We start from the raw sequence: 40,868 nt of genomic DNA on the forward strand, positions 1-40,868 counted from the left end.
GGCCGGACCCTCGGTACGGGGGTCCGGCCGCCGCTGTTCGCGCCTTGTCAGTCGTTCATGGGACGCTCGTAGGCATGAGTCCACAGGAGCAGCACGGCAACAGCAGGGGGTACTCCGTCCCGACCGGGCGGCCGTACGCCCTCAAGGAGCTGCAGGCTGCCCTGGGCAGCCTCGGCGACCACCTCAAGGAGCTCTACGACGGCGCCCTGCCCGCCGAGTACGAAGCCGTCGCCGACGCCCTGTACACCGCCTTCCAGACCGCGGCCGGGCTCGCCCCCGCCAAGAGCTACACCGGCTGCCCCGAGCACCCCAACGGCGCCCTCGACCCCGAGGCGCCCGACGGCTGGGGCCGCTGCCTCATCTGCAACGACCGGCGACGCCTCGGACTGCGCGCCCAGGGCGCCCGGGCGGCCGCCGCGGCCCCGCCCGCCGCGGAGCAGCGCCGGCTCGGCTACCCCGTACCGGAGCCCCCGTACACGCTCCAGGCCCTGCGCGCGTGCGTGCGTACGGTCGAGGACCGCCGCTTCCACCTCGGCTTCTCCTCGCCGGCCGAAGAGTTCGTACAGATAGCGGACGACCTGCACCGCGCCTTCATCGTCGCCCGCGAACTGTCCCGGCCGCGCAACGCCTCGGGATGCTCCGAGCACCCCGGTGCGCCCATCGACCCGGACGCACCGCCGGGCGAGGCCTGTATCTTCTGCGCCGGACGCAAGAGACGGGCGCAGCGCTCCGCACAGACCCCGGAGATGCTCCCGCGCATCCGTCGGGGCGAGCGCAGGCAGCTGCAGCGCCGATTCGAGCGACCGCCGGGCTGAGGAAGGCACCGGGATTAGGGGCCACGCCGCCCGAACCCCTGCCCTTTCGGCGATCCGCAACTGTCCGGCCATGACGAACACGACCGTCGTTAAGGTGAACCACATGAGCTCTCCCGCCGCCCGCTTCGACCGCGGCCACACCGACGATCTGATGACCTTCCTGACGGCCAGTCCGTCGCCGTACCACGCCGTGGCCAACGCGGCGGAGCGGCTGGAGAAGGCAGGTTTCAGGCAGCTGTCGGAAACGGACGCATGGGATGCGGGCACGGGGGGCAAATTCGTGCTCCGCGGCGGCGCCCTGATCGCGTGGTACGTGCCGCAGGGCGCGGCCGCGCACACTCCCTTCCGGATCATCGGCGCGCACACCGACTCCCCCAACCTGCGCGTCAAGCCGCTGCCTGACACGGGCTCGCAGGGCTGGCGGCAGATCGCGGTCGAGATCTACGGCGGCACCCTGCTCAACACCTGGCTGGACCGGGACCTGGGCCTGGCCGGGCGGCTGACCCTGCGGGACGGCAGCGAACGCCTCGTCAACATCGATCGCGCCCTGCTGCGCGTTCCCCAACTGGCCGTGCACCTGGACCGGTCGGTCAACACCGACGGCCTCAAGCTGGACAAGCAGCGGCACATGCAGCCCATCTGGGGTCTGGGCGAGGTCCAGGAAGGCGACCTGATCGCGTTCCTGGAGGAGGAAGAGGGCCTGGAACAGGGCTCGGTGGCGGGCTGGGACCTGATGGTCCACTCGATCGAGCCGCCGTCCTACCTCGGCCGCGACCGCGAACTGCTCGCCGGCCCGCGCATGGACAACCTGCTGTCCGTGCACGCGGGCGTCGCGGCGCTCGCGGCGGTCTCCACCTCCGACAAGCTGGACCACATCCCGGTGCTGGCCGCCTTCGACCACGAGGAGAACGGCTCCCAGTCGGACACCGGCGCGGACGGCCCCCTGCTGGGCAACGTGCTGGAACGTTCAGTCTTCTCGCGCGGCGGCTCGTACGAGGACCGCGCGCGGGCCTTCGCCGGCACCATCTGTCTCTCCTCGGACACCGGCCACGCCGTGCACCCCAACTACGCGGAGCGCCACGACCCCTCGCACCACCCGCGCGCCAACGGCGGCCCGATCCTGAAGGTCAACGTCAACCAGCGGTACGCGACCGACGGCAGCGGGCGCGCGGTGTTCGCGAGCGCCTGCGAGCGGGCCGGCGTGCCGTGGCAGACCTTCGTCTCCAACAACTCCATGCCGTGCGGCACGACGATCGGCCCGATCACGGCCGCCCGGCACGGCATCCAGACCGTGGACATCGGCGTCGCGATCCTCTCGATGCACAGCGCCCGTGAACTGTGCGGCGCGGACGACCCGTTCCTCCTGGCGAACGCGCTGGTCTCGTTCCTGGAGGGCTGACGCGCGACACCGGGCCCCGCCCTCCCTGGGCGGGGCCCGGCGCGTTCGGCTACGCGGCGTCCAGGCCGGCGAGGACGAGCGGGAGCCGGGTGGCGCCGCCCGCGGCCACGGTCACGGGAACACCCCAGTCCTGCTGGTGGACGTGGCAGGCCGGGTACTCGTTCTCTGGGTCGTCGTCGCACGAGGCGGCCATCGCCGAGACGTGCAGCACGCCCTCGGTCACCCCGTCGGCGAGCACCAGCTCGCGGAAGAGGTCGGTCCCGGCGCCCTCCCCCGCCGCCAGCAGCTCGGGCGGGGTCGAGGAGACCAGCAGCCGCGTCGAGGGCCCGTACCGGGTGTCGAGCTTCTGCCCGCTCGGGGCCTGGAAGACCACGTCGAGGCGGAGCGTGCCCGGGGCGACCTCGGTGGCGGCGCGCTGCGTGCGGTGGGCGACCGCGTCGACCCGTACCGCCTCTTCCGGCAGTCGCAGCCGGGTCAGCCGGTGCCGGGCGGACTCGACGACCACGATGTCCTCGCCGACCAGCACGGCGGCGCTGGGCTCGCGCAGATCGGTCGCGAGGGTGGAGACCTGCCCCGTGGCGGGGTCGAAGCGGCGCAGCGCGTGGTTGTACGTGTCACACACCGCGACCGAGCCGTCCGGCAGGGCGGTGACCCCGAGCGGGTGCTGGAGCAGCGCCTGGGCCGCGTCCCCGTCGCGGTGGCCGAAGTCGAACAGGCCGGTGCCGACGGCGGAGGTGACGGCGTACCCGGCGTCGGTGCGGTGGACGTAGCGCAGGGCGCTGGTCTCGGAGTCCGCGATCCACAGCCGGTCCTCGGTGGCCGCGAGCCCGGACGGCTGCGCGAACCAGGCCTCGGCGGCGGGGCCGTCGAGCAGGCCCTCGTTGGTCGTCCCGGCGGCCACCTCGACGGTGCGCGCCTGCGGGTCGTACGTCCACAGCTGGTGCACGCCCGCCATGGCGATCCAGACCCGGCCCTGCCACCAGGCCACGTCCCACGGCGAGGACAGGTCCACCTCCAGGGCCGGCCCGGAGGTCGGCGAGCCCTGCCACCACTGGCGGCCGGTGCCGGCGACGGTCTCGACGGTGCCGGTGGCGGGGTCGAAGACGCGCAGCGCGTGGTTGACCGTGTCCGCGACCACGACCCTGCCGTCAGGGAGCAGCGCCAGGCCCTGCGGCTCGCTGAAGCCGTCGGCGCCGAAGCCGCGCTCACCGCTGCCGATGCGGCGTACGACGCTCTCCCCGTCCGGGGCCAGCTCCACGAGCTGGTGGCGGGTGGAGTCGGACACCAGGAGGTTCCCGGACGGCAGCACGACCGCCTTCCCGGGGAACCGCAGGTCGCCGGCCACCGGCTCGGGAGCCACGTACGGCCCGTCCCCGCGGCGCAGCGTCCCCTTGGCCTCGTGCTCGGCCTCCAGCTCCTCCACGAGCCGCGCGATGGCGTGCGCATGCCCCTCGCCGGCGTGCTGCGCGACGATGTACCCCTCGGGGTCGATCACGACGAGCGTGGGCCACGCCCGCACGGCGTACTGCTTCCAGGTCGCGAGCTCCGGATCGTCGAGCACCGGGTGGTGCACCTCGTACCGCTCGACGGCATCGACGACGGCCGCGTGCTCGGCCTCGTGCACGAACTTCGGCGAATGCACCCCGATGATCACGACGGTGTCGCGGTGCTTCTCCTCCAGCTCCCGCAGCTCGTCGAGGACGTGCAGGCAGTTGACGCAGCAGAAGGTCCAAAAATCGAGGATCACGATCCGTCCTCGCAGGTCAGCGAGGGTGTACGGCTTGCCACCGGTATTGAGCCAGCCCCCCTTGCCGATCAGCTCGGGAGCACGGACACGGGCGCGACGGGGTGCGGGCGCGGCAGAATTCATGCGACAAGGGTGCCACTCCCCGGCATATGCACCCGCAGGGGTGATGACCGGTCGAGGACTCCGTGGGAGCCTGGCCGCAGGCAGCCAAGGAGGCGTCCGCACATGACGACCGCGCACGACTACGGCGAGGGCATCGATCCCGAGCACGCCCTGAAGTACGCCATCCAGCACCACAGCGGAGACCGCACCGAAATCATCGAAGGGGTCATTGACACCGTGACGCCGAGCTGGGATCACGAACGGGCTGCCAAGCTCGTACGGCGCCAGATCGAAGCCCGGGTGGACGCCCTCGGCTGCGTGGAAGGCTCGGGAAACCTGGATTTGCCCGGATCGTCGAACTGGTACGTACCCGACATCGCTGTCGTCCCCGAGCAACTGGCCCACGGCGGGGGGGCCCTGGTACCCGATCAGACTCTGCTGATCGTCGAGGTGACCTCAGAGTCCAACGCCGAGACCGACCGTGTCGTCAAGCGCAAGCGGTACGCCGAGTACGGCGCACCGCTGTACCTGCTCGTCGACAGGGTGGAGAAGACCGTCACACTGTTCGCCGGGCCGGGACGACTCGGCTATACGAAGGTCGACGGGCCGCACTCGTACGGGACTCCGGTCCACCTGCCGGCCCCGTTCAATCTCGATCTCGACACCAGCGGGCTCTAGTCGAAGAGGGCGCTCAGGCGGGGGAGGCGGGGGGCGGTGCGGGACGTGTCGTCGAAGTCGAAGTCCCAGGACGGGTCCAGGGGTGGGTAGCTGATCGTGAAGGAGTCCGACGGGAGTTCACGGCCCGTAGCGGATTCGTAGGCCTGCCAGGCTATGGAGAGGGCCTCCTCGTCCCACAGCTCCAGGCCCTGCTCCGCGGCCTCGCGGACCGCGGGATGGGCGGCCAGGGAGTCCGGGTCGCCGATGGCGGCGGTGAAGGCCGCCTCGCCCTGGGTCAGGAGCCAGCCGCGGAAGTAGTCGAAGCCGTCGTCCGAGCAGCCGCCGTTGATCAGGTAGGCCGCGGCCCAGAGCGGGGCGCGGTAGGACTGCGCCAGCAGATCCCACAGCACCTGCTGCGCCGCGGCTATCTCGGCGGCCGGCCGCCCCGCGAGCAACTGCGCCGCCCGCGCCGCCACCTGGTCCGGCGCCGCGTCCGCGCGGGCCGTCTCGATCAGCTTCCAGAACGTCTGCTTGTCCATGCGCAGAGCCTGGCATCCGCCTCTGACATCGGAGGTCAGGAGTTCAGGAAGGAGTGGAGGGATTGTGTGAGGGACTCGATGAAACGGTCCTGCACCTCCGCCGGGAGGAGGTCCAGCGAGAGGTACGGGTTCAGGTCCTCCAGCTCCACCAGGAGCAGCTCCCCCGACGCCGCCCGGCAGGCGTCCACGCGCTGGATGCCGTGGTCGAGGGTGTTCCAGTCGACGAAGGCCCGGGCGAAGGCCAGGTCCGCCGCCGAGGGTTCGTACGGGGTCAGATCCCAGCGCCGCGCCGGGTCCGGGGCGTACAGGGCGTACTGGAAGGTGTGGTCCACGAAGTAGAAGGACACCTCGTACGCGAAGTCGATGCGCGGCTGGATGAGCATCTCGCCCGGCGCCGCGGACGGGTTCGCGGTGAAGATCAGGCCGATGGAGTCCGCGCCCTGCTTGGGCTTCACCGCGTACGAGGGCACGTCCGGCAGCAGCGCCAGCCGCGCCGGGTCGTCGATCGTCGGGATCACCGGGTAGCCGGCCTGCGTCAGGTCGAGGAGGTACTGCTTGCCCGCCATGTCGCCGCGGCCCGTGAGCGGGTTGTACACGCGGGTCCCGGCGGCCAGCGCGGCCGCGCGGAAGGCGTCGTACGCCTCCTGGTAGTGCAGGACCGGCCCGCTGTTGCGGACCACGACCGCGTCGAAGCCGGGCATCAGGGCCTGTGCGTCCAGCGGATGGCACAGCGCCAGGTCGAAGTGCGCCCGCAGCCGCGAGGTGAGGAACACGTCCTCGTCGCAGTAACGGCGGCCGCGCGCCGGGTACGCCAGGTCGGTCACGTAGAGCAGAGGCATGAGGGCAACCTATCGCGGGCAGCGATCACGGCATGAAATACCTGGTTCGGGACAAAGCGCTGACCGTCGGGGACGACTACCGGATCGAGGACGAGGACGGCCGGCACGCCTTCCTCGTGGACGGGAAGGCGCTGCGCGTCCGGGACACCTTGGAGCTGAAGGACCCCGACGGCCGGATCCTGATCACGCTTCGGGAGAAGATCTTCGCCTTCCGCGACGCGATGACGCTGGAACGGGACGACCGGCGGCTCGCGGTGATCCGCCGCAAGCGCTTCTCGCTGCTGCGCAACCACTTCCTCGTCACCCTGGTCGAGGGCACCGAGCTCGACATCAGCGGCCGGATCCTGGACCGGGAGTTCAAGGTCGAGTACGACGGGGAGCTGCTCGCCCTGATCTCCCGCCAGTGGTACCGGATCCGCGAGACGTACGCCGTGGACGTGATCCGGGAGGACGCGGACGCGGCGCTGCTGATCGCCGTGGCCGTCTGCGTGATCAGGATGGCCGAAAAGGAGCGCGGGGAAGACGTTTAGGCGCGGCCCTGCCCCAGGCGGCGGTCCTTCAGGGCCGGGAACTGCTCGCGTGTCTCGGCGACCTTCGCCGGGTCCAGCTCCACCGTGAGCACGTCCTCCCCCGGGCCCGCCTCCGCCAGCACCTCGCCCCACGGGTCCACCACCAGGCTGTGCCCGGCCTGTTCGACGCCCGCATGGGCGCCGGCCGTCGCACAGGCGAGGACGTAGGACTGGTCCTCGACCGCGCGGGCCCGGTTCAGCAGGGTCCAGTGGGCCCGGCGGCGGGCCGGCCAGCCCGCGGACACGACCATCGTGGTGGCCCCCGCGTCGACCAGGCCGCGGAACAGCTCCGGGAAGCGCAGGTCGTAGCAGGTGGCGAGGCCGAGCGTCTGCTCCGGCAGGATCACGGTGGTGAGGGAGTCGCCCGGAGACATGAGCACCGCCTCGCCCTGGTCGAAGCCGAAGCGGTGGATCTTTCGGTACGTGGCCGCGAGTTCGCCCGTGGGAGAGAGGACGAGCGCGGTGTTGTAGAGGGAGCCGTCGCCCGCGCGCTCCACGACCGAGCCTGCGTGCAGCCAGACCCCGGCGTCGCGCGCCGCCTTGGACATGGCCTCGAAGGTCGGGCCGTCCAGCGGTTCGGCTTCCGTCTCGAACTGCTCGTAGGCGAAGGCCCCTACGGTCCACAGCTCGGGCAGCACGACGAGGTCGGAGCGGTTCTGCTCCCGTACGAGGTCGGCGACGCGGGAGCGGCGGGAACCCACCGACTCCCCGTCATTCACCGCGATTTGGATCAGAGAGGCGCGCACAGTACCACCGTCCTGGCATTCAAGCCGTCAACTCGGGCCTACGATCGTCACACGAAAGCACTGCCGGGGTGCTCACCGGCAGCGTAGTTTTGAAGCCAGTCCACAAGCTTCCAGAACGCGCCAATGAACAGCACGCGAGGGGTCCCGTTGACCGTCCATCCGCATCCCAGCCTTCAGCCCTATGCCGACGCGTGGACGCACTCCATCGAGGCGATATCCGAACTGGTCCTCCCCCTGACGGAGGGCGAGTGGAACCGGGCGACGCCGTGCCCCGGCTGGTCAGTGCGTGATGTGGTGTCACACATCATCGGCATCGAGTGCGAGCAGCTCGGAGACCCGCGGCCGATCCACACCGTGGCGCGGGATCTGCGGCACGTGGTGGACGAGTTCACCCGGTACATGGAGGTGCAGGTTGACGTACGCCGGCACCACACCGCCCCGGAGATGACCTCGGAGCTGGAGTACACGGTCATCCGGCGGTCGCGGCAGCTGCGCAACGAGAAGCGGGATCCGGCCACGATGGTGCGGGGGCCGCTGGGCGAGCAGGTCACGCTGGAGCTGGCGCTGCGGCTGCGGGCGTTCGACGTGTGGATCCACGAGCAGGACCTGCGGGCGGCCCTGGGAGTACCGGGGAACTGGGACTCGCCGGGTGCGTACGTGACTCGGGACCTCCTGCTGGCCGGGCTGCCGAAGGTGGTGGCGAAACTGGCGGGGGCTCCGGCGAACTCGGCGGTGGTCCTCGACGTGCACGGCCCGGTGGAGTTCATGCGGACGGTACGGGTGGACGCGCAGGGGCGGGGGACGGTGGACAAGGCGCCGTCGCTCGGACCGGCCGTGACGCTGGCGCTGGACTGGGAGACGTACGTCCGCCTGGCGGCGGGCCGCGTCCGTCCGCACGCGGTGGCCGACCGCGTCAAGATCGAAGGCGACGAAGCCCTGGCCGCAGCCATCCTGACCCACTTCGCCGTCACCCCGTAGCCGCCGATCCGGGACCCGTCGACCCCCGGATGAAAGGGCCCCGTCCGGCATATGGCCGGACGGGGCTGTTCTCTGTCGAGCGCGTCTACCGAAGCGACGCGAGGACTCGCGCTCGCAGCGCCTCGTCGGTGATCGTGTCCACGCTGCGCCACGCGTACCCGCTCACCTCCTCTTCCTGGAGCGTCACCTCCTGGTCGCCCTCCAGACGGAAGAGATAGCGGAAGTCGAAGTGCTGGTGCGCGGGCTCCCCCTTGTTCTCGTTCGCCGGAATCGGGTGCACGTCGATGTGCACCGGGACCGCATGTACCGGGGAGACGCTCAGGGTGATGCCGGCCTCTTCGATCAGCTCACGGAGTGCGGCACCCAACAGATCCCCGTCCTCGGGTTCGAGGTGGCCGCCCGGAGTCAGCCACTTACCGAGCGCCACATGCCGAATGAACAGCGCCTGACCCTCGCCGTTGACAACCACCGCCCCCGCCGTGGCGTGGCCCCGGAACTCCTTACGGCTGGTCACATCGACCCCTTGGTCGATCAGCTCGTGAACGGCCGCCAGGGCGGACTTCTCCTCGGGGTGCGTGTCGATGTACTCGGCGAGGGTCGCACGCACGTGGTCTGCCGTGATGGGCATGGAATCACCTGTTGTAGTAGTGGAGCCAGGTAGCCGCGATGGCTTCCCGGTCGGCGGTGGGAACCTCGTGCATGGCGGCATCCAGCCCCCCGCGAGCCAGCATGGCCGCGCCCGCGAGGATCTCGGCCTGAACGAGGAAGATGAACGGTCCAACGCTCGCGCCGTGGATGAAGTTGACCGCCTCGCCCCCGTTCAGCAGATAGAAGTAGTGCCCGGTCGTGCTGTAGCGGCTCACGTGCTCGCCGGCGCTGTCGCGGATGTAGCCCGAGGGCAGCCCACTCAACTCCAACTCGTCTTCCGAGCTGGTCACCGTAGCCACGTAAGCCCCGTTCTTGAGCTGCGGGAAGTCCTCGCCGCGCAGAGACAGTGCCCCCGTTGCACAGAGAACGAGTCCGGCCGTGGCCACGGCCTGGTCTCGGTCCCGGGCCACTTCGAACCCCTGGGACATGGCCTGTGCCCGTCGCACGGGGTCAATGTCGTAGACGATCACCCGTACGCCCTTGACGTGCAGCAGCCGGGCGATGCTGGACCCGAGCTTGCCGAATCCGAGGACCAGGGCCGGGCGCCCGTGCAGGATGTCCCCGCGCTGCCGCAACAACGCCTCGGCGGAAAACACCACGCTCTGCCCGACCAGGAAGTCTTCCGGGTCCTTGAGCGGCGAGCGAGCCACGGAGACGACCGGGCACGGCAGCTTGTCCCGTTCGGCGTAGCGCTTGTGTCCGTTCTCGGTGTCCTCGACCACTCCGAGGATCGTCCCCGAAAACCGTTCACACAGCGCGTCCAGCGAGGGAGCGAAATACCCGCCCACGTCGAGCAGGACGACGCTTTCGCCGGCTGCCTTGGTTTCCAGGTACGTCACCGCGGCGTCGAGGTCGCTGAACATGTCGCGGGACAGTTCGTCGCACGCCACGGTCCGTTCGATCTCTCGGCGGGCGCTCGCGTGGATGGACTTGGGCTTGGGCAGAACGGCACGCAGGTTCGACACCTTGCCCACGGCCGCGACGAACGCGGGTCGCTCGGGCAAGAGATGCGTGATCAACAGCGAGGACGGACGTTGGGGCGGCGTGAACGCTTCGGCGACCTTGCCAAAGTACGTGTCGAGCCGCGCACGATCAGCTGTTTCCATGGGCACCCTTTCAACCGTGTCGCGCAGAACGCTAGGCAAGGCGCGGGATGCCGTAGGGGAGCTATTCGCCGTTATTCTCGCGGGCTCAAGAACTGCCTTGCCCGCATCAGAGCCCGGTGCGCCTCGGCACCGTAGAGGGCGTTTCTCGCCAGCGCCTCCCACGCCCGAACGTGCAAGGCAACGTCTTCCGGATCGTCCAACCACATTTCCGCGTGCCATGTCTCGGTGATCACGAGGCTGTCGTCATGGACAGAGAATCCGACCCCGGCAGGAACGTTCATGTCCGCTTCGAACGGCACGATCCCTACCCTCACGTTCCCCGGGCCGAGCCGCCCCACGATCCGGTCAAGCTGCGCCGAGAGCACAGGGGGCGAGCACGGGCGGGCCCGTAGAGCCCCTTCCCAGACAAGGAAGTGAAACGTCCTGCTCTGATCCGTGAGAATGTCTTGACGCCCCATGCGCGCCTGCACGGCGGCCTCGATGTCCCTGGGGGCGGTGTGGATCGCGGAGTATCGACTGAGGACGGCGCGTGCATAGTCTGCGGACTGCAAGAGTCCCGGTATCAGCGCGGGATCGAAGCTGCGCCGAGAGTACGTCCTCTGAGACTGTGCCCAGTGCGCTTCCTGCACCGCGCGATAACCACCCGCCAACTGCCTGCGCCATGATCGGTACTGAGTTTCCAGTCCGCGCAGTCGGCCGACCAGTTCGCCGCTTATCCCCGGGTTTCCGGTCCCCTCGGCCCATGCCTTGAGATCGAGGACGGTCGGTGTCTGTTTGCCGCTCTCCAGCTTGCTGACCTTGGACTGTCCCCACGCAAGCCGGTCGGCCAGTTCGCGGCCCGTAAGGCCGCCCTCGGTGCGCAGCTCCCGCAGGCGCGCGCCGAGGGACACCCGGGCTTGCTGAAAGTCCGTACTCACTCAGCGGACGGTACCTGAGCCGTGAACTCCCGGTACGGGACTGCGTGATGCCATGCCGCGTCCCGCACCTGACAGGCCAGCAGGACCTCCGCCGGATCGGTGATCAGCTCCATGCCGATGGTGCGCTCGCCATCGAAATGGAAGCGCGCCACGGTGCGGGAGTCGAACAACCAGAAGTCCGAAAGGTTCACGCCATAGCGCTCGGCATCGTCCCGCCACAGGTGGCGGATGTCCTCGCCCGCTGCCACGTTCGTACGTCCGCAGGCGAGCAGGTATCGCTGGCCAATGGTCGGCGGGCTGTCGACGATCCGTACCCGCTCGAACCGCTTTCCGCTGTCCACCATGCGCCGCACATTGGCGAACCACGGGTGCCCGACCTCCCCGGCCGTGTCACCGGTCCGCAGAAACTGTTGGTACGACGGCACCGCCTGGTCGGACGCGTAGCCGCTTCGGGTCTCCAGCCGCCACGCGGTGTGCTCGAACCCATCGTTGATGAACTCGCTGATCTTCTTCTGTGGAACGAACTCCGGCACGTGCGTGACCTCCCTCGGGGAGAAGTTCGCCAACAGCGCCCGAGGCACGACCACGAACGCTTCCCCCTCCTTGACGTACTTGAGCTGCGCCACGTCCATGGGATCGGTCACCGCGTGCCCCTGCACGAGCACTTCCCCGGTGTCCAGGTCCTCATACAGCGTCGGGCAGTCGCCCACTCCGGATGTGCTCCCGAGGACCCGCAGTCGCCTTGCCATGACCTGTTCCCCTCGTCGTCGGACACCACAGCACAAGCATGGTGATCCGAAGGGGAACCGGTCCGGGGAGATTCTCGATTATTCGCATTCCAGGTGACGCACAGAAAGGCCCCGCAGTTCAGTGCCGCCTGGCCAACCCGGCCTCGCCGGCGTTCGAGGTGCGGGGGGCCGGGGGCAGGGCCGTCGGCAGCGGGGCCCCGAGGGGCAGGCGTTCGCGTTCGCGGGACAGGGCGCGGGTTCTCAGGCGGAGGATCTGGGTCACGCCCAGCAGTTCCAGGACGAAGACCGACGAGAACGCGATGCGGTAGTCGTCGTCCGTGGCGTCCAGCAGGACGCCCACCACCAGAAGCGTCGTCATCGAGGCGATGAAACCGCCCATGTTGGTGATTCCTGAGGCCGTCCCCTGACGCTCCGCCGGATTCGCGGGCCGCGCGAAGTCGAAGCCGATCATCGACGCCGGGCCGCACATCCCCAGCACCAGGCACAGCGTCACCAGCAGCCCCATCGGCGCCCGGTCGCCCGGGTACAGCACCACCGAGGCCCACAGCAGCGCCGTCAGCCCGACCGTGCCCAGCGCCAGCGGTATCCGCGCCGACTGGCGGCGGCCGATGATCTGGCCGTAGACCAGGCCCAGCGCCATGTTCGAGGCGACCACCAGCGTCAGCAGCCCGCCCGCGGTGGTCCGCGACAGCCCCTGCGCCTCCACCAGGTACGGCAGGCCCCACAGCAGCAGGAACACCATCGCCGGGAACTGCGTGGTGAAGTGCACCCACAGCCCGAGCCGCGTGCCCGGCTCCTTCCACGAGTCGGCGATCTGGCGGCGTACGAAGCCGCCCCCCGCCCCCCGCGCGACCGGCGGCGCCTCGTGCCCCTCCGGGTGGTCCCGCAGGAACAGCACCAGCGGCACGAGCACCACCAGCCCCGCCACCGCGCTGCCCGCGAAGGCCGGCACCCAGCCGACCCCGTGCAGCACGGGCGCCAGCACCAGCGTGGAGACCAGGTTCCCGGCCATCCCGACCAGCCCCGCGAGCTGCGCCATCAGCGGTCCGCGCCGGGCCGGGAACCACCGCGTCCCGAGCCGCAGCACCGAGATGAAGGTCATCGCGTCGCCGCAGCCCAGCAGCGCGCGGGCGGCCAGGGCCATCCCGTACGAGGGCGACAGCGCGAAGCCGAGCTGGCCCGCGGTGAACAGGACGGCCCCCAGCGTCAGCACCTTCTTCGTGCCGAGCCGGTCCACCATCAGCCCCACCGGTATCTGCATCCCCGCGTACACCAGGAGCTGCAGCAGCGAGAAGGAGGCCAGCGCCGAGGAGCTGACGTGGAAGCGGTCGGCCGCGTCCAGGCCGGCGACCCCCAGGCTGGTCCGGAAGATCACCGCGACGAAGTAGACGGCGACGCCGATCGACCAGATCGCCACCGCCCGGCGGCCGCCCGGAGGGTCCTTCGGCAGCCCGGTCACCGCGACACCCCGCGCACCAGCGCGTCGACCCTGCCCACGTGCCCCCGTACCGCCGCCGCGGCGCTCTCCCCGTCTCCCGCCCGCAGCGCGGCCAGGATCTCCGCGTGCTCGGCCAGGGTGCGCTCCACCCGTTCGGGGTGCGCGTGCAGCAGGGCCACGCCCATCCGTAGCTGGCGGTCGCGCAGTTGGTCGTAGAGCCGGCTCAGGATCTGGTTCCCGGCGCTGCGCACGATCTCGGCGTGGAAGCCCCGGTCGGCGGCCATCATCGCGGCGAGGTCGCCCGCGGCCGCGTGCCGCCGCTGCTCGTCGAGCAGTTCCGCGAGCCGGTCCAGCAGGCCGGGCGGCGCCGGCACGGCCCTGCGTACCGTGAACTCCTCCACCAGCAGCCGCGTCTCGATCACGTCGGCGATCTCCTGCGCGGAGACCGGCAGCACCAGCGCGCCCTTCTTCGGGTACAGCTTCAGCAGCCCCTCGGTCTCCAGCCGCAGCAGCGCCTCGCGCACCGGCGTACGGGAGACGCCGACGGCCTCGGCCAGCTCGCCCTCCGTCAGCAGGGTGCCGCCCTCGTAGCGACGGTCGAGCACCCCGTTCTTGACGTGCTGGTAGACGCGGTCGGCGGCGGTCATCGGGGCGGCCGCGGGCACGGGCACGGTCGCGGGCACGGTGGCTGATGGCATGGGCACAGGATAGATACAACGCGGGTGCGAGTCGTCCCCTCGTCCGGCATCTGGACCCCGGCTCTACTCGGAGTCCACCTGCACGTCGAGCACGAACTCGTCGTACGGCGCCTCGTCCGGGTACGGCGGCCGCACCTGCGCGAACCGGATCCGGGCCCGCCCGCCCACGCCCCGGGCCCGCACCACGTACACCCGCTCCACCGCGGCTCCCGGCAGCGCGTCGCCCGCCTCCCCCTCCGGGCCCTGCGCCACCGAGACGGCGTCCTCGTCCCCGGTCACCCGCCAGGTCCACACGTAGCCGCGCGCGCCGCGCCCCGTGAGCCTCAGCTCGTACGACTCACCGGGCGCCAGTACGACCCTTCGCACCTCCACCGTGCTCCCCTCGGCTCAGGCGGGGCCGATCACCGGCCCCTCGTGCCATCCCGCGCCGTCGCGCCAGTAGTGCTGGAGCAGGCGGTCGGTGCGCAGGACGACGACTTCCAGGTTGAACCCGAAGCTGCCCTGAAGCATCCCGGTGACCGCGAGCGCGTCGCGGCCGAAGACCGCGCCGCGGCTCCAGGCGCCGCCGCCGGCGTTGCCCCGCCACCAGTGCTCGACCCGCCCGTCCCCGACGGCCACGCACAGCTCGTAGTTCCCGGCGGTGTCCTCGTCCGCGGCCCCGTACTGCCCCTCGATCAGGCAGGGCGCGGAGGTGATCCCGCTGCCGAAGACCTCCCCGGGGCGCCAGGCGAAGCCGTTCGGGTCGTCGCGCCACCACAGCTGCATCCGGCCGTCCGTACGGGTGGCGACCAGGTCGAGGTGGCGGCCGCGCGTCTGGACGAGGGCCGGGCCGTAGTGGGCGATGCCGGAGGCGAAGCGGCCGCCGTCGTTCCAGGCCCAGGGGGCGCCGTTGATCCGCCACCAGTGGTTGAGGCGGCCGTCCGCGGTCCGGACGACCACCTCGAAGTTGCCCGGCTTGCCGTAGTCGCTCTGGATGAAGGCCGGGGTCGAGCCGACCGCCGCGTCACCCGGGCCGAAGGCCCCGCCGTCGCGCCAGGTGCCGCCGGACTGCTCGTAGTACCAGTGGCGCAGCCGCCCGCCCGTGGTGACGTGCAGGGACTCCATGTTCCGGTTGTAGGTGGTCCCGGTGAAGGCCGGCTGGCCGGAGGCGTCGTTGGCGAAGGCCCCGGCGCGGGCCCACGCGAAGGGGGCGTCGCCCTCGCGCCACCAGTGCTGCAGGCGGGCCCCGCCGGTGGTGGCGAGCAGCTCGAAGTTGCGGTGGGCGCGGCCGTTGCCGCTCTCGTAGACGTTGCCCGTGTGCAGGCGGCGCTTGCTCCAGGGGTCGATGTTGGTGCCGCGCAGTCCGCACTTGGCCCAGTGGTCGATCCTCACCTCGCCGTACGCGATCCGCCCGTAGCCGCCCACGTGGTAGCCGGTGCCCCAGGAGTTCTTGAACAGCCAGCAGCCCGCCGCGTCGTCGTAGCCGACGATCAGCACGCAGTGGCCGCCCGCGAGGCGGTCGGAGGTGCGGTGGTAGACACCGGAGCCGAGGCCGAAGAAGTCCTCGTACACGTCGAAGCAGGCGGTCAGCGGGCCGACCGTGTCCAGCCAGACCTTCTGCTGCTCGACGTCGCCCAGGCGCACGTGGTCGGTGATCCGGACGGTGCGCCCGGAGCGGTCCCAGCTCGGCGTGTACTCGGCGCGCCAGGCGTCACGCCGCTCGGCGGGCAGCCCGTCGGGCGGGGTCGAGTACGGCCAGCAGTCCGGGTCGGCGAGACCCCCGTGGGTCCTGATCCAGTCGAGTGCGGTCTCGGGGTTGCTGCCCTGCCCGCAGGTGAAGCGCAGCCCGTCGTGCACGTCTCCCTCGGAGCGCTCGGACCATACGTCGTGCTCGATCCGGGCCATGGACTCCACCAGCCCGGCCGCCCCGAAGGCCCAGCAGGAGCCGCAGGGGTTCTGGTCCTTCACCTTGGTGATCCACGGCCAGCCCCAGCGGCCCCGCCAGTCCACGGCGGTCGGCCGCGCCCCCACGACCGGACCTACCGCGTGCGGTGCCGCTGCTGCCGCTCCCGGTTCCTGCGCCGCCTCCAGCAGGCCGTGCGCCGCCCTGCGCCGGGTGAGGTGCGGATTTCCGCTCGCGTGCCCGATGGTCCCCCGCAGGTCGATGACCCCCACGTCCTCGGCGGGCGTCAGGTTCGCCCCCGGCTCCAGACCGAGCGAGGGCCGCGGTACGGGCTCCTCGTCGGCCAGGTGTTCGCTCACGGACCACCGCGCGCCCTGCTCCGCGAGCCGCGCCCGCAGCTCCCCCACCGTCTGGACAGACTCCTCCGGCATACCGGCCCCCCAGCTGTACCCGCCCGGTTGCGGGACCCGGGAGCGTCTCCCCGCCGCCGGGGGCGGTCAAGGGGGTCGGGGCGGTCGCGCGGTGGCACGGCGGTCGCACGGGCCTGCGGTCGCGCCTCGCTACGGGGTCATGGCCTGGCCGCCGATGCCCGGGGCCCCGGCCAGCTGCCCCTGCCACCACTGCGCCACCTCGCCGTGGCTCATGTCCGCCCAGACCGGGGTCCGCTCGACCTGGGCGTGCCCGAGCCGGCGCGCCAGCGCGACCAGCTCCCGCCCGGCGGGGCCGCGGGCGCCCTGGTAGCCGCGCAGCAGTTCCTCGAAGGAGCCGGACCGGCGCCAGCCCTCGGCGAAGGCGGTGGCGTCCTGGAGGGCCTTGGCGGCGCCGCTCGTGTTGTGCGGGCGTACGACACTGGCCGCGTCCCCCGCGAGCAGGAGGCGGCCGGCGGTGGTGCGCGCGGTCTCCAGGTCGTAGATGGGCTGGACGAAGGTGTCCCCCGGGTCGGTCAGCGCGAGCGCCCGACCCCAGTACGAGGGGAACTCCCGCTCCAGCAACGCACGGAGGTGCGCGGAGAGTTCCGGGGTCAGACCGCCCGGCGGGAAGCTGGTGGGGTCGTCGAAGCGCAGCTGCCCGTCCTGCGGGGGCGGGGCGTAGAGCACCCAGTTCACCCGGGGCCCGTCCGGTCCGGGGATGCGGTAGATGACGCAAGTGCCGCCGGGGAAGCAGACGGTGGTCACCGCGTCGGGCGCCGGGTCGGCGGCGCCGCCGAGCTGCGCGAGCCGCGCCGCGTCGAGGTTGCCGCGCCAGCACACGTATCCGGCGTAGTGCGGCCGGGACTCGGGGCAGACCGCCGCGCGCACCACGGAGCGGTAGCCGTCGGCGCCGACGACCAGGTCGTACCGCTCGACGGCGCCGCCCGCGAGCCGCACCTCGGCCCCGTCCCCGGCTTCCGCTTCCGCCACGCCCGTCACCGTCTCGCCCTGCCGGTAGACCACCGCGTCCGGGACCGCCTCGCGCAACCCGCGCCAGAGCAGGCCCCAGTGGTACGAGTGGAAGGGGAACGGCTGCTCCCAGATCACCCGCCCGCCTGCCGCGTCGCGATCCCGGACCACCCACCGGCGCCGCTGGAGCCGGTGCGCGGCGATCCCCTCGGGCAGGGCCCCGCTCACGCGCAGCTCGGCCGCCCGGTCGTCGTGGACGCAGAGCCCGACGCCCCGGTCCGCGAGCCGCCCGCGGGTGCGCTCCAGCACCACCACTTCGCCGGCGCCGGCCCGCGCCGCCGCCGTGGCGAATGCGCATCCGGCGATACTCCCGCCGACCACCGCGACCGCACCGTCCCGCATGTCCGCCTCCGTACGCTTCCGGGGGCCGACACCTTACTGAAGCGGGCCCGCCGCCCGCGCGGGGCAGACAGGCCATTCGGCTGTCAGCCCTCGTGCGTGGTGATGGCGTAGCCCTCGGGGCCGACGAAGGTGAACATCCTGCCGAACGGACCCTCCTCGGGCGCCTTCACGATCGGGACTCCGGCGGCGTGCAGCCTGTCGTGCAGGGCCTGGGCGTCGCTGGTCTTGAACCACAGGGCGACCCCGAGCCCGGGCCGCGGGGCGGCATCGAGGTCCACGCCCGGCAGCGGCTCGCGGACGGCGAACGGCACGGGTTCGGTCGCGAACACCACGGCCCCGGGCGGCGAGGCGGGCGTGCGGCGCAGGCCGAGGTGCTCCTCGTAGAAGGTGGCGGCCGCTTCGACGTCGCGCACCTGCAGAGCGATGAAGTCCGGGCCGCTGACGGTGACGGTGACGGTCATGAGTACTCCCTGGTCGCACTTGATGTCAGGACTTTGACATCACGGAAGTTAGACGGCCGCGCCTCGACATGTCAAACTCCTGACATGCACGAGGGAACCCGTACGGACGACGTGACCCAGCGCCTGGGATACCGCCTCAAGCGCGCCGCGGCGGCGCTGCGCGGCGCGATGGACAGGGCGCTGCGCGCGTACGACCTGACGGTGCCGCAGTACGCCTGTCTCGAACTCCTCGACCAGCGCCCCGGCCTCTCCAACGCCGAACTGGCCCGCGGCACCTTCGTGACGCGGCAGTCCATGAACGTGGTCCTGCGCGGACTCCAGGACGCCGGCCTGATCACCCGCCCGGCCACCACGGACCGCGGCCGCGCCCTGCCGGCGCACCTGACCGAGGAGGGTCACCGCCGCCTCGCGGCGGCACGCTCGGCCGTCTACGCGATCGATCAGCGGATGACCGACGCCGTCCCGGAGTCACGCCTCGCCGAACTCCTGGCCGACCTCGACCGCATGGCGTCCGCGCTGGACTAGTGCTGTGACCGTGATCACCGGCCCGCCGGGGGCCCCGCAGGGCGCCCCGTTAGGCTGCTGCCATGCATGGCTGGATAGCGCCGAGCGGCATCGAGCGGGAGCTGTACGAGACCAAGGCGCGCGGCGACTGGGCGGCGTACCTCGACGTCCTCGCGCGCGCCGAGCTGTTCATGCCGCAACCCCGCGCCCACGTCGACGCCGAGCCGACGCAGGCCCGCTTCCACCCCATGCCCGACGGCCGGAGCCTCGCCGTCTACACCCGCGGGATGCTCCCGGTCCCCGACCCCCACACGGTCTACGTGCGCCAGAGCCTCGCCTGGTTCGCCAACGCCTGGGACCACCGCGACCCCCCGTACCTCGCCGTGAACCCCGGCTCCCCCGCCGAGGCCTACCTGACCACCACCCCCGCCGACCGCGACCGCTGGCGCGCCCACTGGGACGCCGCGGACTCCTGGGGCCTGCCCGCCGGCGCCGTACACGCCCTGCACACCGGCGGCCCGCTGCACGGACCGGTCGCGCACGGACTCGCCGTCGGAGCCCATCTCGCCGTCAGCAACGGCGAGTTCTGGAACGCCCTCGCCTACCACGGCAGCGGCTACACCCGCGAGCGCGAGCGCCTGCGCAAGATGTGGGACATCACCACCCCCGAAGACTGGCTCGACGTGCTCCACCGCATGCTGAACGCCGAGATCGTCAGCCCCGTCTGGGAGTTCGCCCTGCGCGTGCGCCGCGTCCTCGCCTCCGACTTCGCCGGGCCCGTCGACATCGAGCACTGGCGGCACGCCGCCGAGGCCAGCCTGCGCCTGAGCGCCCAGCGCTCCGCGCAGCCGCAGCTCACCCCCGACGGGGTCACGGTCGCCCAGCCGCGCCCCTCCGCGGAGGTCGAGGGCGAGATCGCCGGCGTGCAGCGGCTGATCGGCCGCATCGCCCGCTACGAGCAGCGCTTCCGGGCCGACGGACTCCTCGCCGAGGGCGCCTGGGTCCGATCCGTCCAGGGCTGGGACCACGGCCGGGCCTCCCAGATGGCCCGCTGGGGGCTCGGCACCCGCTACGGCACCCTCGAAGACGCCGAACGGGCCGTGCTGCGGGCCGGCGAGGCCGCCCGCGGGGTGTACCGCTCGTGGGAGGAGTTCTCCGCCGGTTACCTGCTGGCGCGCTGCCTGCACTTCGACGAGGAGGAGTTCGGGGAGTGGTACGAAACCTCCCTCGCGACCCACCTCGCCCTGACCACCGACCCGGCCAGCCCCTGGCGCAACATCCCCTGGACCTGACGGATCCGCCCCCGACTTCGCGAAGTCCGGGGCCCCGGCCCCGGTCCCCCGGGCGTCCGCTCCGCGCGGCAACTACCCTCGGGTACATGACTGTTGCCTTGAACGACACGGTACGAAAGCTGCTCGACTCCCCGAACCCCGCGGTGCTGGCGACCCTCAACCCCGACGGGAGCCCGCAGAGTTCGGTGGTGTGGGTGACCCGCGACGGCGAGGACATCCTGATCTCCACCGAGCGGGGCCGCCGCAAGGAGCGCAACATGGCCCGTGACGAGCGCGTCGGCCTGACCGTCTTCGACCTGGCCAACCCCTTCCTCTACGCCGAGATCCGCGGCACCGCCACCATCACCGAGGACACCGGCCGGGCCGTCGCCGTGCGCATCGCGGAGGAGTACATGGGCCCCGGCGCGGGCCAGGAGTTCGCCGACGCCCCGGCGGAGCGGGTCCGCGTCGTCGTGCGCGTCACCCCCGCCAAGGTCCTCGGCAACGCCGCCCAGGCCGACTAGTGCTGTGGCCGAAAAGGTTTGCCGGCCACAGCACTAGGGCAGCTCGGGACGGACCCGCGACCAGGCGTCGGCCGCCTCCGCCAAGGGGTCGGCGTCCCGGAGGTGGGGGCGGGCCGGCGCCATCCGGGGGATCAGGTTCTTGATGCGGCGCAGCCGCAGGATCCCGGGGCGCGGCAGCTCCCGCCAGGTGCGGGCCTGGGCCAGCGCCTCCTCGGGGGAGATCCCGATCTGGGCCAGTACGTCGCGGCACAGCGCGGCCGGGTCCCGGTCGGGGCTCGCGTCCTCGGGACCGAAGTGCCGGATCAAGTAGCCCCGTACGGCGGCCCGTTCGGCCCCGCACTCCTCCTCGGGCCGGCCCGCCCGGTCGATGGCCGCCAGCGCCACCCGCCCCCACCGCAGCCGTACCCCATCGGGCAGGCACTCGTCCTGCATCCGGCCCACCGCCAGGCTCCGCAGCGGTGCGGGGTGGGGCTCGTCGAGCAGCAGGGGCCCGGTGGCCAGCCAGGCCTCCAGCTCCTCCAGCGAATGCCCGTCGGCCGGTACCGAGGTCAGCACCTGCCCGCGGCTGAGCAGCGCGACCACGGCGCCGCTGAGGTGGACCTTCGCCACGTGTCCCGCGTCGAAGAAGCCGACGGGGCGCCCGTACCGCTCGATCCGGCGCAGCCCGAGCCGCAACTCCCCGACGGCGTAGACCTGTCCGGCCCGCGCGACCCCGCCGATGCAGCGGACCACGCACACCCCGCCGGTGACGTCCGCCTCCTCGACGGAGTACACCTGCAACTCGGCGATGGACAACCCCTGCCCCCCTCATCCGCTTCTCCGGGCGGGAGGCTACCGCGTCACGGGCTCAACGCCACTGCCGCAGGTCGGTGACTTCGCCGGATTCGAGGTCCAGGCGGCCCTGGAGATCGCCCGAGCTCGTGGCGAGGACCAGCATCGGCAGGCCCTCGGGGTCCAGGTAGGCGGTGTGGAAGCCGGACACCCTGCTCGGCTCGGAGAGCAGGTCCCACGGCGGGTGCGGCCGCAGCTCGGTGCCGTCGGCCCGGTGGACGACCGCGTTGTCCCAGCGGGTGAAGGGCCGGTGGTCGAGCTCCTCGATCACCAGGACCAGCGCCTCGCCGTCCTGCACCCACTCCAGCTCCACGACGGCCGACGGCCGGCCCCCGGGGTGCGGGGACCGGCCGTCGGATGGTGCGTCGTTGCCCGTCACGACCAGGTGATCAGCCGGCGCGGGTGCTCCAGGACCGCCGCGATGTCGGCGAGGAAGCGGGAGCCGAGCTCGCCGTCGATGAGGCGGTGGTCGAAGGACAGCGCCAGGGTGGTGACCTGGCGCGGCTTGACCTTGCCCTTGTGGACCCACGGCTGGAGCTTGATCGCGCCGACCGCGAGGATCGCGGACTCGCCGGGGTTCAGGATGGGCGTACCGGTGTCGACGCCGAAGACGCCGACGTTGGTGATGGTGATGGTGCCCTGCTGCATGTCGGCCGGGGAGGTCTTGCCGTCACGGGCCGTGGCGACCAGGCCGGACAGGGCCGTCGAAAGCTCGCCGAGCGTCTTGGCGTGGGCGTCCTTGATGTTCGGGACGATCAGCCCGCGCGGGGTGGCCGCCGCGATGCCCAGGTTGACGTAGTGCTTGAGCACGATCTCCTGGGCCGCCTCGTCCCAGGACGCGTTGACGTCCGGGTTGCGGCGGATGGCCACGAGGACGGCCTTGGCGATCAGGAGCAGCGGGTTGATCCGCAGACCGGCGAGGTCCGGGTCTTCCTTGAGCTCCTGGACCAGCTTCATCGTGCGCGTCACGTCGAAGGTGATGAACTCGGTGACGTGCGGCGCGGTGAAGGCCGAACCGACCATGGCCTGCGCGGTGACCTTGCGGACCCCCTTGACCGGGATACGGGTCTCCCGCGCCGCCGTCTCGGCCGCGGGGGCCTGGACGGAAGCGGGCGCGGGCGCCGGCGCGGTCGCGGCCGCCACGGTCGCCTGAGCGGGCGCCGCGGCCTGCGGGGTGATGGCGGCGGCGGCCGCCGCGTGCACGTCCTCGCGGGTCACCACCCCGCCGTCGCCGGTCGGGACCACGGCGGCCAGGTCGATGCCGAGGTCCTTGGCGAGCTTGCGGACCGGCGGCTTCGCCAGGGGGCGCTCGGTCCCGTTCGGCTGCGCGGGGACGGCGGGCAGCTCGGGCGCCACCGGGGTGGCCGTGCCGTTCTGCGCGGCGGCACCCGCCGCGGCGGCCTTGCGCGGGCGACGCTTCGTGGAAGCGGTGGACACGCCGTAGCCGACCAGGACGGGCTGGCGCCCCTCGGGGGCGGGCTCCTCGGCGGCGGCCAGGGCGGCCGCAGCCACGACGGCCGCAGCGACGACGGCCGGGGCGGCGACGGCCGGAGCCGCCTCCTGGACCGGGGCCGCCTCCTCGCCGGCGGGGCCGGTCCGGACGGAGATGATCACCTGGCCGACGTCGACCGTGGTGCCCTCCTCGAAGAGGAGCGCGTGGACGGTGCCGTCGAAGGGGATCGGCAGCTCGACGGCCGCCTTCGCCGTCTCGACCTCGCACACGACCTGCCCGTCGGTGACGGTGTCACCCGGCTGGACGTACCACTTGAGGATCTCGGCCTCGGTGAGGCCCTCGCCCACATCGGGCATCTTGAATTCGCGGATCGTCACAGGGCTCTCCTCAGTACGCCAGCGAGCGGTCGACGGCGTCGAGCACCCTGTCCAGGCCCGGCAGGTACTCGTCCTCCAGACGGGCCGGCGGATACGGGGCGTGGAAGCCGCCCACCCGCAGGACCGGGGCCTCCAGGTGGTAGAAGCACCGCTCCGTGATGCGGGCGGCGATCTCCGAACCCACACCCAGGAACACCGGGGCCTCGTGGACGACGACGAGCCGGCGGGTCTTCTCCACCGACGCCTGCAGTCCGTCGAAGTCGATCGGGGACATCGAGCGCAGGTCCACGACCTCCACCGACTTGCCCTCCTCGGCCGCGGCGGCGGCCGCCTCCAGGCAGACCTTCACCATCGGCCCGTAGGCCGCCAGGGTGATGTCGGCACCCGCGCGGGCCACCCGGGACGCGTGCAGCGCGTCGGGGATCGCCTCGACGTCGACCTCGCCCTTGTCCCAGTAGCGGCGCTTCGGCTCGAAGAAGATCACCGGGTCGTCGCTGAGGATCGCCTGCTGGAGCATCCAGTACGCGTCCGAGGCGTTGCTCGGCGAGACCACCTTCAGGCCCGGCACGTGCGCGAAGAGCGCCTCGGGCGACTCCGAGTGGTGCTCCACCGCGCCGATGCCGCCCGCGTACGGGATGCGTACGACGACCGGAAGCTTGATCTTGCCCAGCGCCCGCGCGTGCATCTTCGCGAGCTGCGTGACGATCTGGTCGTAGGCGGGGAAGACGAAACCGTCGAACTGGATCTCGACGACCGGGCGGTAGCCGCGCAGGGCCAGGCCGATCGCGGTGCCGACGATGCCCGACTCGGCGAGCGGGGTGTCGATGACCCGCTCCTCGCCGAAGTCCTTCTGCAGGCCGTCGGTGATGCGGAAGACACCGCCCAGCTTGCCGACGTCCTCACCCATGATGAGGACCTTCGGGTCCTGCTCCAGCGCCTTGCGCAGCGACTCGTTCAGCGCCTTCGCAATGGACATCTTTTCGATGGTCATGCCGCTCACTCCCCACCCTCGAACGACGCGAGGTAGGCCGCGAACTGTGCGCGCTCCTCGTCGACCAGCGCGTGACCGTCCGCGTAGACGTTGTCGAAGATCGCCATCGTGTCCGGGTCGGGCATGGCCCGTACGACCTCGCGCACGTGCTTGCCCAGCTTCTCGCTCTCGGCCTCGAGCTCCTCGAAGAACGCGTCGTCGGCGCCTCCGGTGGCCAGCAGGTGGGCCTTCAGGCGCAGGATCGGGTCCCGGTCCTCCCAGGCCGCGCGCTCCTCGTCCCGCCGGTACTTCGTCGGGTCGTCGGAGGTGGTGTGCGCGCCCATGCGGTACGTGAAGGCCTCGACCAGGGTCGGACCCTCGCCCCGGCGGGCGCGCTCCAACGCCCAGCGGGTGACCGCGAGGCAGGCCAGTACGTCGTTGCCGTCGACCCGGATGCCCGGGAAGCCGAAGCCCTGCGCGCGCTGGTAGAGCGGCACCCGCATCTGGCGCTCGGTCGGCTCGGAGATCGCCCACTGGTTGTTCTGGCAGAAGAACACCACGGGGGAGTTGTAGACGGCCGAGAAGGTGAAGGCCTCCGCGACGTCGCCCTGGCTGGACGCGCCGTCGCCGAAGTAGGCGATGACGGCCGAGTCGGCGCCGTCCTTGGCCACACCCATCGCGTAACCGGTCGCGTGCAGCGTCTGCGAGCCGATGACGATCGTGTACAGGTGGAAGTTGTTGGTGGTGGGGTCCCAGCCGCCGTGGTTCACACCGCGGAACATGCCGAGCAGATTGGTCGGGTCGACCCCGCGGCACCAGGCCACACCGTGCTCACGGTAGGTCGGGAAGACGTAGTCGTCGTCCCGCAGGGCCCGGCCGGAGCCGATCTGTGCCGCCTCCTGCCCGAGCAGCGAGGCCCACAGGCCCAGCTCGCCCTGGCGCTGGAGGGCGGTCGCCTCCCCGTCGAAACGGCGGGTCAGGACCATGTCGCGGTAAAGGCCGCGCAGGTCCTCGGTGGTGATGTCGGCGACGAAGGGGGCGAACTCGGCGACGTCGGCGTCGTCGGGGTGGGTGTCGACCCCGATCCTTTCCCCCTCGGGCGTCAGCAGCTGTACGAGCTGAGGCTCGGCGTCATGCATCTGCGCGGTGGCAGCGGCGGTCTTGCGGGCGCTCGCGGCGCCTGCCGCCCGCTTGGTGCCGCTGCTGCGTCGCGGCTTGCGCGCGGCAGTGCTCTCCACGGTCACGTGTGCTCCTCCGTCGGTCCGGCACCCGGGTTCTCCGGGGTCCAGTGCGGCTCACCTGTATCCGTACCCGCGCACGGGGTGGGTGCGCGGCGCGTACGGGATTCAGGCGTGACAGGTGCCCCGGCGAGTGCCCTGCGCAATGCACGTTACCCAGTGCGTCGCATAACTGCGAAACCCCGTTTGACCTGCGATTTTGCTTGGATTTCCAAGTAAATCCGCAGAAGCGGGAACAACCACTGGTCACAGCCTTGCAGGGGGCCGGAACAACGGCACGTTATCCCGGGTAACAGCGGCAGGGAAGGGGTGAGTGTGTGAAACTGACACCGTGCGTGAAAACGGAAAAATCAAGGTATTCCTCCTGGACGACCACGAAGTGGTACGCCGGGGCGTCTATGAGCTGCTGTCGGTCGAGGAGGACATCGAGATCGTCGGCGAGGCCGGTACGGCCGCCGACGCGCTGGTCCGAATCCCCGCCACCCGCCCCGATGTGGCCGTTCTCGACGTGCGCCTGCCGGACGGCAGCGGCGTGGAGGTCTGCCGCGAGGTCCGTTCCCACGACGAGGACATCAAGTGCCTCATGCTGACGTCGTTCGCCGACGACGAGGCACTGTTCGACGCGATCATGGCCGGCGCCTCGGGGTACGTGCTCAAGGCGATCCGCGGCAATGAGCTGCTCAACGCGGTACGGGACGTCGCGGCCGGCAAGTCGCTGCTCGACCCCGTCGCCACCGCCCGGGTCCTGGAGCGGCTGCGCGACGGCAAGAAGGGCAAGGGCGACGACCGCCTCTCCAACCTCACCGACCAGGAGCGGAAGATCCTCGACCTGATCGGCGAGGGCCTGACGAACCGCGTCATCGGCGAGCGGCTCCACCTGGCCGAGAAGACGATCAAGAACTACGTCTCCAGCCTGCTCTCCAAACTGGGCATGGAGCGCCGCTCCCAGGCCGCGGCCTACGTGGCCCGCCTCCAGGCGGAGAAGCGCTGACCCGTCTGAGCCGTCCGTCGTTGCCGGCACGGGGCGAGATGTTCAATTCGGGACCAACGTCCCCGATCGACCGGGGCGGGCTCCTCTTTCGGGCCGTCGTGCCGGTACCGCACAGTGGACCGCATGTCCCCAGAGGAACTCCACGCCATCGAACTGCTGCGCCGCGTGCCGTACGGCCGAGTCGCCACCAGCATGCGCGCGCTGCCCTTCCTCGCCCTCGCCCGCCACATCGTGGTGAACGGCAAGGTCGTCCTGAGAATGCACGCCGGTTTCGGCCACCACCAGGCTTGTAACGGAAGTGTGGTCGCCTACGGCGCCGACAACTTCAATTCCCCGGACCCCCGCCTGTGGTCGGTCCAGTTCACCGGAACGGCCGAGATCATCGAGCCCACCACCGCTGAGCTGGAGCTTTTCGGTCCGGGCCCGCATTTCGTGGACGGCGCGGTCTTCGACCCCGTCTACATGCGAATCGAGCCCCAGTTCGTCACCGTGCACACGCTCGCGGGGAATCCCGACCGGCAGTACCAGCACGCACTCTGAGGCTTACGAGTCGTACGCGCCGCACAAGCCGTACGTACGAGAACGGCCCGGCGGAATTCACCCCGCCGGGCCGTTCTTTCGTACGCGCACTCAGTCGGAGTCGTCCTGAGCGGCGGGGCTCCCCCCGCCACCGGGCGACGGGGACTTCGTCACCGGCGGCTGGCTCGACTTGGTCGGCGGCGGCGAGGACTTCGGCGGCGGCGGCGAGGACTGCGTCGACGGGGTGTAGCTCGGCGTGTAGCGGCTGCGGCCCGGCGTCGGCGAGTAGTCGTCGTACGAGCGCGAGGTCTCCGGGGTGTGCCGCGACGGCGTGGTCTCCGGGCTGTTCTGCGTGCCCGGGGAGCTCGGCTGGCCGCTGGAGGAGCTGACGTTGGCCGGAGGGGTCTCGTGCTTGTTCTTGGAGCCGACGCTGTTGACGGCGTACGCCACGCCCGCGGCGACCGCGACCACGGCGAGCACCGCGAACAGCCACAGCTTCCAGCGGCTGCTGCCGCCGGAGCGGTCGTCGTAACCGTCGTAGCCGTCGTAACCGCCGCCGCCCTGGCCGCCGTGCCCGCCGTGACCGCCGGCGCCGGAGAAGGCCGAGCCGTCGTCCGGGTTCAGCGGCGGCACCATCGGCTGCTTGAACTGCGAGGTCGAGGCGTTCGAGGGGTACTGGTGCTGACCGCCCGTGGAGCCGATCGGCATCGGGGTGGTCTGCGCGGGACCGCGCCCGTGCGGCAGGGCCATGGTGACCGGACCGGTGTTCCAGGTACCGGTGTTCGGCCCCTGGTCGTGCAGCATCTGCAGGGCGTACTGGACCAGCCCGCGCATCTCCTCGGCGCTTTGGAACCGGTCGTCCGGGTCCTTGGCGAGGGAGCGCATGACGAGCCCGTCGAGCTCCTGCGGGATGGAGTGGCCCTCCGGCAGGTGCGAGGGCGGGATCGGCGCGTCCTGGACGTGCTGGTAGACCACCGACAGCGGCGTCTCACCGGTGAACGGGGGCCGCAGCGCGAGCAGTTCGTAGAGCAGACAGCCGGTCGCGTACAGGTCGGAGCGGTGGTCCACGGCCTTGCCGAGGGCCTGCTCGGGCGACAGGTACTGCGGGGTGCCCATGACCATGCCGGTCTGGGTCATCGTCGACTGCACGCCGTGCAGGGCGCGGGCGATGCCGAAGTCCATCACCTTCACCGCGCCGGTCTCCGTGATGATGACGTTGGCGGGCTTGATGTCGCGGTGCACGATGCCGTGCTGGTGCGAGTACGCGAGCGCTTCGAGGACGCCCGAGGTGATGATGAGCGCCTGCTCGGGGCCCGGGGCCTCGGCGCTGATCAGCAGGTCGCGGATGGTTCGGCCCTCGACCAGTTCCATGACGATGTACGGAACGGTGCTGGGGCCGACCTTGTCCTCGCCGGAGTCGTACACGGCGACGACTGCATGGTGGTTGAGCCCGGCGACCGACTGAGCCTCGCGCGTGAACCGGGTCTTGGACACCGGGTCCTCGGCGAGGTCCGCGCGCAGCAGCTTGACGGCGACGGTCCGGCCCAGCCGTACGTCCTCGGCGGCGAACACCTCGGCCATACCGCCGCGGCCCAGCCGGTGGGTCAGCCGGTAACGGCCGTCTCCCACCAGGCCACCTGCGCCCCAATGCTCAGGACCGTCGGCCATCCCGGCGCCGTTTCCCTCGGGTTCGGGTGCCATCAGTCCTCGCCGTCGTCTCTCTCGGCCGCCGCTCAGCGGTAGGTCCTCTTCGGGTGCTCCGATGAACGCTACAGCCTCGGAACCGTCCGCCGTTCGGACAAGGGCCCGGGTGGCCTTGTGGTCACGGAACGGGCACCTGGCTTGACGTGTGCTTGCCCTCCGGCAGACTGGGCGCGACACAAGCGTGGCGAGGGGAAGCAACAGTCATGAGCCAGGACGGCACTCAGGGCCGGTACGCAGGCGGTTCCCTGGCCCGTGGCCGTTACCAGCTACGGGATTTGCTGGGCGAGGGCGGCATGGCCGCGGTGTACCTCGCGTACGACACGGCGCTCGACCGCCAGGTGGCGATCAAGACCCTGCACACCGAGCTGGGCCGCGAGCAGTCCTTCCGCGAGCGGTTCCGCCGTGAGGCCCAGGCTGTTGCGAAACTGTCGCACACCAACATCGTCTCGGTGTTCGACACGGGTGAGGACGAGTTCGACGGCTCGCTCATGCCGTACATCGTCATGGAGTACGTCGAGGGGCAGCCGCTCGGCTCCGTGCTCCAGTCGGACATCGCGCAGTACGGGGCGATGCCGGCCGACAAGGCGCTGAAGGTGACGGCCGACGTGCTGGCCGCGCTGGAGACCAGCCACGAGATGGGCCTGGTCCACCGCGACATCAAGCCGGGCAACGTCATGATGACCAAGCGCGGCGTGGTCAAGGTGATGGACTTCGGCATCGCCCGGGCCATGCAGTCGGGGGTCACCTCGATGACGCAGACCGGCATGGTCGTCGGCACCCCGCAGTACCTCTCCCCCGAGCAGGCGCTCGGGCGCGGGGTCGACGCGCGGTCCGACCTGTACTCGGTCGGCATCATGCTGTTCCAGCTGCTGACCGGGCGGATCCCCTTCGACGCCGACTCGCCGCTGGCCATAGCGTACGCACACGTACAGGAGGAGCCGGTCGCCCCGTCCTCCATCAACCGCGCGGTGACCCCGGCGATGGACGCGCTGGTGGCGCGGGCCCTGAAGAAGAACCCGAACGAGCGTTTCCCCACGGCGGCCGCCATGCAGGACGAGGTCGCGCGGGTGCTGGGCGCCGGGCAGACCGGTGCCCCGGTGATCGTCCCCGGCCCCCACACGGGCGGCAGCGGGGCGGGCGTGGGCTCGGCCGTGTTCCCGCCGGTGGACTCCGGCTTCCAGGCACCGCCGCCGCAGTCGCTCCAGCAGCCGTACCAGGCCCCGCACACGCCGGCGCCGCACACCCCGGCGCCGTCCCCGTACGCGCCGACGCCCGCGCCGGTGCAGCACGGGCAGGGCGGGTACGCGTACCCGCCGCAGCAGCACACCCCGGCGCCTCAGCAGCAGTACGCGCCGCAGACTCCGCCGCCGTACGCGGTCCCCGCCCAGAGGCCGCGGACGTCCGTCAGTACGGGCGGCGCGGGGGCGAAGAAGAACACCCCCGTGGTCGTGGGCGCGATCGTGGTGGCCCTGCTGGCCATCGGCGGCCTGATCGCGGCGCTCGACCTGGGCGGGGACAAGGACAAGGGGAACACCGCCGGCCCCGGCTCCTCCAACGCCCCCAGCGGCTCGACCCAGGCCGGGCACAAGGGGCCGGATCCCACGCGCACGATCGACGTGAACAAGTGCAAGGAGCCGAGCAAGGCGTTCAACGACGCCACCAAGGTCACCGCCCCGGACTTCCGGTACAAGAACATCCGCTCGGTGAAGGAGTGCATCCAGGCCGCGGGCTGGAAGTACAAGATCACCGAGCGCGACGAGGCCGTGTACGGGCAGGACACGGTCCTCGAGCAGCTCCCCGAGGCGGGCACGAACGTCGCCAAGGAAAGCACCGAGTTCACGCTGATCGTCTCGACCGGCGATCCCCAGTAGTCCCACGGCTTCGCGCCATCACGTCGCGGCACGGCTGCGCGACACACCGGCATCCCGGGCGACCCTGATGGGCCGCCCGGGATGCCGGTTTTGCCCCACTATGTAAACCTGAGCACGTCGTCTCGGTATCCCCAGCCTCCCCCGGACCGCGTCCGGGGAGACCCCCAGGGACGGGAGGGGCTCACTGTGACCCAAGGCTTCCACCCGCCGCTACGGTGGCTCGCCTGCGCCGCACTGGTCGCCGCCGCCGCGCTGTCGCCTGCCGTGCCCGTTCTGCCCCTCCTGGCCGCGGCGCCCGCCTTCGCGTCCGCCGGGGATCCCGCTGCCGCTCCCGATCCCGCGACCGCGAGCGCGAGCGCGACGGCGAGCGACGTACCGCAAGAGGCGTACGAGGAACTCGCCGGCAACGCCGCCGGAGCCGGCCGGGAGCGGCCCGGGCAGCCCGCGACCGCATCCGCCAACCCCGAAACGGTGATCGCGGCCCGGCCCGTCCCGCTGCGGCCGCCACCCGCCCGGCCGGTCACCCCGACGCCGTCCGCAGCGCCGAGTTTGCCGGCCGCGGGCACCGCGCTCGGCGCCGAGCCGAACGAGCGGGCCGCCGACCTGGCCGCGCACATACTGCCCCTCGGCACCGGATTCGCCCTGATGGGACTGGGTCTCGGCTTCATGGGGATGCGGCTGCGCAAGGGGCCCTGACCTCTCCCTGCGACGGATGCGGAGCCGTCCGTCCCCCTTGGGATGTACGCCGGAGGGAGGTTGCACCCACCGGCATACTCGGTATACATACTGAGTATGTCCATTCGCCACGGCCTTCTCGCCCTCCTGGAACGGGGTCCTCGGTACGGCTCCCAGCTGCGTACCGAGTTCGAATCCCGCACCGGCTCCACCTGGCCGCTGAACGTCGGGCAGGTGTACACCACGCTCGCCCGGCTGGAGCGTGACGGCCTCGTCGCACCCGGCGGCGAGGACAGCGCCGGCCACACGCTCTACGCCATCACCGACCCCGGACGCGCCGAACTGCACCAGTGGTACGAGCGCCCCGTCGACCGCGCCAACCCGCCCCGCGACGAACTCGCCATCAAGCTCGCGATGGCCGTCGGGGCACCCGGCGTGGACATCCGCGCCGTCATCCAGGCCCAGCGGCACGCCACCGTCAAGGCGATGCAGGACTACACCCGGCTCAAGGCCCAGGCGCTCGCCGCGATCGAGAGCGGGCAGACCCGCGAACGCGACGACGTGGCCTGGCTGCTGGTCCTGGAGCAGCTCATCTTCCAGACCGAGGCCGAGGCCCGCTGGCTCGACCACTCCGAGGCCCGCCTCGTACGGCTCTCCGTGGCCGCCGCGCGGCCGGTGGCGACCTCGGCGTCCGACCCGGCGCCCGGCCCGGCGCCCGAAGCCGAACCCGAGCCGCCCGGGGCCGCCCGCACGACTGCCGCCAAGGCCCCGACCGCCGCCACGACCCGCCCCGAGGCCACCGGCCGCTGAGGCTCCGGCCACCGGCCACCGGCCACCCGCCGCCGAGGCCACCGCGAACACCACAACCGACCCGCTCCGTCCCGCCCGCCCGTACGCGCGGCGGGGCTGAACGACCGCACCTCCAGGGGGACACCCTTCATGCCTGACCAGCCCGTACTCCAGTTGGACCAACTCGTCCGCACACACGGCAGTGGAGCCACCGAGGTCCACGCCCTGCGCGGCATCAACCTCTCCGTCTTCCCCGGCGAACTCGTCGCCGTCATGGGCCCCTCCGGCTCCGGCAAGTCCACGCTGCTCACCCTCGCCGGGGGACTCGACACCCCCAGCAGCGGCCGGGTGATCGTCGAAGGCACCGACATCACCGCCGCCAACCGCAAGGAGCTGGCCGCCCTGCGCCGGCGCAGCATCGGCTACGTCTTCCAGGACTACAACCTGATCCCGGCGCTCACCGCCGCCGAGAACGTTGCCCTGCCCCGCGAACTCGACGGGATATCCGCCCGCAAGGCCCGCGTCTCCGCGCTCGCCGCCCTGGAGGAGATGGGGCTGGGCCAGCTCGCCGACCGCTTCCCCGACGAGATGTCCGGCGGCCAGCAGCAGCGCGTGGCCATCGCCCGCGCCCTCGTCGGCGACCGCCGCCTGGTCCTCGCCGACGAGCCCACCGGCGCCCTCGACTCCGAGACCGGCGAGTCCGTGCTCGCCCTGCTGCGCTCGCGCTGCGACGCCGGCGCCGCGGGGATCCTGGTCACGCACGAGCCGCGGTTCGCCGCCTGGGCCGACCGCGTCGTCTTCCTGCGCGACGGCAGCGTGGTCGACGAGACCCTGCGCGCCGGCGCCGACTCCCTGCTGTTCGGGCAGGCGGCCGCACAGTGATCTCCTGGTACCACTCCTGGGTCGCGGCCATCCGGATCGCCCGCCGCGACGCCTGGCGCTCCAAGGGCCGCAGCATCCTCGTCCTCGCGATGATCGCCCTGCCGATCGTCGGCGTGAGCGCCGCCGACCTGACCATGCGCAGTGCCGAACTCTCCGTCGAGCAGAACCTCCAGCGCCGCCTCGGCGCCGCCGACGCCGAGCTCAGCCTCTCCCGCATGAACGTGCCGATCTACCAGAGCCCCGACGGCAACCGGTACGCGCCGGTCGGCGGCTACGACTCGTACGAGCCGCCCAAGGAGGAGAACCCGCAGCTTCTGCAGCAGTCGATCCCGGCCGGCGCCGAGGTCGTCAAGGACAGCACCGGGCACGCCAAACTGCGCACCACGCACGGGCTCCTCGACGCCAACCTTCGCGAGATCGACACGCACAGCCCGCTGGTGAAGGGCCGGTTCACGCTCGACCGGGGCCGGCTGCCCGAGGCGGCCGGCGAGGTCATCGCCACCAACGCGTTCCTGAAGGAGTCCGGCTACTTCGTCGGCTCCAGCGTCAACGCCCGCGGCACGAACCTCGAGTACAAGATCGTGGGCTCGTACGAACTGCCCAACGCGCTCAGTGAAGTGCAGCTCATCGCGCAGCCTGGGACGCTGCTGACCCCGCTCGACAAGGCCCTGCAGGCCGCCGGGGTGTCCGGGGTGCGGGCCGATGACGTGTTCCTCGTGAAGGTCGGCGGCGCCGGTGGTTTCACGTGGAACATGGTCAAGGACGTCAACGGCAAGGGCGTGCTCGCCATCTCGCGCGCCGTCACCCTCGACCAGCCCGCCGATTCCGAAGTGCCGCTGTACACGCAGGAGCCCAAGGAGCAGTTCCAGGCCTCCGGTTCGCCCCGCGCCGCCGAAATGGCCGTCCTGGCCACCGTCGTCGGTCTCGCCATGCTGGAGATCTGCCTGCTCGCCGGCCCCGCCTTCGCGGTCGGCGCCCGGCGCTCGCGCCGCCAGCTCGGGCTCGTCGGCGCCAACGGCGGCGACCGGCGGCACATCCGGGCCATCGTGCTCTCCGGCGGCCTGGTCATCGGCGCCGCTGCCGCCGTCGTCGGCACCGCCATCGGCATCGCCCTCACCCTGGGGCTCCGGCCGCTGCTCGAGGAGTACCTCGGGCTGCGCTGGGGCGGGTTCGACCTCCGGCCGCTGGAGCTGGCCGCCATCGCCCTGCTCGCCGTGGTGACCGGCCTGCTGGCCGCCATCGCCCCCGCGATCACCGCCTCGCGGCAGACCGTCCTGGCCTCGCTCACCGGCCGCCGCGGCGTCCGCCGCGCCAACCGGGTGCTGCCCGTCCTCGGCCTGTTCGCCATCGCCGGCGGCGCCGCCATCGCCCTGTACGGCACGGTGTCCGAGATGGGCTCCATGGTCGTCGCGGCCGGCAGCGCCATCGCCGAGCTCGGCGTCGTCGCCCTCACCCCGGTGCTGGTCGGCCTCTTCGGACGGCTCGGACGCTGGCTGCCGCTGTCGCCCCGGCTCGCGCTGCGCGACGCCGTGCGCAACCGGGGGCGTACGGCTCCCGCCGTGGCCGCGGTCCTGGCCGCGGTGGCCGGCACCGTCGCGGTGGCGACGTACCAGCACAGCCAGGACGTCCAGGCCCGGCACGAGTACGTCGCCGACCTGCCGCACCACTCGGGGCTGGTCTCGGTCTCCGACAACAGCTCCTACAAGGACGTCCCGGCCGTTCGCCAGGCCTTGGCCAAGGAGTTCTCGCTGTCCGTACGGGCCGACGTGGAGCGCCTGGTGGTCGGCAAGCCGGGCTGCGACGCGTACTCGCACGAACCGGGCTGCGGGCGCGCCGAGGTCATCGTGCCCAAGGACCAGCGCTGCCCGCTCTACGAATCCGAGCACGGGCCGGCCGACTTCACCCCCGAGAAGGCCAAGGAGCTGCGCAAGGACTGGCGCTGCGCGCAGATGCGGCACCGGAACTTCGTGGAGAACGACACGGTCGTCTCCGACGAGAAGCTGCTGACCGCGCTGGCCGTGACCGACCCGGGCGCCGTCGCCGCTCTGAAGTCGGGCAAGCCCGTCTCCCTCGACAAGCAGAACGTCAAGGACGGCAAGGTCACCATCCGGCTCATCACCGACCCCGACGCGGCCGACAGCGCGCGGGGCAAGGGCGAGGAGAAGCCGGGTGAGGACAAGGTCCTGCCCGTCTACCAGGCGCCGGAGGGCGTCAATGGCTGGGGCGTCAAGCTCATCCTTCCGGCCGCGACGGCGAAGGCCGCCGGTCTGACGACGGCCCCGTTCGGCTCGTACTTCGCGCTCGACGGCGCGCCGAGCAGCAAGCAGCGCCAGCAACTGGACGGCGCCCTCGACACGATGGGCGTGGAAGCCCAGGTCAAGATCGAGCAGGGTTACCAGGGGGACAACAGCATCGAGATGCTCGCCCTGGCCCTCTTCGCGGGCCTGGTCACCATCGGTGCGGCCGGCATCGCCACCGGGCTCGCCCAGGCGGACGCCGAGGCCGACCTGAAGACCCTGGCCGCGGTCGGCGCCGCCCCGCGGGTGCGGCGCACGCTGAGCGGTTTCCAGTGCGGGGTGGTCGCCCTGATGGGCGTGGTCCTGGGCTCGGCGGCGGGCATCCTGCCGGCGGTCGGGCTGCGGCTCACCCAAGCCCGGGAGATGGAACGGTTCATCGAGCGGGGCACCGCGATGGGCTGGATCAGCACCGGGGAGAAGGTGTACGTGCCGATCGCCGTGCCGTGGGAGACCCTGGGCGCCCTGGTGATCCTGGTCCCGCTGGGCGCGGCCCTGCTCGCGGCCCTGGTCACCCGTTCGAGCGGCGCCCTGGCCCGGCGGGCTGCGGGCTGATGTCGGTGCCCCCGTACAGGGTGGATCACGCCCGTACGGGGGCACACCGTGTGAGTACGAAGGTGTGCGAGACAATGACGGCATGGAGATGCCGAGGAGTGAACGGTCGCAGGACAGCCCCCCGAACGTTCTGATCGTGGGACAGGACGGGATGGCGGTCGGCGGCGCCGATGACGAGTCGCGCGAGGTCCCGGTGACGGAGATGGTCGAACAGCCCGCCAAGGTCATGCGGATCGGCAGCATGATCAAGCAACTCCTGGAAGAGGTCCGCGCCGCGCCTCTGGACGAGGCAAGCCGGGTCCGTCTCAAGGACATCCACGCCGCTTCGGTGAAGGAGCTTGAGGACGGTCTGGCTCCGGAGCTGGTCGAGGAACTGGAGCGTCTCTCCCTGCCCTTCACGGAGGAGGCGATTCCGTCCGAGGCGGAACTGCGGATCGCGCAGGCGCAGTTGGTGGGCTGGCTGGAGGGTCTCTTCCACGGGATCCAGACGGCCCTGTTCGCGCAGCAGATGGCGGCGCGGGCCCAGCTGGAACAGATGCGGCGCGCCCTGCCGCCGGGCGGGTCCCACGACGACGACGAGGAAGGCCCGCACGGCGCGATCCGCTCGGGCCCCTATCTCTAGCCTCCGACCACGGCGGGCCCGAGCCCCTATACGAGGCCCGGGCCCGCCGTTCCGTGTCCAACGGGCGGCATAAGCCAAAATCCAGCCCCGCCACCGTTTGAGGCGCCGGGTCTGGGGCGGAGCCCCGGGTCTTTGAGCCGCGCCGACACGGGGGCATCAGCCAAGTCCAGCCCCGCCGCCGTTTGAGGCGCGGGATCTGGGACGGAGCCGCAGGTCTTTGAGCCGCGCCGAAAACGGCCGCATCAGCCAAGTCCAGCCCCGCCGGCGTTTGAGGCGCCGGGTCTGGGGCGGAGCCCGGGTTGTTGGGCCGTGCCCGCGGTCAGGGCGGGGCGGGGCGTAAGTCCCGGTTAAGCGGCGCTCCCCGCCGGGGACATGCGCCACGCATACTCGGGGCATGAGCTACGACGCAGTCGTCCTGGCGGGCGGAGCCGCCCGCCGCCTCGGCGGCGCCGACAAACCCGCGCTGGAAGTCGGCGGCCGTACCCTCCTGGACCGCGTCTTGGCCGCCTGCGCCGGCGCCCGCACCACCGTCGTGGTCGGCGGCCGCAGACCCACCGCCCGCCCGGTCCACTGGACCCGCGAGGACCCCCCCGGCGGCGGCCCCCTCGCCGCGCTGGACGCCGGCCTGCGCCGGACCACGGCCGCGCAGGTCCTCGTGCTCTCCGCGGACCTGCCCTTCCTCGACGCCGAAACCGTACGCGCGCTCCTCGACTCGCCCGGCCCCGAAGGCGCCATGCTCCGCGACCCCACCGGCCGCGACCAGCCCCTCGTCGCCGCCTACCGCGCCGAACCCCTACGCCGCGAACTCGCACTCCTCGCCACCGAGCACGGCAACCTCACCGGGCTCCCCCTGCGCGCCCTCACCGCCGAACTCGACCTCGCCACCGTCACCGCCGCTGCGCCACTCGCCTCCTTCGACTGCGACACCTGGGACGATCTCGCCGCCGCCCGCGCCCGGATCAGGGAGCATGGAACCGTGCTGGACCAATGGATCACCGCCGTCAAGAACGAGCTGGGCCTCGACCTCCCCGTCGACACGAAGACCCTGCTCGACCTCGCCCGCGACGCCGCGCACGGCGTCGCCCGGCCCGCCGCCCCGCTGACCACGTTCCTGGTCGGCTACGCGGCGGCCCAAGCCGAAGCCCGCGGCGCCGACCCCGCCCAGGCCGTCGCCGAAGCCTCCCGCAAGGCCGCCGACCTGGCGCTGCGCTGGGCCGCGGAGGCCGAGGCCGAGGCCGCCCCCGGGGACGGGAACGGCTCCGGATGAGCCCCACCGAGGCCGACCACGCCCTCGACCAGGCCCTCGCCCTGGTCCGCCGCCATCCCGACGGCGGCGGCCACCGCCCCGCCGCCTGGTCCCGGGCCCGGGAGGCCGCCGCCCGCGCCGGCGAGAGCGGCCGCGGCCGCACCCGCCGGGCGACCCTCGCGGACGCCCTCGGCGAGGTCCTGGCCGCGCCCCTGGACGCCCTCACCGACCTGCCGTCCTTCGACACCTCCGCCATGGACGGCTGGGCCGTCGCGGGACCCGGTCCCTGGACCATCCGCGCCGGCGGCGGGGTACTGGCCGGCTCCGACCGGCCCGAGCCCCTCGCGGACGGGGAGGCGGTACGGATCGCCACCGGCGCCCGGATCCCCGCCGACACCACCGCCGTGATCCGCAGCGAGCACTCCCGCGAGGCGGGCACCCAGCTCCACCCCGAGCGGCCGGTCGCCACCGGCCAGGACATCCGCCCGCGGGGCCAGGAGTGCCGCTCCGGCGACCTGTTGCTGCCCGCCGGATCGCTGGTCACCCCCGCCGTGCTCGGGCTCGCCGCGGCCGCCGGGTACGACGAGCTGACCACCCGGCCCCGCCCGCGCGTGGAGATCCTGGTGCTCGGCGACGAGCTGCTCACCGAGGGCCGGCCGCACGACGGCCTGGTCCGCGACGCCCTGGGCCCCATGCTCGGCCCGTGGCTCACCCGGCTCGGCGCCGAGGTCATCGCCACCCGGCGGCTCGGTGACGACCCGGACGGCGCCGAGGCCCTGCTGAAGGCCGTCACCGACTCCACCGCCGACCTGGTCATCACCACCGGCGGCACCGCCTCCGGGCCCGTCGACCACGTCCACCCCGTTCTGCGGCAGGCCGGCGCCGAGCTCCTCGTCGACGGGGTCGCCGTGCGCCCCGGCCACCCGATGCTGCTGGCCCGGCTCGGCGCCCCCGCGGACGGCCGCCACGTGGTGGGCCTGCCCGGCAACCCGCTCGCCGCCGTCTCCGGCCTGCTGACCCTCGCCGAACCTCTGGTCCGCGCCCTCGCCGGACGCCGCCGGCGCCCCCGGTACGCGCTGCCCGTGGAGGGCGACGTACCGGGCCACCCGCACGACACCCGGCTCGTGCCGGTACTGCTGACCGACGAGCACGCCGTACCGCTGCGCTACAACGGCCCGGCGATGCTGCGCGGAGTGGCCGCGGCCGACGCGCTGGCCGTCGTACCGCCGCACGGCGCACGGTCCGGGCAGGAGCTGGAGATCCTGGACCTGCCGTGGGCCTCGGGGGGATGTTTCACGTGAAACTTCACGGCCAGGACGCCATGGCCCGCGGCGCCGACGAGAAACTCGTCTCCCGGCGCATCAAACTGCCCAAGCGCATCGTCGAGAGGCCGCTGCGCCAGGTCACCCGCCGCCTGCTGATGGCGCTGTTCGTGATGTTCCTGACGGTCCTGCTCGTGTGGATCGACCGCGATGGCTACCACGACAACGCCAACGACAAGGTGGACCTGCTCGACTGCATCTACTACGCCACCGTCACGCTGTCGACGACCGGCTACGGCGACATCGTCCCGTACAGCGACAGCGCGCGGCTGGTGAACGTCCTGCTGATCACGCCGCTGCGCGTACTGTTCCTGATCATCCTGGTCGGCACCACCCTGGAAGTCCTCACCGAGCGCACCAGGGAAGAGTGGCGGCTGAACCGCTGGAGGAAGAACTTGCGTGACCACACGGTCGTCGTCGGCTTCGGCACCAAGGGCCGCTCGGCCCTGCAGACGCTGCTGGCCACCGGCCTCCAGAAGGAGCAGGTCGTCATCGTGGACCCCAGCGCCAAGGTGATCGACATCGCCAACGCGGAGGGCTTGACGGGTGTGGTCGGCGATGCCACGCGCTCCGACGTGCTGCTGCGGGCCGAACTCCAGAAGGCCCGTCAGATCGTCATCGCCACCCAGCGGGACGACACGGCGGTCCTGGTCACCCTGACGGCGCGCCAGCTCAACCGCGGGGCGAAGATCGTGGCCGCCGTACGGGAAGAGGAGAACGCACCGCTGCTGCGCCAGTCGGGCGCGGACGCGGTCATCACGAGCGCGAGCGCGGCCGGCCGGCTGCTCGGCCTCTCGGTGCTCAGCCCGAGTGCGGGCACGGTGATGGAGGACCTGATCCAGCAGGGCAGCGGACTCGACCTCATCGAACGGCCCGTCAACCGGTCGGAGGCCGGCAAGAGCGTGCGGGACACGGACGACTTGGTGGTCAGCGTCCTGCGCGGACACCGGCTGCTCGCGTACGACGACCCGCACGCGAGCCCGCTCCAGCTGACGGACCGTCTCATCACCATCGTCCGCGCGGTGCCGCCGACTTCGCCGCCGGTGGTGTTGGGCCCGGCGGAGTAGCCCCACTGGGCGTGGCGGGCGGGGTCGCGTAGCCTCCGGGCCATGCATGCGATCACCATCGAGCAGCCCGGCGGCCCCGAGGCCCTGGTGTGGGCGGACGTTCCCGATCCGGTGGCCGGCGACGGCGAGGTCCTCGTCGAGGTCGCGGCGAGCGCCGTGAACCGCGCCGACGTCCTCCAGCGGCAGGGGTTCTACGCACCGCCGCCCGGCGCCTCGCACTACCCCGGCCTGGAGTGTTCCGGGCGGATCTCGGCCATCGGGCCCGGAGTCTCGGGCTGGTCGGTGGGCGACGAGGTGTGCGCTCTGCTGGCCGGCGGCGGGTACGCGGAGCGCGTGGCGGTCCCGGCGGGGCAACTGCTGCCCGTTCCGGCGGGCCTGGACCTGGTGGCGGCCGCTGCGCTGCCCGAGGTCGTGGCCACGGTGTGGTCGAACGTGTTTATGGTGGCGGGCCTGCGCCCCGGCGAGACCCTGCTGGTGCACGGCGGTTCCAGCGGCATCGGCACCATGGCGATCCAGCTCGCGAAGGCGGTCGGCGCGCGGGTGGCGGTGACGGCGGGCGGCAAGGAGAAGCTGGCCCGCTGCGCGGAACTGGGCGCGGACATCCTGATCGACTACCGGGAGCAGGACTTCGTGGAGGAGCTGCGGGCCGCGACCGGCGGGGCCGGCGCGGACGTGATCCTGGACATCATGGGCGCGAAGTACCTGGCGCGGAACGTGGACGCGCTGGCCGTGAACGGCCGCCTGGCGGTGATCGGGCTCCAGGGCGGGGTCAAGGCGGAACTGAACCTGGGCGCACTGCTGGCGAAGCGGGCGGCGATCACCGCGACCTCGCTGCGGGCCCGGCCGCTGGAGGAGAAGGCGGCCATCGTGGCGGCCGTACGGGAGCACGTCTGGCCCCTGGTGGCGGCGGGCCGGGTCCGTCCCGTGGTCCACGCGTCGTACCCGATGCGGGAGGCCTCGCAGGCCCACCGGGTCCTGGAGTCCAGCACGCACGTGGGCAAACTGCTGCTGACCCCCTAGCCCGCCAGTGCTGTGGTCGGAAAGGTTTGCCGGGTCGCGGTGTCCGGTGCGGTGCATCGCAAGGCGGAGGAC

40 protein-coding genes are annotated in these 40,868 nt (G+C 71.9%); 20 read left to right on the forward strand and 20 right to left on the reverse strand.

The features are described 5' to 3' along the window. Nucleotides 1–74 precede the first annotated feature (74 nt). Nucleotides 75–815 (forward strand): hypothetical protein, encoded by a 741-nt coding sequence (locus ACFWBF_RS27985; protein WP_385606743.1) that lies wholly within the window; start codon nt 75–77, stop codon nt 813–815. A gap of 103 nt (nt 816–918) precedes the next feature. Further along, entirely contained in the window at nt 919–2,214 is a 1,296-nt protein-coding gene (locus tag ACFWBF_RS27990) for a M18 family aminopeptidase (protein WP_385606745.1), read from the forward strand. Nucleotides 2,215–2,263: 49 nt separating this feature from the next. Here the strand turns inward: ACFWBF_RS27990 and ACFWBF_RS27995 are convergent, their stop codons facing one another. Further along, a complete protein-coding gene (locus ACFWBF_RS27995; RefSeq protein ID WP_385606747.1) occupies nt 2,264–4,084 on the reverse strand; it encodes an NHL domain-containing thioredoxin family protein in 1,821 nt (606 codons plus the stop codon). Nucleotides 4,085–4,186: 102 nt separating this feature from the next. On the opposite strand from ACFWBF_RS27995, the gene ACFWBF_RS28000 reads away from it, so the two are divergent. After that, entirely contained in the window at nt 4,187–4,741 is a 555-nt protein-coding gene (locus tag ACFWBF_RS28000; protein WP_385606748.1) for a Uma2 family endonuclease, read from the forward strand. Here ACFWBF_RS28000 and ACFWBF_RS28005 read toward each other — a convergent pair. Together ACFWBF_RS28005 and ACFWBF_RS28010 are read right to left on the reverse strand one after the other, a co-directional pair. Then, nucleotides 4,738–5,259, reverse strand: a complete 522-nt coding sequence (locus tag ACFWBF_RS28005) for a DUF4240 domain-containing protein (RefSeq protein WP_385606750.1) — start codon at nt 5,257–5,259, stop codon at nt 4,738–4,740. The genes ACFWBF_RS28000 and ACFWBF_RS28005 overlap by 4 nt on opposite strands. Nucleotides 5,260–5,294: 35 nt before the next feature. Beyond that, nucleotides 5,295–6,098 carry a hypothetical protein gene (locus tag ACFWBF_RS28010; protein ID WP_385606752.1) on the reverse strand — a complete coding sequence of 268 codons (804 nt, stop codon included), beginning with the start codon at nt 6,096–6,098 and terminating at the stop codon, nt 5,295–5,297. A 32-nt stretch (nt 6,099–6,130) separates the two neighbouring features. Here ACFWBF_RS28010 and ACFWBF_RS28015 point away from each other — a divergent pair, with 32 nt between their 5' ends. Beyond that, complete coding sequence (locus ACFWBF_RS28015) at nt 6,131–6,628, forward strand: LURP-one-related/scramblase family protein (RefSeq protein ID WP_385606754.1); 498 nt, start codon at nt 6,131–6,133, stop codon at nt 6,626–6,628. Here ACFWBF_RS28015 and ACFWBF_RS28020 read toward each other — a convergent pair. Next, nucleotides 6,625–7,413, reverse strand: a complete 789-nt coding sequence (locus ACFWBF_RS28020; RefSeq protein WP_385606756.1) for a carbon-nitrogen family hydrolase — start codon at nt 7,411–7,413, stop codon at nt 6,625–6,627. The two genes, ACFWBF_RS28015 and ACFWBF_RS28020, sit on opposite strands and share 4 nt — an antisense overlap. Before the next feature lie 123 nt (nt 7,414–7,536). Between ACFWBF_RS28020 and ACFWBF_RS28025 the strand changes: the two genes are divergently transcribed. Next, complete coding sequence (locus tag ACFWBF_RS28025) at nt 7,537–8,391, forward strand: maleylpyruvate isomerase family mycothiol-dependent enzyme (RefSeq protein WP_385606758.1); 855 nt, start codon at nt 7,537–7,539, stop codon at nt 8,389–8,391. 85 nt (nt 8,392–8,476) lie between these two features. Here ACFWBF_RS28025 and ACFWBF_RS28030 read toward each other — a convergent pair whose 3' ends face one another. From ACFWBF_RS28030 to ACFWBF_RS28075, 10 genes are all read right to left on the reverse strand, one after another. After that, nucleotides 8,477–9,019 (reverse strand): NUDIX hydrolase, encoded by a 543-nt coding sequence (locus ACFWBF_RS28030; protein WP_385606760.1) that lies wholly within the window; start codon nt 9,017–9,019, stop codon nt 8,477–8,479. A 4-nt stretch (nt 9,020–9,023) separates the two neighbouring features. Further along, a complete protein-coding gene (locus tag ACFWBF_RS28035; RefSeq protein WP_385606811.1) occupies nt 9,024–10,145 on the reverse strand; it encodes an adenosylhomocysteinase in 1,122 nt (373 codons plus the stop codon). A 71-nt stretch (nt 10,146–10,216) separates the two neighbouring features. Further along, nucleotides 10,217–11,062, reverse strand: coding sequence for a helix-turn-helix domain-containing protein (locus ACFWBF_RS28040; RefSeq protein WP_385606762.1), 846 nt, complete (start codon nt 11,060–11,062; stop codon nt 10,217–10,219). After that, nucleotides 11,059–11,811 (reverse strand): DUF6879 family protein, encoded by a 753-nt coding sequence (locus ACFWBF_RS28045; RefSeq protein WP_385606764.1) that lies wholly within the window; start codon nt 11,809–11,811, stop codon nt 11,059–11,061. Before ACFWBF_RS28045 ends, ACFWBF_RS28040 begins: the two co-directional genes overlap by 4 nt. A 118-nt stretch (nt 11,812–11,929) precedes the next feature. After that, a complete protein-coding gene (locus ACFWBF_RS28050) occupies nt 11,930–13,270 on the reverse strand; it encodes a nitrate/nitrite transporter (RefSeq protein ID WP_385606766.1) in 1,341 nt (446 codons plus the stop codon). After that, on the reverse strand, nt 13,267–13,947 hold the full coding sequence (locus ACFWBF_RS28055) for a GntR family transcriptional regulator (RefSeq protein ID WP_385606768.1): 681 nt from the start codon (nt 13,945–13,947) through the stop codon (nt 13,267–13,269). The genes ACFWBF_RS28050 and ACFWBF_RS28055 overlap by 4 nt, the downstream gene beginning before the upstream one ends. A 63-nt stretch (nt 13,948–14,010) precedes the next feature. After that, nucleotides 14,011–14,319 carry a protease inhibitor I42 family protein gene (locus ACFWBF_RS28060; RefSeq protein ID WP_385606770.1) on the reverse strand — a complete coding sequence of 103 codons (309 nt, stop codon included), beginning with the start codon at nt 14,317–14,319 and terminating at the stop codon, nt 14,011–14,013. A gap of 15 nt (nt 14,320–14,334) precedes the next feature. Continuing rightward, nucleotides 14,335–16,260, reverse strand: a complete 1,926-nt coding sequence (locus ACFWBF_RS28065; RefSeq protein WP_385606772.1) for a C1 family peptidase — start codon at nt 16,258–16,260, stop codon at nt 14,335–14,337. Nucleotides 16,261–16,389: 129 nt separating this feature from the next. Continuing rightward, nucleotides 16,390–17,610, reverse strand: a complete 1,221-nt coding sequence (locus ACFWBF_RS28070) for an FAD-dependent monooxygenase (RefSeq protein ID WP_385606774.1) — start codon at nt 17,608–17,610, stop codon at nt 16,390–16,392. A gap of 83 nt (nt 17,611–17,693) precedes the next feature. After that, nucleotides 17,694–18,071 carry a VOC family protein gene (locus tag ACFWBF_RS28075; protein WP_385606775.1) on the reverse strand — a complete coding sequence of 126 codons (378 nt, stop codon included), beginning with the start codon at nt 18,069–18,071 and terminating at the stop codon, nt 17,694–17,696. An 84-nt stretch (nt 18,072–18,155) separates the two neighbouring features. Between ACFWBF_RS28075 and ACFWBF_RS28080 the strand changes: the two genes are divergently transcribed. The 3 genes from ACFWBF_RS28080 to ACFWBF_RS28090 all read left to right on the forward strand — a co-directional run bounded on the left by ACFWBF_RS28080 (nt 18,156) and on the right by ACFWBF_RS28090 (nt 20,370). Further along, nucleotides 18,156–18,596, forward strand: a complete 441-nt coding sequence (locus ACFWBF_RS28080; protein WP_385606777.1) for a MarR family winged helix-turn-helix transcriptional regulator — start codon at nt 18,156–18,158, stop codon at nt 18,594–18,596. Nucleotides 18,597–18,658: 62 nt separating this feature from the next. Next, complete coding sequence (locus ACFWBF_RS28085) at nt 18,659–19,867, forward strand: DUF1266 domain-containing protein (RefSeq protein ID WP_385606779.1); 1,209 nt, start codon at nt 18,659–18,661, stop codon at nt 19,865–19,867. Between the two features lie 86 nt (nt 19,868–19,953). After that, nucleotides 19,954–20,370, forward strand: a complete 417-nt coding sequence (locus tag ACFWBF_RS28090; protein WP_385606781.1) for a PPOX class F420-dependent oxidoreductase — start codon at nt 19,954–19,956, stop codon at nt 20,368–20,370. A gap of 33 nt (nt 20,371–20,403) precedes the next feature. On the opposite strand, the gene ACFWBF_RS28095 is transcribed toward ACFWBF_RS28090, so the two are convergent. Genes ACFWBF_RS28095 through pdhA form a run of 5 tightly spaced genes read right to left on the reverse strand, consistent with a single transcriptional unit; the run spans nt 20,404 to nt 25,245 of the window. Continuing rightward, complete coding sequence (locus tag ACFWBF_RS28095; protein WP_385606782.1) at nt 20,404–21,165, reverse strand: hypothetical protein; 762 nt, start codon at nt 21,163–21,165, stop codon at nt 20,404–20,406. A gap of 52 nt (nt 21,166–21,217) precedes the next feature. Then, nucleotides 21,218–21,580, reverse strand: a complete 363-nt coding sequence (locus ACFWBF_RS28100) for a hypothetical protein (RefSeq protein WP_385606784.1) — start codon at nt 21,578–21,580, stop codon at nt 21,218–21,220. Beyond that, on the reverse strand, nt 21,577–23,010 hold the full coding sequence (locus tag ACFWBF_RS28105) for a dihydrolipoamide acetyltransferase family protein (protein ID WP_385606813.1): 1,434 nt from the start codon (nt 23,008–23,010) through the stop codon (nt 21,577–21,579). The genes ACFWBF_RS28100 and ACFWBF_RS28105 overlap by 4 nt, the downstream gene beginning before the upstream one ends. 31 nt (nt 23,011–23,041) lie before the next feature. Further along, nucleotides 23,042–24,022 (reverse strand): alpha-ketoacid dehydrogenase subunit beta, encoded by a 981-nt coding sequence (locus tag ACFWBF_RS28110; protein WP_385606786.1) that lies wholly within the window; start codon nt 24,020–24,022, stop codon nt 23,042–23,044. Nucleotides 24,023–24,027: 5 nt separating this feature from the next. Beyond that, nucleotides 24,028–25,245 carry a pyruvate dehydrogenase (acetyl-transferring) E1 component subunit alpha gene (gene pdhA / locus ACFWBF_RS28115; RefSeq protein WP_385606788.1) on the reverse strand — a complete coding sequence of 406 codons (1,218 nt, stop codon included), beginning with the start codon at nt 25,243–25,245 and terminating at the stop codon, nt 24,028–24,030. 325 nt (nt 25,246–25,570) lie between these two features. Here pdhA and ACFWBF_RS28120 point away from each other — a divergent pair, with 325 nt between their 5' ends. Then, entirely contained in the window at nt 25,571–26,230 is a 660-nt protein-coding gene (locus ACFWBF_RS28120) for a response regulator (RefSeq protein ID WP_385606790.1), read from the forward strand. A gap of 123 nt (nt 26,231–26,353) precedes the next feature. Then, nucleotides 26,354–26,770: a pyridoxamine 5'-phosphate oxidase family protein gene (locus tag ACFWBF_RS28125; RefSeq protein ID WP_385606791.1), complete on the forward strand. Its 417-nt coding sequence runs from the start codon at nt 26,354–26,356 to the stop codon at nt 26,768–26,770. Between the two features lie 90 nt (nt 26,771–26,860). Here the strand turns inward: ACFWBF_RS28125 and ACFWBF_RS28130 are convergent, their stop codons facing one another. Beyond that, nucleotides 26,861–28,450, reverse strand: coding sequence for a protein kinase (locus tag ACFWBF_RS28130; RefSeq protein WP_385606792.1), 1,590 nt, complete (start codon nt 28,448–28,450; stop codon nt 26,861–26,863). A gap of 206 nt (nt 28,451–28,656) precedes the next feature. Between ACFWBF_RS28130 and ACFWBF_RS28135 the strand changes: the two genes are divergently transcribed. From ACFWBF_RS28135 to ACFWBF_RS28180, 10 genes are all read left to right on the forward strand, one after another. After that, nucleotides 28,657–30,324 (forward strand): protein kinase, encoded by a 1,668-nt coding sequence (locus ACFWBF_RS28135; protein ID WP_385606794.1) that lies wholly within the window; start codon nt 28,657–28,659, stop codon nt 30,322–30,324. 186 nt (nt 30,325–30,510) lie between these two features. Then, nucleotides 30,511–31,020, forward strand: coding sequence for a hypothetical protein (locus ACFWBF_RS28140; RefSeq protein ID WP_385606796.1), 510 nt, complete (start codon nt 30,511–30,513; stop codon nt 31,018–31,020). Nucleotides 31,021–31,116: 96 nt separating this feature from the next. Next, a complete protein-coding gene (locus ACFWBF_RS28145) occupies nt 31,117–31,809 on the forward strand; it encodes a PadR family transcriptional regulator (RefSeq protein WP_385606797.1) in 693 nt (230 codons plus the stop codon). 129 nt (nt 31,810–31,938) lie between these two features. Next, the gene (locus tag ACFWBF_RS28150; RefSeq protein WP_385606799.1) at nt 31,939–32,670 is read left to right on the forward strand and encodes an ABC transporter ATP-binding protein; all 732 of its coding nucleotides are present in this window, start codon (nt 31,939–31,941) and stop codon (nt 32,668–32,670) included. Beyond that, nucleotides 32,667–35,519 carry an FtsX-like permease family protein gene (locus tag ACFWBF_RS28155; protein WP_385606800.1) on the forward strand — a complete coding sequence of 951 codons (2,853 nt, stop codon included), beginning with the start codon at nt 32,667–32,669 and terminating at the stop codon, nt 35,517–35,519. Before ACFWBF_RS28150 ends, ACFWBF_RS28155 begins: the two co-directional genes overlap by 4 nt. Before the next feature lie 82 nt (nt 35,520–35,601). Beyond that, complete coding sequence (locus ACFWBF_RS28160; RefSeq protein ID WP_385606802.1) at nt 35,602–36,141, forward strand: bacterial proteasome activator family protein; 540 nt, start codon at nt 35,602–35,604, stop codon at nt 36,139–36,141. A 394-nt stretch (nt 36,142–36,535) separates the two neighbouring features. Further along, nucleotides 36,536–37,408: an NTP transferase domain-containing protein gene (locus tag ACFWBF_RS28165; protein ID WP_385606804.1), complete on the forward strand. Its 873-nt coding sequence runs from the start codon at nt 36,536–36,538 to the stop codon at nt 37,406–37,408. Beyond that, on the forward strand, nt 37,405–38,688 hold the full coding sequence (locus ACFWBF_RS28170) for a molybdopterin molybdotransferase MoeA (protein ID WP_385606806.1): 1,284 nt from the start codon (nt 37,405–37,407) through the stop codon (nt 38,686–38,688). Before ACFWBF_RS28165 ends, ACFWBF_RS28170 begins: the two co-directional genes overlap by 4 nt. Then, the gene (locus ACFWBF_RS28175; RefSeq protein ID WP_385606808.1) at nt 38,676–39,776 is read left to right on the forward strand and encodes a potassium channel family protein; all 1,101 of its coding nucleotides are present in this window, start codon (nt 38,676–38,678) and stop codon (nt 39,774–39,776) included. The genes ACFWBF_RS28170 and ACFWBF_RS28175 overlap by 13 nt, the downstream gene beginning before the upstream one ends. Nucleotides 39,777–39,818: 42 nt before the next feature. Next, nucleotides 39,819–40,796, forward strand: coding sequence for an NAD(P)H-quinone oxidoreductase (locus ACFWBF_RS28180; RefSeq protein ID WP_385606810.1), 978 nt, complete (start codon nt 39,819–39,821; stop codon nt 40,794–40,796). The last annotated feature ends 72 nt before the right edge of the window (nt 40,797–40,868 follow it).

It is taken from the genome of Streptomyces sp. NPDC060028 (genome assembly GCF_042736725.1).
Lineage (GTDB): Bacteria > Actinomycetota > Actinomycetes > Streptomycetales > Streptomycetaceae > Streptomyces.

Bases quoted from the DNA above. Each gene is read 5' to 3' on its own strand.
- ACFWBF_RS28130 (WP_385606792.1), bottom strand. From the start codon at position 28,450: ATGGCACCCGAACCCGAGGGAAACGGCGCCGGGATGGCCGACGGTCCT.
- ACFWBF_RS28070 (WP_385606774.1), bottom strand. From the start codon at position 17,610: ATGCGGGACGGTGCGGTCGCGGTGGTCGGCGGGAGTATCGCCGGATGC.
- ACFWBF_RS28125 (WP_385606791.1), top strand. From the start codon at position 26,354: ATGTCCCCAGAGGAACTCCACGCCATCGAACTGCTGCGCCGCGTGCCG.
- ACFWBF_RS28170 (WP_385606806.1), top strand. From the start codon at position 37,405: ATGAGCCCCACCGAGGCCGACCACGCCCTCGACCAGGCCCTCGCCCTG.
- ACFWBF_RS27995 (WP_385606747.1), bottom strand. From the start codon at position 4,084: ATGAATTCTGCCGCGCCCGCACCCCGTCGCGCCCGTGTCCGTGCTCCC.
- ACFWBF_RS28010 (WP_385606752.1), bottom strand. From the start codon at position 6,098: ATGCCTCTGCTCTACGTGACCGACCTGGCGTACCCGGCGCGCGGCCGC.
- ACFWBF_RS28005 (WP_385606750.1), bottom strand. From the start codon at position 5,259: ATGGACAAGCAGACGTTCTGGAAGCTGATCGAGACGGCCCGCGCGGAC.
- ACFWBF_RS28045 (WP_385606764.1), bottom strand. From the start codon at position 11,811: ATGGCAAGGCGACTGCGGGTCCTCGGGAGCACATCCGGAGTGGGCGAC.
- ACFWBF_RS27990 (WP_385606745.1), top strand. From the start codon at position 919: ATGAGCTCTCCCGCCGCCCGCTTCGACCGCGGCCACACCGACGATCTG.
- ACFWBF_RS28035 (WP_385606811.1), bottom strand. From the start codon at position 10,145: ATGGAAACAGCTGATCGTGCGCGGCTCGACACGTACTTTGGCAAGGTC.
- ACFWBF_RS28000 (WP_385606748.1), top strand. From the start codon at position 4,187: ATGACGACCGCGCACGACTACGGCGAGGGCATCGATCCCGAGCACGCC.
- ACFWBF_RS28030 (WP_385606760.1), bottom strand. From the start codon at position 9,019: ATGCCCATCACGGCAGACCACGTGCGTGCGACCCTCGCCGAGTACATC.
- ACFWBF_RS28090 (WP_385606781.1), top strand. From the start codon at position 19,954: ATGACTGTTGCCTTGAACGACACGGTACGAAAGCTGCTCGACTCCCCG.
- ACFWBF_RS28075 (WP_385606775.1), bottom strand. From the start codon at position 18,071: ATGACCGTCACCGTCACCGTCAGCGGCCCGGACTTCATCGCTCTGCAG.
- ACFWBF_RS28110 (WP_385606786.1), bottom strand. From the start codon at position 24,022: ATGACCATCGAAAAGATGTCCATTGCGAAGGCGCTGAACGAGTCGCTG.
- ACFWBF_RS28080 (WP_385606777.1), top strand. From the start codon at position 18,156: ATGCACGAGGGAACCCGTACGGACGACGTGACCCAGCGCCTGGGATAC.
- ACFWBF_RS27985 (WP_385606743.1), top strand. From the start codon at position 75: ATGAGTCCACAGGAGCAGCACGGCAACAGCAGGGGGTACTCCGTCCCG.
- ACFWBF_RS28085 (WP_385606779.1), top strand. From the start codon at position 18,659: ATGCATGGCTGGATAGCGCCGAGCGGCATCGAGCGGGAGCTGTACGAG.
- ACFWBF_RS28150 (WP_385606799.1), top strand. From the start codon at position 31,939: ATGCCTGACCAGCCCGTACTCCAGTTGGACCAACTCGTCCGCACACAC.
- ACFWBF_RS28065 (WP_385606772.1), bottom strand. From the start codon at position 16,260: ATGCCGGAGGAGTCTGTCCAGACGGTGGGGGAGCTGCGGGCGCGGCTC.
- ACFWBF_RS28055 (WP_385606768.1), bottom strand. From the start codon at position 13,947: ATGCCATCAGCCACCGTGCCCGCGACCGTGCCCGTGCCCGCGGCCGCC.
- ACFWBF_RS28160 (WP_385606802.1), top strand. From the start codon at position 35,602: ATGGAGATGCCGAGGAGTGAACGGTCGCAGGACAGCCCCCCGAACGTT.
- ACFWBF_RS28015 (WP_385606754.1), top strand. From the start codon at position 6,131: ATGAAATACCTGGTTCGGGACAAAGCGCTGACCGTCGGGGACGACTAC.
- ACFWBF_RS28175 (WP_385606808.1), top strand. From the start codon at position 38,676: ATGTTTCACGTGAAACTTCACGGCCAGGACGCCATGGCCCGCGGCGCC.
- ACFWBF_RS28165 (WP_385606804.1), top strand. From the start codon at position 36,536: ATGAGCTACGACGCAGTCGTCCTGGCGGGCGGAGCCGCCCGCCGCCTC.
- ACFWBF_RS28135 (WP_385606794.1), top strand. From the start codon at position 28,657: ATGAGCCAGGACGGCACTCAGGGCCGGTACGCAGGCGGTTCCCTGGCC.
- ACFWBF_RS28105 (WP_385606813.1), bottom strand. From the start codon at position 23,010: ATGCCCGATGTGGGCGAGGGCCTCACCGAGGCCGAGATCCTCAAGTGG.
- ACFWBF_RS28025 (WP_385606758.1), top strand. From the start codon at position 7,537: ATGAACAGCACGCGAGGGGTCCCGTTGACCGTCCATCCGCATCCCAGC.
- ACFWBF_RS28145 (WP_385606797.1), top strand. From the start codon at position 31,117: ATGTCCATTCGCCACGGCCTTCTCGCCCTCCTGGAACGGGGTCCTCGG.
- ACFWBF_RS28180 (WP_385606810.1), top strand. From the start codon at position 39,819: ATGCATGCGATCACCATCGAGCAGCCCGGCGGCCCCGAGGCCCTGGTG.